48 protein-coding genes, 6 tRNA genes and 1 other RNA gene (1 of these 55 running past the window's edge) are annotated in these 57671 nt (G+C 52.4%); 43 read left to right on the forward strand and 12 right to left on the reverse strand.

Annotated elements, in window-relative coordinates; genetic code table 11:
- Positions 1 to 144: 144 nt before the first annotated feature.
- The 6 genes from J1781_RS05105 (at position 145) to yjfF (ending at position 5316) form a co-directional block, all read left to right on the forward strand.
- Positions 145 to 221 (forward strand) — tRNA-Asp (locus tag J1781_RS05105).
- A gap of 53 nt (positions 222 to 274) precedes the next feature.
- Positions 275 to 350: transfer RNA gene (locus tag J1781_RS05110), tRNA-Trp, on the forward strand.
- Positions 351 to 751: 401 nt separating this feature from the next.
- Positions 752 to 1708, forward strand: coding sequence for a galactofuranose ABC transporter, galactofuranose-binding protein YtfQ (gene ytfQ / locus J1781_RS05115; protein WP_129955236.1), 957 nt, complete (start codon positions 752 to 754; stop codon positions 1706 to 1708).
- A gap of 110 nt (positions 1709 to 1818) precedes the next feature.
- On the forward strand, positions 1819 to 3300 hold the full coding sequence (ytfR, locus tag J1781_RS05120; RefSeq protein WP_217137713.1) for a galactofuranose ABC transporter, ATP-binding protein YtfR: 1482 nt from the start codon (positions 1819 to 1821) through the stop codon (positions 3298 to 3300).
- A gap of 10 nt (positions 3301 to 3310) precedes the next feature.
- Complete coding sequence (gene ytfT, locus J1781_RS05125) at positions 3311 to 4330, forward strand: galactofuranose ABC transporter, ATP-binding protein YtfT (protein ID WP_129955234.1); 1020 nt, start codon at positions 3311 to 3313, stop codon at positions 4328 to 4330.
- Positions 4330 to 5316 (forward strand): galactofuranose ABC transporter, permease protein YjfF, encoded by a 987-nt coding sequence (gene yjfF / locus J1781_RS05130; protein WP_129955233.1) that lies wholly within the window; start codon positions 4330 to 4332, stop codon positions 5314 to 5316. The genes ytfT and yjfF overlap by 1 nt, the downstream gene beginning before the upstream one ends.
- Before the next feature lie 12 nt (positions 5317 to 5328).
- Here yjfF and hdfR read toward each other — a convergent pair whose 3' ends face one another.
- Positions 5329 to 6153, reverse strand: a complete 825-nt coding sequence (gene hdfR, locus J1781_RS05135; protein WP_129955232.1) for an HTH-type transcriptional regulator HdfR — start codon at positions 6151 to 6153, stop codon at positions 5329 to 5331.
- A 118-nt stretch (positions 6154 to 6271) separates the two neighbouring features.
- Here hdfR and J1781_RS05140 point away from each other — a divergent pair, with 118 nt between their 5' ends.
- Positions 6272 to 6610 (forward strand): MaoP family protein, encoded by a 339-nt coding sequence (locus tag J1781_RS05140; protein ID WP_013577551.1) that lies wholly within the window; start codon positions 6272 to 6274, stop codon positions 6608 to 6610.
- Positions 6611 to 6634: 24 nt separating this feature from the next.
- Here J1781_RS05140 and J1781_RS05145 read toward each other — a convergent pair whose 3' ends face one another.
- Positions 6635 to 8170, reverse strand: coding sequence for a YifB family Mg chelatase-like AAA ATPase (locus tag J1781_RS05145; protein ID WP_217233296.1), 1536 nt, complete (start codon positions 8168 to 8170; stop codon positions 6635 to 6637).
- A 365-nt stretch (positions 8171 to 8535) separates the two neighbouring features.
- On the opposite strand from J1781_RS05145, the gene J1781_RS05150 reads away from it, so the two are divergent.
- The 7 genes from J1781_RS05150 to ilvA all read left to right on the forward strand — a co-directional run bounded on the left by J1781_RS05150 (position 8536) and on the right by ilvA (position 16483).
- Positions 8536 to 9774 carry an MFS transporter gene (locus J1781_RS05150; protein WP_129955230.1) on the forward strand — a complete coding sequence of 413 codons (1239 nt, stop codon included), beginning with the start codon at positions 8536 to 8538 and terminating at the stop codon, positions 9772 to 9774.
- A 132-nt stretch (positions 9775 to 9906) separates the two neighbouring features.
- The gene (gene ilvL, locus J1781_RS05155; RefSeq protein ID WP_015699153.1) at positions 9907 to 10008 is read left to right on the forward strand and encodes an ilv operon leader peptide; all 102 of its coding nucleotides are present in this window, start codon (positions 9907 to 9909) and stop codon (positions 10006 to 10008) included.
- A gap of 147 nt (positions 10009 to 10155) precedes the next feature.
- A complete protein-coding gene (gene ilvG / locus J1781_RS05160; RefSeq protein ID WP_129955229.1) occupies positions 10156 to 11802 on the forward strand; it encodes an acetolactate synthase 2 catalytic subunit in 1647 nt (548 codons plus the stop codon).
- Positions 11799 to 12062 (forward strand): acetolactate synthase 2 small subunit, encoded by a 264-nt coding sequence (gene ilvM / locus J1781_RS05165; RefSeq protein ID WP_013577547.1) that lies wholly within the window; start codon positions 11799 to 11801, stop codon positions 12060 to 12062. The genes ilvG and ilvM overlap by 4 nt, the downstream gene beginning before the upstream one ends.
- A 17-nt stretch (positions 12063 to 12079) precedes the next feature.
- Positions 12080 to 13009 (forward strand): branched-chain amino acid transaminase, encoded by a 930-nt coding sequence (locus J1781_RS05170; RefSeq protein ID WP_013577546.1) that lies wholly within the window; start codon positions 12080 to 12082, stop codon positions 13007 to 13009.
- A 73-nt stretch (positions 13010 to 13082) separates the two neighbouring features.
- A complete protein-coding gene (gene ilvD, locus J1781_RS05175) occupies positions 13083 to 14933 on the forward strand; it encodes a dihydroxy-acid dehydratase (protein WP_129955228.1) in 1851 nt (616 codons plus the stop codon).
- Positions 14934 to 14938: 5 nt separating this feature from the next.
- Positions 14939 to 16483 (forward strand): threonine ammonia-lyase, biosynthetic, encoded by a 1545-nt coding sequence (ilvA, locus tag J1781_RS05180; RefSeq protein ID WP_129955227.1) that lies wholly within the window; start codon positions 14939 to 14941, stop codon positions 16481 to 16483.
- A gap of 47 nt (positions 16484 to 16530) precedes the next feature.
- Here the strand turns inward: ilvA and ilvY are convergent, their stop codons facing one another.
- Positions 16531 to 17412, reverse strand: a complete 882-nt coding sequence (gene ilvY, locus J1781_RS05185) for an HTH-type transcriptional activator IlvY (RefSeq protein ID WP_129955226.1) — start codon at positions 17410 to 17412, stop codon at positions 16531 to 16533.
- 186 nt (positions 17413 to 17598) lie between these two features.
- Here ilvY and ilvC point away from each other — a divergent pair, with 186 nt between their 5' ends.
- Positions 17599 to 19074 (forward strand): ketol-acid reductoisomerase, encoded by a 1476-nt coding sequence (gene ilvC, locus J1781_RS05190; protein ID WP_217220844.1) that lies wholly within the window; start codon positions 17599 to 17601, stop codon positions 19072 to 19074.
- A 269-nt stretch (positions 19075 to 19343) separates the two neighbouring features.
- On the opposite strand, the gene ppiC is transcribed toward ilvC, so the two are convergent.
- Entirely contained in the window at positions 19344 to 19625 is a 282-nt protein-coding gene (gene ppiC, locus J1781_RS05195) for a peptidylprolyl isomerase PpiC (RefSeq protein WP_015690589.1), read from the reverse strand.
- A 175-nt stretch (positions 19626 to 19800) separates the two neighbouring features.
- Here ppiC and rep point away from each other — a divergent pair, with 175 nt between their 5' ends.
- Positions 19801 to 21825: a DNA helicase Rep gene (gene rep / locus J1781_RS05200; RefSeq protein WP_129955225.1), complete on the forward strand. Its 2025-nt coding sequence runs from the start codon at positions 19801 to 19803 to the stop codon at positions 21823 to 21825.
- A gap of 81 nt (positions 21826 to 21906) precedes the next feature.
- Here rep and gppA read toward each other — a convergent pair whose 3' ends face one another.
- Complete coding sequence (gene gppA, locus J1781_RS05205; RefSeq protein WP_129955224.1) at positions 21907 to 23397, reverse strand: guanosine-5'-triphosphate,3'-diphosphate diphosphatase; 1491 nt, start codon at positions 23395 to 23397, stop codon at positions 21907 to 21909.
- Positions 23398 to 23403: 6 nt separating this feature from the next.
- Positions 23404 to 24696 (reverse strand): ATP-dependent RNA helicase RhlB, encoded by a 1293-nt coding sequence (gene rhlB, locus J1781_RS05210; protein WP_129955223.1) that lies wholly within the window; start codon positions 24694 to 24696, stop codon positions 23404 to 23406.
- A 117-nt stretch (positions 24697 to 24813) separates the two neighbouring features.
- Between rhlB and trxA the strand changes: the two genes are divergently transcribed.
- The 18 genes from trxA (at position 24814) to J1781_RS05300 (ending at position 40348) form a co-directional block, all read left to right on the forward strand.
- Positions 24814 to 25140, forward strand: coding sequence for a thioredoxin TrxA (trxA, locus tag J1781_RS05215; protein WP_013577537.1), 327 nt, complete (start codon positions 24814 to 24816; stop codon positions 25138 to 25140).
- 415 nt (positions 25141 to 25555) lie between these two features.
- Positions 25556 to 26815 (forward strand): transcription termination factor Rho, encoded by a 1260-nt coding sequence (gene rho / locus J1781_RS05220; protein ID WP_217137708.1) that lies wholly within the window; start codon positions 25556 to 25558, stop codon positions 26813 to 26815.
- 285 nt (positions 26816 to 27100) lie between these two features.
- Positions 27101 to 28186, forward strand: a complete 1086-nt coding sequence (gene wecA, locus J1781_RS05225; RefSeq protein ID WP_217220841.1) for a UDP-N-acetylglucosamine--undecaprenyl-phosphate N-acetylglucosaminephosphotransferase — start codon at positions 27101 to 27103, stop codon at positions 28184 to 28186.
- A gap of 43 nt (positions 28187 to 28229) precedes the next feature.
- Entirely contained in the window at positions 28230 to 29282 is a 1053-nt protein-coding gene (wzzE, locus tag J1781_RS05230) for an ECA polysaccharide chain length modulation protein (protein WP_129992137.1), read from the forward strand.
- Positions 29279 to 30409 (forward strand): non-hydrolyzing UDP-N-acetylglucosamine 2-epimerase, encoded by a 1131-nt coding sequence (gene wecB / locus J1781_RS05235; RefSeq protein ID WP_129992138.1) that lies wholly within the window; start codon positions 29279 to 29281, stop codon positions 30407 to 30409. The genes wzzE and wecB overlap by 4 nt, the downstream gene beginning before the upstream one ends.
- The gene (wecC, locus tag J1781_RS05240) at positions 30406 to 31668 is read left to right on the forward strand and encodes a UDP-N-acetyl-D-mannosamine dehydrogenase (protein WP_129955219.1); all 1263 of its coding nucleotides are present in this window, start codon (positions 30406 to 30408) and stop codon (positions 31666 to 31668) included. The genes wecB and wecC overlap by 4 nt, the downstream gene beginning before the upstream one ends.
- A complete protein-coding gene (gene rffC, locus J1781_RS05245) occupies positions 31659 to 32369 on the forward strand; it encodes a dTDP-4-amino-4,6-dideoxy-D-galactose acyltransferase (RefSeq protein WP_129955218.1) in 711 nt (236 codons plus the stop codon). Before wecC ends, rffC begins: the two co-directional genes overlap by 10 nt.
- Before the next feature lie 4 nt (positions 32370 to 32373).
- Positions 32374 to 33504, forward strand: coding sequence for a dTDP-4-amino-4,6-dideoxygalactose transaminase (gene rffA / locus J1781_RS05250; RefSeq protein ID WP_129955217.1), 1131 nt, complete (start codon positions 32374 to 32376; stop codon positions 33502 to 33504).
- Between the two features lies 1 nt (position 33505).
- On the forward strand, positions 33506 to 34756 hold the full coding sequence (wzxE, locus tag J1781_RS05255) for a lipid III flippase WzxE (protein WP_217220840.1): 1251 nt from the start codon (positions 33506 to 33508) through the stop codon (positions 34754 to 34756).
- Complete coding sequence (locus tag J1781_RS05260; RefSeq protein WP_129955215.1) at positions 34753 to 35835, forward strand: TDP-N-acetylfucosamine:lipid II N-acetylfucosaminyltransferase; 1083 nt, start codon at positions 34753 to 34755, stop codon at positions 35833 to 35835. Before wzxE ends, J1781_RS05260 begins: the two co-directional genes overlap by 4 nt.
- On the forward strand, positions 35832 to 37211 hold the full coding sequence (wzyE, locus tag J1781_RS05265; RefSeq protein ID WP_217220837.1) for an ECA oligosaccharide polymerase: 1380 nt from the start codon (positions 35832 to 35834) through the stop codon (positions 37209 to 37211). Before J1781_RS05260 ends, wzyE begins: the two co-directional genes overlap by 4 nt.
- A complete protein-coding gene (wecG, locus tag J1781_RS05270) occupies positions 37195 to 37935 on the forward strand; it encodes a lipopolysaccharide N-acetylmannosaminouronosyltransferase (protein WP_129992146.1) in 741 nt (246 codons plus the stop codon). The genes wzyE and wecG overlap by 17 nt, the downstream gene beginning before the upstream one ends.
- A 241-nt stretch (positions 37936 to 38176) precedes the next feature.
- Positions 38177 to 39571 carry a bifunctional threonine/serine APC transporter ThrP gene (gene thrP, locus J1781_RS05275; RefSeq protein ID WP_129955212.1) on the forward strand — a complete coding sequence of 465 codons (1395 nt, stop codon included), beginning with the start codon at positions 38177 to 38179 and terminating at the stop codon, positions 39569 to 39571.
- 143 nt (positions 39572 to 39714) lie between these two features.
- Positions 39715 to 39791, forward strand: a tRNA-Arg gene (locus J1781_RS05280).
- A gap of 65 nt (positions 39792 to 39856) precedes the next feature.
- Positions 39857 to 39932: transfer RNA gene (locus J1781_RS05285), tRNA-His, on the forward strand.
- Positions 39933 to 39961: 29 nt separating this feature from the next.
- Positions 39962 to 40047, forward strand: a tRNA-Leu gene (locus tag J1781_RS05290).
- Between the two features lie 59 nt (positions 40048 to 40106).
- Positions 40107 to 40183 (forward strand) — tRNA-Pro (locus J1781_RS05295).
- 36 nt (positions 40184 to 40219) lie between these two features.
- Positions 40220 to 40348: non-coding RNA, RtT sRNA (locus tag J1781_RS05300), on the forward strand.
- A gap of 724 nt (positions 40349 to 41072) precedes the next feature.
- On the opposite strand, the gene hemY is transcribed toward J1781_RS05300, so the two are convergent.
- Genes hemY through hemC form a run of 4 tightly spaced genes read right to left on the reverse strand, consistent with a single transcriptional unit; the run spans position 41073 to position 45125 of the window.
- Positions 41073 to 42269 carry a protoheme IX biogenesis protein HemY gene (gene hemY / locus J1781_RS05305; protein ID WP_129955211.1) on the reverse strand — a complete coding sequence of 399 codons (1197 nt, stop codon included), beginning with the start codon at positions 42267 to 42269 and terminating at the stop codon, positions 41073 to 41075.
- Positions 42270 to 42272: 3 nt separating this feature from the next.
- Positions 42273 to 43424, reverse strand: coding sequence for a uroporphyrinogen-III C-methyltransferase (hemX, locus tag J1781_RS05310; protein ID WP_129955210.1), 1152 nt, complete (start codon positions 43422 to 43424; stop codon positions 42273 to 42275).
- Between the two features lie 13 nt (positions 43425 to 43437).
- A complete protein-coding gene (gene hemD, locus J1781_RS05315) occupies positions 43438 to 44187 on the reverse strand; it encodes a uroporphyrinogen-III synthase (protein WP_129955209.1) in 750 nt (249 codons plus the stop codon).
- Positions 44184 to 45125: a hydroxymethylbilane synthase gene (gene hemC / locus J1781_RS05320; RefSeq protein WP_217233297.1), complete on the reverse strand. Its 942-nt coding sequence runs from the start codon at positions 45123 to 45125 to the stop codon at positions 44184 to 44186. The genes hemD and hemC overlap by 4 nt, the downstream gene beginning before the upstream one ends.
- 330 nt (positions 45126 to 45455) lie before the next feature.
- Here hemC and J1781_RS05325 point away from each other — a divergent pair, with 330 nt between their 5' ends.
- The 7 genes from J1781_RS05325 (at position 45456) to uvrD (ending at position 53883) form a co-directional block, all read left to right on the forward strand.
- The gene (locus J1781_RS05325; RefSeq protein WP_129955207.1) at positions 45456 to 48014 is read left to right on the forward strand and encodes a class I adenylate cyclase; all 2559 of its coding nucleotides are present in this window, start codon (positions 45456 to 45458) and stop codon (positions 48012 to 48014) included.
- A 158-nt stretch (positions 48015 to 48172) separates the two neighbouring features.
- The gene (lptM, locus tag J1781_RS05330; RefSeq protein ID WP_015699129.1) at positions 48173 to 48376 is read left to right on the forward strand and encodes an LPS translocon maturation chaperone LptM; all 204 of its coding nucleotides are present in this window, start codon (positions 48173 to 48175) and stop codon (positions 48374 to 48376) included.
- A 94-nt stretch (positions 48377 to 48470) separates the two neighbouring features.
- Complete coding sequence (gene dapF / locus J1781_RS05335) at positions 48471 to 49295, forward strand: diaminopimelate epimerase (RefSeq protein ID WP_129955206.1); 825 nt, start codon at positions 48471 to 48473, stop codon at positions 49293 to 49295.
- Positions 49292 to 49996, forward strand: a complete 705-nt coding sequence (locus J1781_RS05340; protein WP_129955205.1) for a DUF484 domain-containing protein — start codon at positions 49292 to 49294, stop codon at positions 49994 to 49996. The genes dapF and J1781_RS05340 overlap by 4 nt, the downstream gene beginning before the upstream one ends.
- Positions 49993 to 50904 (forward strand): tyrosine recombinase XerC, encoded by a 912-nt coding sequence (gene xerC / locus J1781_RS05345; protein WP_129955204.1) that lies wholly within the window; start codon positions 49993 to 49995, stop codon positions 50902 to 50904. Before J1781_RS05340 ends, xerC begins: the two co-directional genes overlap by 4 nt.
- Complete coding sequence (gene yigB / locus J1781_RS05350; RefSeq protein ID WP_217220392.1) at positions 50904 to 51620, forward strand: 5-amino-6-(5-phospho-D-ribitylamino)uracil phosphatase YigB; 717 nt, start codon at positions 50904 to 50906, stop codon at positions 51618 to 51620. The genes xerC and yigB overlap by 1 nt, the downstream gene beginning before the upstream one ends.
- 97 nt (positions 51621 to 51717) lie before the next feature.
- Positions 51718 to 53883, forward strand: a complete 2166-nt coding sequence (gene uvrD / locus J1781_RS05355) for a DNA helicase II (protein WP_129955202.1) — start codon at positions 51718 to 51720, stop codon at positions 53881 to 53883.
- Positions 53884 to 54005: 122 nt separating this feature from the next.
- Here uvrD and J1781_RS05360 read toward each other — a convergent pair whose 3' ends face one another.
- Positions 54006 to 54482, reverse strand: a complete 477-nt coding sequence (locus J1781_RS05360) for a WbuC family cupin fold metalloprotein (RefSeq protein WP_217233298.1) — start codon at positions 54480 to 54482, stop codon at positions 54006 to 54008.
- Between the two features lie 429 nt (positions 54483 to 54911).
- Here J1781_RS05360 and corA point away from each other — a divergent pair, with 429 nt between their 5' ends.
- Together corA and J1781_RS05370 are read left to right on the forward strand one after the other, a co-directional pair.
- A complete protein-coding gene (gene corA / locus J1781_RS05365; RefSeq protein ID WP_015699122.1) occupies positions 54912 to 55862 on the forward strand; it encodes a magnesium/cobalt transporter CorA in 951 nt (316 codons plus the stop codon).
- Between the two features lie 6 nt (positions 55863 to 55868).
- Positions 55869 to 56936, forward strand: a complete 1068-nt coding sequence (locus tag J1781_RS05370; RefSeq protein WP_377426425.1) for an AbrB family protein — start codon at positions 55869 to 55871, stop codon at positions 56934 to 56936.
- Here the strand turns inward: J1781_RS05370 and rarD are convergent.
- On the reverse strand, positions 56901 to 57671 hold the 3' portion of the coding sequence (rarD, locus tag J1781_RS05375; protein ID WP_129955200.1) for an EamA family transporter RarD. 144 nt of this gene lie beyond the right edge of the window; 771 of the gene's 915 nt are visible here — the last part of the coding sequence; the start codon falls outside the window, past its right edge; it ends in the stop codon at positions 56901 to 56903. The genes J1781_RS05370 and rarD overlap by 36 nt on opposite strands.

The following is a 57671-nucleotide window of genomic DNA, read 5'->3' on the forward strand; positions in this document are numbered from 1 at the left end:
ATGGTAGTGTGGGGTCTCCCCATGCGAGAGTAGGGAACTGCCAGGCATCAAATTAGTAAAGAACGTGTTCCTTTTCCCCTGACAAGGAAAATAACAGGAACAAACAGGCATCAGCCGGTTGCTGATGTGTGTGAAAGAACCGGTGGAGCGGTAGTTCAGTTGGTTAGAATACCTGCCTGTCACGCAGGGGGTCGCGGGTTCGAGCCCCGTCCGTTCCGCCAATTATTAAAAATTATGCCTGCTAAATTAGCAGGCATAATAGTAAGCACAATTTAGGGGCGTAGCTCAGTTGGTAGAGCACCGGTCTCCAAAACCGGGTGTCGCGAGTTCGAGTCTCTCCGCCCCTGCCATATTTAAACCCTTCGCGAAAGCGAGGGGTTTTTTTTCGTCTTAATTTTCTGAAGCCCTTCTTCCTTGTTTAATCTTTGCTTCTTAATCCCCCTGTTCAGCGTTTTTTGCACCGACAGGGCTCAAAACCTCCATTCTTGCTAGTTGTTTTTTGTCATGTTTTGGCTGAATACATGCACGAATTGATTGTTCTCCCTGTATGTGACTTCGCTCATGCTCCCATTTTCTCTATGTACTAAACCTAATCATCGTCTTATGACGACTATCAGCGCCTGACAGCATTGCTTGTATCCTTTTTCCGACAGAACTGTCGTAGCGGATGAATGCATGTCGGGTAATCGTCCTCGCCGTACCCTACGAGTCATAACAAAAAGTAGCTCAGACTACACATGAGGAAAGAAATATGTATAAACGCTTATTTGTGGCAGCAGCAGTAGCGACAGTCCTTAGTGGCACAGTTCAGGCGGCTCCGCTGGTTGTGGGTTTTTCGCAGATCGGTTCTGAGTCTGGGTGGCGTTCTGCGGAAACAAAAGTCTCTAAATCAGAAGCAGAAAAACGCGGCATAACACTGAAAATCGCTGATGCCCAGCAAAAACAAGAGAACCAAATCAAAGCAATACGCTCATTCATCGCACAAGGTGTTGATGCCATTTTTATCGCTCCCGTTGTGGCTACGGGCTGGGCCCCGGTTTTGACCGAAGCTAAAGAAGCTAAGATCCCTGTATTCCTGTTAGACCGTACGATCGAAGTCAGTGATCCGTCTCTGTACACCGCTGCAGTGGCTTCAGACAGCGTGTATGAGGGTAAAGTTGCGGGTGACTGGCTGGTTAAGGATGCTGCTGGCAAACCATGTAATGTTGTCGAATTGCAGGGAACGGTCGGTGCCAGTGTGGCGTTAAATCGTAAAAAAGGATTTGCAGATGCGTTGAAATCTGCGCCAAACATCAAAATTATCCGTTCGCAGTCCGGAGACTTCACCCGCAGTAAAGGCAAAGAAGTAATGGAAAGCTTCATCAAGGCCGAACAAAACGGTAAGAACATTTGTGCCGTTTACGCTCATAACGACGACATGGCAATCGGTGCTATCCAGGCTATCAAAGAAGCTGGTTTGAAACCGGGTTCACAAATCAAAATCGTATCAATTGATGGTGTACCGGACATCTACAAAGCGATGTTAGCGGGCGAAGCAAACGCATCTGTTGAACTGACACCGAACATGGCTGGCCCGGCATTTGATGCGCTGATCGCAATGAAAAAGGATGGTACCCAGCCTAAGAAATTCATTCAGACTCAGTCCGCGTTGATCCTTCCTGATATGGCTCAGAAAGAATACGACATGAAAAAAGACATGGGTTATTAAGCCGGTTTACCGGTTTGTCTTACTGACAAACCGGTAATAATTATTCCCTTTTCGCTTATCGCGAATGCAGCAGGAGTAGTGACGTGACGGATAATCCAGTTTCAAAAACGCTGCTCGAAGTGCGCGGCTTATCGGTCGAATTTCCCGGTGTAAAAGCGCTGGAAAATGTCGACTTTACCCTCGAAAGCGGTGAGATCGTCGCACTTTTGGGTGAGAACGGTGCTGGCAAATCAACAATGATTAAAGCCCTTACCGGTGTCTATAAACGTTCTGCGGGGCAGGTCTTCCTTAACGGAAAACCGATCGAGCCAATTGATACTGCCGATGCTCAGTCGCTGGGAATTGGTACGGTATATCAGGAAGTCAATCTTCTGCCGAATATCTCTGTCGCTGCCAATCTGTTCATCGGGCGCGAGCCAACCCGTTTCGGGCTGGTCAATCAGCGCAAGATGGAACAACAAGCCGAAGCACTTTTGGAAGGCTATGGCCTGCATCTGGATGTCAGCCAGCCACTTTCAACCTATTCCATCGCGATTCAGCAAATCGTGGCAATCGCCCGCGCTGTTGATCTGTCCGCGCAGGTTTTAATTCTTGATGAACCCACCGCCAGTCTCGATGCCAAAGAAGTCAGTATGCTGCTCGATATTTTGATGCAATTGCGTGATAAAGGGGTGGGAATGATTTTCGTGACCCATTTCCTCGATCAGGTTTACCGCATCAGTGACCGGATCACCGTTTTGCGAAATGGTAAGCACGTCGGGTCTGAACGAACGGTGGATTTACCGCGTATTGATCTCGTGCCGATGATGCTGGGACACAGTTTTGATGAAAACCTGCTCAAACGGACTGAGCATAGAAATGTGACCGGGCAACCGTTAGTCGATTTCAAAGACTACGGTCGTCGCGGGGTGGTCGAAAATTTTGATTTAAAAGTGCGTCGGGGTGAAATCGTCGGGCTGGCGGGTTTACTGGGATCCGGACGGACAGAAACCGCTCAGCTGATTTTCGGCATTAAAGGGCATGACAGTGGTAAGGCGCACGTCGATGGTAAAGAAGAAACCATCAGCACACCCAGAAAGGCGGCGAAACTGGGTTTTGGTTACTGCCCGGAAGATCGCAAAACTGATGGCATTATCGGCGCGGCCACGGTGCGAGAAAATATCATTCTTGCCTTACAGGCTCAGCGTGGCTGGTTGCGTCCTTTGCCCATGAAGGAACAGCATCAGATAGCCGAGAAATTTATCAAATTACTGGGCATTCGTACGCCCGGCACTGAACAGGAAATTCAGTATCTTTCCGGCGGTAATCAGCAAAAAGTGTTGCTGTCCCGCTGGCTTGCGACTCATCCCCGTTTCCTCATTCTTGATGAACCTACCCGCGGCATTGATGTCGGTGCGCATGCAGAAATTATTCGTCTGATTGAAAAACTTTGCGACGAAGGCCTGGCGTTACTGGTTGTTTCATCTGAACTGGAAGAACTGGCGGGCTATGCCGATCGTATTGTCGTCTTACGCGACCGTCGTCATGTTGCCGAAATTGATCAGGCTGATATCTCCGTGCCAGCCATTATGAAAGCCATTGCGGCGCAATGAGGAGACAGTGATGAACAACAGGAGCCTGCCAATGACGGGAAAACCGCGCAAAGTAAGATGGGTATTTCCTAAAGGCGCCACGCAAATCGGCGCTTTCTTCGCAATATTAGTGATCGACAGTCTGGTCGCCCCGGGCTTTTTCTCAATTCATATTCAGGATGGCCGTTTGTTTGGCAGCCTGGTTGATATTTTCAACCGTGGTGCGCCTGTCGCTTTGCTGGCACTCGGAATGACACTGGTTATCGCGACCGGCGGCATCGACCTTTCCGTAGGTGCAGTCATGGCGATTGCCGGCGCGACAGCCGCAACCATGACGGTGCAAGGATATCCGCTAATGATAGTCTTGCTGGCCTCGGTCGGGGTGGGCGCAATATGCGGTTTGTGGAATGGCTTTCTGGTCGCTGTCCTGCAAATTCAGCCGATTGTTGCCACGCTGATGCTGATGGTCGCAGGGCGCGGTATCGCGCAGCTGATTACGCAAGGACAGATCGTCACGTTCGAGCACAATGGCCTGTCGCAGTTCGGCAGCGGGTCTTTATTCTACCTGCCAATGCCGGTGATTATTGCCGTCGTCATGCTGGTTCTGGTCTGGGTGCTGACACGGAAAACGGCACTCGGCCTGTTTATCGAATCCGTGGGTATCAATATCCGTTCTGCTTATAACGCCGGCGTAAATGCTCGTTTAGTGCTGATCTCCACTTACGTTATTTGTGGAATTTGCGCGGCTGTTGCGGGTGTTATCGTCACTGCCGATATTCGCGGTGCAGATGCCAATAATGCCGGATTATGGCTGGAACTTGATGCCATTCTTGCCGTCGTCATCGGTGGTGGCTCGTTGCTGGGTGGACGTTTTAACCTGCTTCTTTCAGTTGTCGGTGCACTAATCATTCAGGGAATGAATACCGGCATTTTGCTCTCCGGCTTCAAACCGGAATTCAACCTGGTGCTGAAAGCGCTGGTGGTGCTTGCGGTACTGGTGGTGCAATCGCCCCGCGTTTCTCTCAGTAATCTGTTCCGGAGGAAGGGATAATGCTCAAAAGAAATCTGCCCCTGCTGATTACTATTGCGGTTTTTCTGGCCGGATACGCCTATTGCTTTACGCAATTTCCTGGTTTTGCCTCCACACGGGTGTTTTTTGATTTGCTCACGGATAACGCATTTCTTGGCATCGTGGCCGTGGGGATGACCTTTGTCATCTTGTCAGGTGGTATCGACCTGTCAGTAGGTTCTGTTATCGCTTTCACCGGCGTTTTGCTGGCGAAACTTATCGGCACTTATGGCATCGCACCGGGTTATGCTTTTGTCATCGTCCTGTTGATGGGAGCTATCTTTGGTGCGCTGATGGGTTGGATCATTGATACGCTGAAACTGCCGGCTTTCATCATCACGCTGGCGGGCATGTTTTTTGTGCGCGGTATGAGTTTTATTGTTTCGGAAGAATCGTTGCCGATTAATCATCCGGTTTATGACTTCCTCGCCAATTATGCCTGGAAAATGCCCGGTGGTGGTCGTTTTACCTTGCTGGCTCTGGTCATGCTATTGGTGGTGCTTGGCGGCATTATTCTGGCGCATCGTACGCGATTCGGTAACAACGTCTATGCCGTCGGTGGCAGCAATGTATCGGCTGCGCTGATGGGGGTGCCTGTGCGGCGGACCACGATTTATATCTATATGCTATCCAGCACGCTGGCGGTGTTATCCGGCATTATTTTCTCCCTTTACACTTCTGCGGGCTATGCTCTCGCAGCGAGTGGTGTTGAACTGGATGCTATTGCTTCTGTCGTGATCGGCGGGACATTACTGAGTGGTGGCGTAGGCACGGTTTTAGGCAGCTTGTTTGGTGTGCTCATTCAGGGGCTGATCCAAACCTATATCACCTTCGATGGTACGCTGAGTTCATGGTGGACCAAAATCGTGATGGGCGTTTTATTGTTTGTTTTCATCGGATTGCAAAAAGGGATGGGCAGCTTCTGGACAGCCAGAAGAGCGCGGCATCCGCGGCCAGAACCGTCCTGAAACAGGACGGTGTCAGAAATTAGTGATCAGCGGCGTTTTGAGTAACTGACGGATCAAAACCTGCTGATCGCTGGTTTGCAGCCAGACGGCGTAAAGCGGGCGGATCACCGGCGGAACATCTTCATGTGCGGCCAGTTGTGGGTATTCTTTAGCCCAGTGCGCAGGCAGAAACGCACAGCCTCCGGTATTTTCCAGCAACTGACGCGTCAGATGCGCAGAGGTTGTGGTCAGTATCGGTTCCTGATCGCTATTTTGTAATTTTTCCTGCTGAGGAAAATCAGCGCCCCATTCCAGCTTCACATAGGGCGACTGTTCGCCTCTGACCGTTTTCTTTGATGAGAAAAGTCGTAACGAGAAATTACCCAGCAACTGACTTGAGAGCTCGTCCATCTTTGGTGGCTCGGTGGTAATCAGCAAATCCAATTGTCTTTCATGCAATTGCTTCACCAGCGACTGACGAAGGGCAATGCGCGCCTCCAGTCTCAGCGTACCCCGCTGAGTGTACAGAGACTGCATCCACGGTGTCAGATAAGCTTCCCAGAGTGACGCCGTGGCACCAATCGACAATTCTGTGTGCTGTAACGAGCGTACAACCTCTTTTTTCGCCATCTGCCACGTTGACATCAGGTTCTCTGCATAAGGCAGCAGTCGTTCTCCTGCGGGCGTTAAGCGGATGTTATTGCGATGCCGTGTGAATAAATTGGCGCCCAGTTGAGTTTCCAGTTGTCGGATACGAAAGCTGACAGCAGATTGCGTCAGGTAAAGGGATTCCGCCGCCCGACCAAAGTGGCGAGTTCTACTGACCTCCAAAAAGGTTTTCAGTAATTCCGTGTCCAAAACTATCTCCAATATTTTTTGTCGTTAAGATTTAAATGTTTTGTTTTACACAATGTCAAGCCTAACTAATACTCCGCGCCATAACAGCACGACCATGAGAGAATTAGGAGCGTGTCAGATGGCGGAAAGCTTCACCACGACAAGTCGTTTTTTTGATAATAAACATTACCCTCGCGGGTTCTCCCGGCATGGCGATTTCACCATTAAAGAAGCGCAAATGCTAGAACGTTACGGCTTCGCGTTTAACGAGCTGGATCTGGGAAAACGTGAGCCCGTTACCGACGAAGAAAAACTGTTCCTGGAGGTTTGCCGCGGTACACGCGAACCTGTCACGGATGCAGAAAAAGTGTGGAACAAATACATTGTCCGCACGCGTCGTCCGAAGAAATTCCACACGTTGTCTGGCGGTAAACCGCAGGCCGACGCTGTAGAAGACTACACGGAAAGTGATGACTAATGAAACGGGGCGATGCCCCGTTTTTTATGCCAGACTCTTATGCAGGTTTAACAATAGCCTATCCATGCTGCGATAGCTTAACGCCTCCGCAAGATGTCGCCTTTCAATCGATTCTATGCCCCCCAGATCCGCCAGTGTTCTTGCCACTTTCAGAATGCGGTGCCAGGCCCTGACAGACAATCCCAGTTTATGCAGCACCTCTTCCAGAAATTCAGCATCTGCTTTGGTTAACCCGCAGTACGTCTCCACTTCGCTGCTGCTCAGGTGCGCGTTGATTTTTCCTGCGCGTTTTAACTGAATTTCTCTGGCGATCAACACCCGTTCCCGCACGTGCACACTACATTCCCTGAGCGCGGGCGTCGAGTTCTGCTGGCTCAAAATGCCGGGCGGCAGGAGCGGGACTTCAATCGACAGATCGAATCTGTCGAGAAACGGACCGGAAAGCCGGCTCAGATAGCGTAAAACCTGCTGTGGCGGCGTACGGTTATGAATGCCCTGATAATGTCCTGTCGGGCTGGGATTCATCGCTGCAATCAGCTGTGTCCTTGCCGGATAGCGCACTTTCGCCCTCGCGCGGGAAATAGTGATTTCGCCGGATTCCATGGGTTGGCGCAAAGCATCGAGAACCTGCCGCTGAAACTCAGGCAGTTCGTCGAGAAACAATACGCCGTTATGTGCCAGCGATATTTCTCCTGGTCTGGGTAACGAGCCGCCGCCCACCAGTGCGCTCATTGAAGTGCTGTGATGCGGAGCACGGAAAGGGCGAATACGGGAGAATTCATCGTTTTCTTCCGGGTTATACACCAGGCTGGCAATGGCGGCGGTTTCCAGCTTTTCCTCGTTACTCATGGGCGGCAATAATCCGGGCAACCGGCTGGCCAGCATGGTTTTTCCGGTACCGGGCGGTCCAATCAGTAATAGATTATGCCCTCCCGCTGCCGCTACTTCGAGCGCGCGCTTTGATTGCTCCTGCCCGATAATATCGGCAATATCAGGCTGATGCGCAAGCCGGGTCGGTTGTGCCGGGAATTCAATCGGTGGCAGGCTACTTTCTCCCTGTATAAACGCGCAGACCTGCAATAAATGCCCGGCAACCAGCGCCACACCGGGCTCCAGCAGCGTCATTTCCGTTTGATTACTTTGCGGCAGGATCAACACCCGGCCTTCTTTTTTTGCCTCCAGTGCCGCCGGAATCGCACCATTCACGCTGCGCAACGCACCAGAAAGACCGAGCTCACCCAGAAATTCGTACTCTTCAAGCTTATCGCCCTGAAGTTGCTCTGAGGCCACCAGAATCGCCAGCGCGATGGACAAATCATACCGGCCCCCTTCTTTGGGTAAATCAGCAGGCGCAAGATTGACGGTGATGCGTTTTGCGGGAAAAGTGAACCCGCAGTTGATGATGGCGCTGCGAACCCGATCTCTGGCCTCCTTGACAGTGGTTTCGGGCAAACCTACCAATGTCAGGGCGGGTAATCCATTGCTGATATGAACTTCAACCGAGACACCCGGTGCCTGAACCCCCAGCGATGCGCGGGTATACACCACGGCTAATGACATGCTTTTTCCTTTGCTATGAGATCTCCTGACAGCAGCATGCCTGAGTCAGGAACGCTTTCGGGGAGAGAATTTCTGCAATGTGTAATGTCATGGAAAAATAATCTGCAAGTCAGCAGCTTAACCTGGAGGAATGCGAGCAGTCCCGCAATGACAGTAATACTCCTTAACAGTTTGAGGGCTCTCGAAACAAATTAGCGGCCTAATTAAGTTGCCGATGATACCGGCAGAGGTGTTTAATCTTGCTGTATTTAACAATAAATAAACAAATGCAGACACCAATTAACATCTCTCTGCCTGACCAGGGGTTTTCCGCAATTTCCTGGTGAGTGCACCGCCTACAGTTATTCCGGAATAGGGACTCACCCATGTTTGGTTGGACTTCCCGGCAGCGTAATGTTGCCATCGCCAGCTTTCTGAGCTGGACTCTCGACGCTTTCGATTTCTTTATTTTAGTCTTCCTGCTCAGTGATATTGCTTCGGCCTTTCAGGTGGATATCAAACAGGTGACACTGGCCATTCTGCTGACGTTGGCCGTGCGGCCGATTGGGGCGTTGCTGTTCGGACGAGCAGCGGAAAAGTATGGACGCAAACCGGTGCTGATGGTGAATATCGCACTGTTTTCTTTTTTCGAGCTGTGTACTGCGGCGGCACCTTCACTGATGGTTTTTCTCATCCTTCGCGTAATTTATGGCATTGCGATGGGCGGTGTCTGGGGAGTAGCTTCTTCTCTGGCGATGGAAACCATACCTGACCGTTCCCGTGGTGTGATGTCGGGGATTTTCCAGGCGGGTTATCCGTTTGGTTATCTGCTGGCGGCGGTGGTGTATGGCCTGCTGTCCGAAACTGTCGGCTGGCGCGGGATGTTTGTCATCGGAGCTGTTCCGATTTTTCTTCTGCCATTTATCTGGTTTAAAGTGCAGGAATCACCGGTCTGGCTGGCGGCACGGGAGCGTAATGAGAGCACGGCTCTGATGCCGGTGCTGAAGAAAAACTGGAAGCTGTGTGTGTATCTGGTTGTACTGATGGCGGGTTTTAATTTCTTCAGCCACGGTACACAAGATCTCTATCCGACCTTCCTCAAAGTTCAGCATGGTTTTGATGCACATACCGTCAGTTTAATCGCCATTAGCTACAATATCGCGTCAATTATCGGTGGAGTATTCTTCGGTTCGCTGTCGGAGAAAATTGGCCGTAAAAAAGCGATTATTATTGCCGCGTTACTTTCCTTGCCGGTCATTCCTTTATGGGCTTTCTCTGGCGGTTCATGGATGCTGGGGTTGGGCGCGTTCCTGATGCAGTTTATGGTGCAGGGCGCATGGGGTGTCGTGCCGACTTATCTGACCGAACTGGTGCCAGCCAATACGCGGGCTGTTCTGCCGGGTTTTGTTTACCAACTCGGTAATCTGATCGCTTCAGTCAATGCGACACTTCAGGCCTACATTGCAGAAAGCCACGGGCATAATTACGGACTGGCGATGGCGATGGTGGCCGGCACCGTCGCTATCCTGATTTCTGTTCTGGTAGCATTTGGCCGTGATACGCGCGGAAAAGCGATTGCCGGAACAATAAATAATCAAAGTACTGATCATCGCGCTAAGGTCTGATTTTTCAGACGATTTTTCACGAATTCTGCAACGGGCTGCAAATAATAACGCAAGAAAAGTGTTGTCATTAATCATCTTACTGTGGTAACTCTGTAGGCAATCGTTCGCAATATGAATTTTAGAAAACTAAAAATGAAAGCCCTTCTCCTCGTAGTTAGCCTAGTCGTGATTAGCGTGGTGGTGATTATTATCCCACCGTGCGGGGCTGCACTTGGACGAAGAAAGGCTTATTAAACAAGCCTGAACCTGAAAAGAAACCCCGCACCGAAAGGTCCGGGGTTTTTTTTTGGGTCAGGAATTTCAGAGAACAGAGAGGCGGGGTCGGAAAATGAGCAACAGCATAATATTCTGCACTTGTCGCAAAAAGGCAGGAGAATAAAGATGAACGGAGCACAATGGGTAGTACAAGCGTTGCGTGCGCAGGGTGTAAATACTGTATTTGGTTATCCTGGCGGGGCAATCATGCCGGTATACGATGCATTGTATGACGGCGGCGTAGAACACCTGTTGTGCCGGCATGAGCAGGGTGCCGCAATGGCTGCCATCGGCTATGCCCGTTCTACCGGAAAAGTCGGCGTCTGTATCGCCACTTCCGGTCCTGGCGCGACCAACCTGATCACCGGCCTGGCCGACGCACTTTTAGATTCCGTTCCGCTGGTGGCCATCACCGGACAGGTTGGTTCCGCCTTCATTGGCACCGATGCCTTTCAGGAAATCGATGTTTTAGGTTTGTCCCTGGCCTGTACCAAACACAGCTTTCTGGTTGAATCTCTGGAAGCGCTGCCGGAAATCATGGCTGAAGCCTTTGCCATCGCCAGCTCCGGTCGTCCGGGCCCGGTTCTGATCGACATCCCGAAAGATATCCAGCTGGCCGTCGGTGAATTACCGCCGCATCTGGTCGCCGTTGAAGAAACGTTCCCGCACTCTGCCACTGAATTACAACAAGCCTATGCCATGATCACCACCGCGCAAAAACCGATGGTTTACGTCGGTGGCGGTGTCGGTATCGCACAGGCCGTCCCGGCATTGCGCGAATTCATTTCTGCGACAGGTATTCCTGCGGTAGCAACGTTGAAAGGTCTGGGGGCACCGGATGCCAGCGACCCGTGTTATCTGGGTATGCTGGGAATGCACGGTACCAAAGCGGCGAATCTGGCCGTTCAGTCCTGCGATTTGCTGATTGCCGTTGGTGCGCGTTTCGATGACCGTGTGACTGGCAAGCTGAATACCTTTGCGCCAGATGCCGCGGTTATCCACATGGATATCGACCCGGCTGAGCTGAACAAACTGCGTCAGGCGCATGTGGCGCTGCAGGGTGATCTGAACTTGCTGTTACCGGCGCTGCAACAACCTCTGAACATCAACGCATGGCGTGATGAAGTGATGACGCTGAAAGCGCAGGGCGAATGGCGCTATGACCACCCGGGTGAAGCGATTTATGCGCCGTTGTTACTGAAACAAATCTCTGACCGTAAATCAGCCAATACCGTCGTGACCACCGACGTTGGCCAGCATCAGATGTGGACCGCGCAACATATGCAGTTCACCCGTCCGGAAAACTTCATCACCTCCAGTGGTCTGGGCACGATGGGTTTCGGCGTACCTGCCGCAGTCGGTGCACAAGTTGCCCGCCCGGACGATATGGTGATCTGCGTATCTGGCGACGGTTCATTCATGATGAACGTTCAGGAACTGGGCACCATCAAGCGAAAACAGTTGCCCGTTAAAATCCTGTTGCTGGATAACCAGCGGTTAGGGATGGTTCGACAGTGGCAGGAATTGTTCTTCGACGGACGCTTCAGTGAAACCAACCTCTCCGATAACCCCGATTTTGTCACGCTGGCCAGCGCATTCAATATCCCCGGCCAACGTATCCACCGTAAAGATCAAGTCGATGCCGCTCTGGACGCTTTCTTCAACAGTGAAGGTCCGTATTTGCTCCAGGTTTCTATCGATGAAAATGAGAATGTCTGGCCGCTGGTTCCACCGGGCGCAGGCAACGAAACCATGCTGGAGAAAATATCATGATGCAACATAACGTCTCAATTCAGGCCCGTTTCCGTCCCGAAATGTTAGAGCGCGTATTACGCGTGGTCCGTCACCGTGGTTTTCAGGTGTGCGCAATGAACATGACGCCGATGGTCAATGCGGAAAATATAAATATCGAATTGACCGTTGCCAGTCAGCGTCCGGTAGATTTACTGTCTTCACAGTTACGCAAACTTATGGATGTCGCGTGTGTCGAGATCCAGCAACATACATCACAACAAATACGCGCGAATGCGTGAGTAAAGGAACGAGAAGAATGACGAAGAAAGCTGATTACATTTGGTTCAATGGTGAAATGGTGCCGTGGGCTGAAGCTAAAGTCCATGTCATGTCACACGCACTGCATTACGGCACTTCCGTTTTCGAAGGCGTGCGTTGCTACGACTCCCATAAAGGCCCGGTCGTATTCCGTCACCGTGAACACATGCAGCGTCTGCGCGATTCCGCAAAAATTTATCGTATGCCTGTTTCCCAGAGCGTGGATGAGCTGATGGAAGCTTGCCGTGAAACTCTGCGCAAAAACAATCTGGTCAGTGCCTATATCCGTCCGCTGGTGTTTGTTGGCGATGTGGGAATGGGCGTTAACCCGCCGGACGGCTACAAAACTGATGTAATCATCGCAGCCTTCCCGTGGGGCGCGTATCTGGGTGAAGAAGCGCTGGAACAGGGCATCGATGCGATGGTGTCTTCATGGAACCGCGTTGCAGCAAACACCATTCCAACGGCCGCCAAAGCGGGGGGTAACTACCTGTCTTCCCTGCTGGTCGGCAGCGAAGCACGTCGTCACGGTTATCAGGAAGGTATTGCGCTGGACATCCATGGCTATGTATCTGAAGGTGCTGGCGAAAACCTGTTTGAAGTGAAAGAAGGCATTTTATTCACGCCTCCGTTTACCTCTTCCGCGCTGCCGGGTATCACCCGTGACGCTATTATTAAACTGGCGAAAGATCTGGGACTGGAAGTGCGTGAGCAAGTTCTGTCCCGTGAATCGCTGTATCTGGCAGACGAAGTCTTCATGTCCGGCACCGCCGCAGAAATCACGCCGGTGCGCAGTGTTGACGGCATCCAGGTCGGTATCGGCAAACGGGGTCCGGTCACCAAACAAATTCAGGATGCATTCTTCGGCCTGTTCACCGGCAAAACCGAAGACAAATGGGGTTGGCTGGATCCAATTAACCCTCAATAATCAAAAGAATAAGAATTGCGCAGGCGGCGATGGCGCAGCCTGCTAAACAGAAATGATTTGGAGTGAACAGAGCATGCCTAAGTACCGTTCCCACACCACGACTCATGGCCGCAACATGGCTGGTGCCCGCGCTTTATGGCGTGCCACTGGCATGACGGACAACGATTTCGGTAAGCCAATTATCGCCGTCGTTAACTCATTCACCCAGTTTGTACCGGGGCACGTGCACCTGCGCGATCTGGGTAAGCTGGTTGCTGAACAAATCGAAGCGTCCGGCGGCGTGGCGAAAGAATTCAACACGATCGCGGTGGATGACGGGATCGCCATGGGGCATGGTGGCATGCTGTATTCATTGCCTTCACGTGAACTGATTGCTGACTCGGTGGAATACATGGTTAACGCGCACTGCGCCGATGCCATGGTGTGTATTTCCAACTGCGACAAAATCACTCCGGGAATGCTGATGGCGTCACTGCGCCTGAACATTCCGGTGATCTTTGTTTCCGGTGGCCCGATGGAAGCCGGGAAAACCAAACTGTCTGACAAAATCATCAAACTCGACCTGGTCGATGCGATGATTCAAGGCGCAAACCCGAACGTCAGCGATGCCGACAGCGAACAAATCGAACGTTCTGCCTGTCCGACCTGCGGTTCGTGTTCCGGGATGTTCACCGCAAACTCTATGAACTGTCTGACCGAAGCGCTGGGGCTTTCCCAGCCGGGTAACGGTTCATTGCTGGCTACCCATGCTGACCGTAAAGATCTGTTCCTGAATGCCGGTCGTCGCATCGTTGAGCTGACCAAACGTTATTACGAGCAGGACGATGTCAGCGCACTGCCGCGCAGCATTGCCAGCAAAGCGGCTTTCGAAAATGCCATGACGTTGGATATCGCGATGGGCGGCTCGACCAACACTGTACTGCATCTGCTGGCGGCAGCGCAGGAAGGCGAAATTGAATTCGACATGACCGACATTGACCGTCTGTCACGCAAAGTGCCGCATCTGTGTAAGGTCGCGCCAAGCACCCAGAAATATCACATGGAAGATGTGCACCGGGCAGGGGGCGTGCTGGCGATTCTGGGGGAACTGGATCGCGCTAATCTCCTGAACCGCGACGTGAAAAATATCCTGGGCCTGACCCTGAACCAGACGCTGGATCAGTACGACATTATGCTGACCCAAGACGAAGCCGTGAAAAAAATGTTCCGCGCGGGTCCCGCCGGTATCCGCACCACGCAGGCTTTCTCGCAAGACTGCCGCTGGGACACGCTGGATGATGACCGCGCCGACGGTTGTATCCGTTCGTTTGAGCATGCATTCAGTAAAGACGGTGGTCTGGCCGTGCTTTACGGCAACATCGCCGAAGCGGGCAGCATCGTTAAAACCGCAGGCGTGGATGAATCCAACCTGACCTTCCGTGGCCCGGCAAAAGTGTACGAAAGCCAGGATGATGCCGTTTCCGCGATCCTCGGCGGTAAAGTGGTTTCCGGCGACGTTGTGGTTATCCGTTACGAAGGGCCGAAAGGCGGGCCGGGGATGCAGGAAATGCTGTATCCGACCACTTACCTGAAATCCATGGGGCTCGGCAAAGAGTGTGCGCTGATCACCGATGGCCGCTTCTCGGGCGGCACTTCCGGTTTATCTATCGGTCACGTTTCTCCGGAAGCGGGCAGCGGTGGCCTGATTGCGCTGGTGGAAGATGGCGACATCATCGACATCGATATTCCAAACCGCAAAATGGTGCTGGATGTGCCCGCGGCAGAACTGGCGGCGCGTCACGAAGCTGAACTGGCCCGCGGCGACAAAGCCTGGACGCCGAAAAACCGTGAACGTGTGGTTTCTCTGGCGCTGCGTGCTTACGCATTGCTGGCAACCAGCGCGGACAAAGGTGCAGTACGCGACAAGTCTAAGCTGGGAGGCTGACAGTCATGGCGGTATCACAACCTCTACCCGACCAGCCGTGCGGCGCAGAATATCTGCGTGCCGTACTGCGTGCGCCGGTTTATGAAGTCGCGCAGGTGACGCCTTTGCAGGTCATGGAAAAGATCTCTTCCCGGCTGGGTAACACCATTCTGGTGAAGAGGGAGGATCGCCAGGCCGTTCACAGTTTTAAACTGCGCGGCGCCTATTCGATGATCGCCAGCCTGACGGAAGAACAGGCTGCGCGTGGTGTCATCACCGCGTCTGCGGGAAATCACGCGCAGGGCGTTGCGTTATCGGCGACCAAAAAAGGCATCAAATCGCTGATTGTGATGCCGGTTGCCACAGCAGATATCAAAGTGGATGCCGTGCGTAACTTCGGCGGCGAAGTTTTGCTGCATGGCGCCAATTTCGATGAGGCGAAAGCCAAAGCGATCACGCTGTCGCAGGAACAGGGCATGACGTTTGTGCCGCCATTTGACCATCCGGCGGTGATAGCCGGGCAGGGCACGCTGGCAATGGAGTTGCTGCAACAGGATGCGCATCTCGACCGCGTATTCGTGCCCGTCGGCGGTGGTGGTCTAGCCGCCGGCGTCGCCGTGCTGATCAAACAATTGATGCCACAGATTCAGGTCATCGGTGTCGAAGCTGAAGATTCTGCCTGCCTGCGCGCGGCAATGGATGCCGGTGAACCGGTTGATCTGGCGCGTGTGGGTTTGTTTGCGGAAGGCGTGGCAGTGAAACGTATCGGCAACGAAACGTTCCGTTTGTGTCGCGAATATCTTGATGACGTCATCACCGTCGACAGTGATTCAATTTGCGCTGCCGTGAAAGATTTGTTCGAAGACGTCCGCGCCATTGCTGAGCCTTCCGGTGCGCTGGCGCTGGCGGGGCTGAAAAAATATGTGCAGCAGCACAATATTCAGGGTGAGCGACTGGCGCATGTGCTTTCCGGCGCGAACGTCAATTTCCACGGTCTGCGTTATGTGTCGGAACGCTGTGAACTGGGTGAGCAACGTGAAGCGCTGCTGGCAGTGACTATTCCTGAGCGTAAAGGCAGTTTCCTGAAGTTTTGTCAGTTGCTGGGTGGCCGTTCGGTAACGGAGTTCAACTACCGTTACGCCGATGCGGATAATGCCTGCATTTTTGTCGGTGTGCGTCTGACACGCGGCCATGCGGAACGTCAGGAAATCATCGCGGAACTCAATCATGACGGCTATCAGGTCGTGGATTTGTCCGATGATGAAATGGCGAAACTTCATGTCCGTTACATGGTGGGCGGCCGTCCGACCAAGCCTCTGCGCGAGCGGCTTTACAGCTTTGAATTCCCTGAATCACCGGGCGCGTTGCTGAAATTCCTGCACACGCTGGGTACGCACTGGAATATATCGTTGTTCCATTACCGTAGCCACGGCACCGATTTTGGCCGTGTGCTGGCGGCCTTTGAGCTGAACGAACAAGAACCGGAATTTGAAAAGAACCTGTCGGCACTGGGTTATGACTGTCATAACGAAAGTGATAATCCGGCGTTCCGCTTCTTCCTGGCGGGCTAAACTCAACGGGGCACCTGAAAAGTGCCCCTTTTTTATGGTGTAAACGTTCAGAGCAACTGCCAGAACGCGTCGATCAGGGGTTCGTTCAGGCGTTTTTTTTGCACGCAGACGCCCAGTTCCAGCGGCGCGCCGAGCGTGACGTTATCCAGAATGGAAATACGGTTGCGCACCGGTTCCGGGCTGTTATCGACCACGACGGACGGAATGAGTGCGATACCGCAACCGAGCGCGACCATCGAGACAATGGCTTCATGGCCGGATACCGTGGCATAAATCAGCGGATTGCTCAGGCGGTTGCGTTTAAACCAGACGTCGATGCGTTTTCGCGCCGGGCCATGCTCCGGCAGGATGAACGGAATTTGTGACCAGTCCGGATGCGGTTCGCTGACCTGTGTGCGTACGGCGCAAGGCAGGGAGGGAGAAATCAGGATCATCGGGATTTCGCCGATCTGTGTGAAATCGACGCTGCCCGGCAAACTTTCCGGACGACCGGCGATCCCCAGATCCGCTTCGGTGGACTGAACTTTTTCAACCGCATCGGCGGCATCACCGGTGGTGAGTTTGATTTCTACCAGCGGATGCTGCGCACGGAAACGGTCAAGGATCGGCGGCAGATGACTGTAGGCGGCGGTTACCGAGCAAAAAAGTCGCAATTCGCCGCTCAGTGTCGGGCCATGCTGATCCAGCCCGCTGCGCAGTTGCTGATAATGCAGCAGCGTTTGCTGAGCAAAGTTTTTGAGTTGTTCACCTGCACTGGTCAGTTGCACGGTGCGGTTATCACGCTGAAATAACGGCTGGCCGAGTTCTTCTTCCAGCCGCTGGATCTGGCGTGACAATGTGGACGGGCTGACATGCATCGCCTTTGACGAACGGCCAAAATGGCGGCTTTCCGCCAGATGTAAAAACAGTTTCAGATCACGTAAGTCCATATCGAATACCCGGCTTTTTAGTTTCACAGGAATCAAACGAAGTATATTGCAGAATCTGCAACATCATCTTCGTAATATATCAATTTAAGCAATGTGTCGCATGACATATAGTGAATTCACGGCGTTCACCGGCTCACCGGTGAAACAAAAAATAACAGCACTTACCTCGATAGAACGGAGCAAGACATGGCTAACTATTTCAACACACTGAACCTGCGTCAGCAGCTGGCACAACTGGGCAAATGCCGCTTCATGGGTCGCGATGAATTCGCGGACGAAGCCAGCTACCTCAAAGGTAAAAAAGTGGTGATTGTAGGCTGTGGTGCACAGGGCCTGAACCAGGGGCTGAACATGCGTGATTCCGGTCTGGATGTGTCCTACACCCTGCGTGCAGAAGCCATTGCTGAGAAGCGAGCTTCATGGCGTAAAGCGACCGAAAACGGCTTTAAAGTCGGCACCTACGAAGAACTGATCCCACAGGCGGATCTGGTTATCAACCTGACGCCGGACAAACAGCACAGCGCTGTAGTGAAAGCGGTTCAGCCTCTGATGAAAGATGGCGCAACACTGGGCTATTCCCACGGTTTCAACATCGTGGAAGTGGGCGAGCAAATCCGTAAAGACATCACCGTGGTGATGGTTGCCCCGAAATGCCCGGGCACTGAAGTGCGTGAAGAATACAAACGTGGTTTCGGTGTACCGACGCTGATCGCGGTTCACCCGGAAAACGACCCGAAAGGCGAAGGCATGGCCATTGCTAAAGCCTGGGCAGCGGCGACCGGCGGCCATCGTGCGGGCGTTCTGCAATCTTCCTTCGTGGCTGAAGTAAAATCTGACCTGATGGGCGAGCAGACTATCCTGTGTGGCATGCTGCAGGCAGGTTCTCTGTTGTGCTTCGACAAACTGGTTGCTGACGGTGTTGATGAAGCCTATGCCGAAAAACTGTTGCAGTTCGGCTGGGAAACCATTACCGAAGCGCTGAAACAAGGCGGTATTACGCTGATGATGGACCGACTGTCCAACCCGGCGAAACTGCGTGCTTATGCACTGTCCGAACAACTGAAAGAGATTATGGCCCCCCTGTTCCAGAAACACATGGATGACATTATCTCCGGCGAATTCTCCAGCGGCATGATGGCTGACTGGGCGAACGACGACAAAAACCTGCTGACCTGGCGTGAAGAAACGGGCGCAACCGCGTTCGAAAACGCACCGCAGTTCGACGGTAAAATTTCCGAGCAGGAATACTTCGACCACGGCGTTGTGATGATTGCGATGGTGAAAGCGGGCGTTGAGCTGGCCTTCGAAACCATGGTGGCGTCCGGCATCATCGAAGAATCTGCTTACTACGAATCACTGCACGAACTGCCGCTGATCGCCAACACCGTTGCACGTAAGCGTCTGTACGAAATGAATGTGGTTATCTCGGATACGGCTGAATACGGTAACTACCTGTTCGCTAACGCTGCCGTGCCATTGCTGAAAGAGTTCATGACCACGCTGCAGGCAGGCGATCTGGGCAAATCAGTGGCTGAAACGCAGGTTGATAACGCGCAACTGCGCGACGTTAACGAAGCGATCCGCAACCATCCCATTGAGTCAATCGGCCGCACTTTGCGTGGCTATATGACTGATATGAAGCGTATCGCGGTAGCAAGCTGATCCCCCTTCATACTTCAAGCGACAGATGTGCTGGCTGCGTTCGGTCACCCGAATCACTTACCTGAGTAAGGTCATCGGGATTAATGAGCCTCGTCCCTGAGGCTCACCCTGCGGGCCAGCGCGAGCGCTGTTCAAATCGGTTCCCGACCGATTTGTCATTCGCTTGCCGCCTTCCTGTAACTCGAATTATTCGGGTCTCTAAGAAATAATAAAAAGGGCACTGCATGAAAATGCGGTGCCCTTTCTTTGGGTGCTGACAAAGACAGAACTTAGTTGCGGTACAAAATCTTAATGATGTGGTAACCGAACTGAGTGTGCAGCGGGCCCTGAGGCTCGATCAGGGGTGCGGAGAAAACCACCTTATCGAAAGCTGGCACCATTGCGCCTTGCTTGAATTCACCTAAATGGCCGCCTTTCTTGCCTGACGGGCAGGTAGAATGCTTCTTAGCCAGTTTTTCAAAATCACCACCATTCTTCAGTTGTTCAAGAAGATCGAGTGCCTGTGCTTCTTCCTTTACCAGGATATGCATTGCTGCGGCAGTTTTTGCCATGATAAGACCTTTTTACGAGAGTGTTTCCAGAGGTGTAATGTAACATCTGAAACCCCGCCGGGGGAATCCGGCCTGCATTCCATACACAACAAATTGCGCCGTAAAGCCTGTCAATCTCAGGCGGTGTTTCTGCTACAATCGCCGTCCTTGTCTATCAGGTGAGCAAAGATACGCCATGCGATTAAACCCCAGTCAACAACATGCCGTGGAATTTGTCACCGGACCCTGCCTGGTTCTGGCGGGTGCCGGTTCCGGCAAAACCAGGGTGATTACCAATAAAATCGCACACCTGATCCGCGAATGTGGCTATCAGGCGCGCCACATCGCAGCGGTGACTTTCACCAATAAGGCCGCGCGCGAAATGAAAGAGCGCGTCGCACAAACCCTCGGGCGCAAAGAAGCACGTGGCTTGCTGATTGCGACGTTCCACACGCTCGGGCTGGAAATTATCAAACGCGAATATGCTGCTCTGGGCATGAAGTCTAATTTTTCTTTATTTGATGATCAGGACCAGCTGGCCCTGCTTAAAGAGCTGAGCGAAAAATGGCTGGAGAACGACAAGACATTATTGCAGCAGCTGGTATCGACGATCTCAAACTGGAAAAACGATCTGGTTGATCCTGCCCATGCTGCCGGTCTGGCGCGATCAGAACGCGATCAAATCTTCGCGCACTGCTACGGCCTTTATCATGACCATATGCGAGCCTGTAATATTCTTGATTTCGATGACCTGATCCTGCTGCCAACGCTATTGCTACAAAGTAATGAAGAGGTGCGAGAGCGATGGCAGAACAAGCTGCGTTATCTGCTGGTCGATGAATATCAGGACACCAACACCAGTCAGTATATGATGGTGAAACTTTTGGTCGGCAACCGCGCACGTTTCACCGTGGTGGGTGATGATGACCAGTCAATTTACTCCTGGCGCGGGGCGCGGCCGCAAAACCTGGTGTTGCTGAAAGAAGATTTTCCGCAGTTACAGGTTATCAAGCTTGAGCAAAATTACCGATCCACGCAGCGTATTTTGAAAGCCGCCAACATTCTGATCGCCAATAACCCGCATGTGTTCGAGAAGCGTTTATTCTCAGAGCTGGCTTATGGCGAATCACTGAAAGTAGTGACGGCAAATAATGAAGATCATGAATCCGAGCGGGTGGTCGGCGAGCTGATTGCCCATCACTTCATCAATAAAACTGCTTATGGTGATTACGCGATTTTGTACCGTGGCAACCATCAGTCGCGTTTGTTCGAAAAAATGCTGATGCAGAACCGTATCCCGTACCGGATTTCTGGCGGCACTTCCTTCTTCTCGCGGCCAGAGATTAAAGACCTGCTGGCTTATCTGCGTGTGCTCACCAATCCGGACGATGACAGTGCATTCCTGCGTATCGTTAACACGCCACGTCGTGAAATCGGGGCCGCCACTTTGCAAAAACTGGGGGAATGGGCCAATCAGCGCAATAAAGGGCTGTTTAAAGCCAGTTTTGATCTGGGGCTGAGTCAGTATCTGACGGGGCGCGGGCTGGAATCCCTGCAACGTTTCACACACTGGATGGGCAATATTTCTGCGCTGGCAGAACGTGAACCGGTTGCGGCGGTGCGGGATTTGATCCACGGTGTTGATTACGAAAGCTGGTTGTTTGAAACTTCTCCGAGCCCGAAAGCCGCTGAAATGCGCATGAAAAACGTCAATCAGCTGTTCAGCTGGATGACGGAAATGCTGGAAGGCACCGATCTGGATGAGCCAATGACGCTCACGCAGGTGGTCACCCGCTTTACGCTGCGTGACATGATGGAACGTGGCGAGAACGACGAAGAGCTGGACCAGGTTCAGCTGATGACATTGCATGCCTCTAAAGGGCTGGAGTTCCCTTATGTGTATCTGGTCGGTATGGAAGAAGGTTTGCTGCCGCATCAGAGCAGCATCGACGAAGATAACGTGGACGAAGAGCGGCGTCTGGCTTACGTGGGGATTACCCGGGCACAAAAAGAGCTGACGTTTACACTCTGTCGTGAGCGGCGTCAGTACGGCGAGCTGATCCGCCCGGAACCGAGCCGCTTCCTGCTGGAATTACCGCAGGATGACCTGGCCTGGGAAAGCGAACGTAAAGTAGTGAGCGCGCAGGAACGCATGGTGAAAGGGCAAAGCCACCTGGAGAAAATCCGCGAGCAACTGGCGAAAGCAAAAGGCGGCAATTAGCCATTAAATCTTAGCCATTAAAAAAGCAGAGGCTGATGAATCAGCTCTCTGCTTTACGCTATAACTTTTTACAGCTGCCGGTCACTGTTCTTCGACAAACAGTGGCCAGTGGACATAACTTTGCCAGTGGCTTTCCTGCTCTAATTCTTCAGCGCGTAGCGGATGCTGTTCCAGCCAACCCTGTGGCACAATCACACTCAGCTCATCATCATTGGCGCGTAAACGCACTGCAGGCAATGTGTCGTCGCGTCGACGGCTGGCAAATATGATCGCCAGACGCAGAATACGACAAAGACGTTGTGCCTGACGCGGTGGCACGGCGTTTTGTTCATTGAGCAACGGTAAATCAAGCGTGTTGTTTTGGTTTTGCAGTAACGTCGCCAGCAGCTTTTTTTGCGCCGGTGTGAAACCCGGCAGATCCAGATGACGGATCAGATAGGCTGCGTGATGGGGGGCTTTCTTGAAATCCACACTCAGGCCAATTTCGTGGATCAGGCAGGCACTGTTAAGCAGTTCACGGGCACGGGCATCCAGCTTCCATTCCTGAGCTACCTGCAGCGAAAAGTTCTCAGCCAGTTGTGCCACCCGCTCGGCCTGCTCGTTGTCCAGCAGGTAACGGCGTTGCAGATTCCGCAGCGTACGCTGGCGGATATCCTGCTCGATCGGCAAATGCAGCATGCCGTAAACCAGGCCCTCACGCAGTGCGCCACCCGCCAGAGTCATCATTTCGATGTTCAGGGTCTTGAAAATGGCTATCAGGATAGACAATCCGCTTGGGAAAACCAGCGCACGTTCAAGGGTCAGACCTTCAATCTCCAGCTCTTCCAGCTTGCCGCACTGAATGGCACGCTGTTTGAGCTGCTGAAGTTTAGGCAGCGTGATGTGTTCATCCATGCCCTGAGCGACCATGATTTCCTGTAAGGCCTGCACGGTACCGGAAGCGCCGACACAGATCTGCCAGCCATTCGCAATCAGCTCGGGAGCAACAGGAAGGATCATGTCTGTTGCCGCCTGTTCAGCCTGATCAAAGTTTTCTTTGGCCAGATTTCGATCCGCAAAATAGCGCTCCAGCCAGGTGACACAGCCCATCGAAAGGCTATAAAGCGTGGTGGCCTGAGCTCCGATGCCGGTCACCAGTTCTGTGCTGCCACCGCCAATATCGACGACCAGACGTTTATCCGGCCCGCCCGTGGTATGGGCAACGCCGTGATAAATCAGACGGGCTTCTTCTTCACCGGTAATGACCTGAATAGGACAACCGAGAATTAACTGAGCTTTACCCAGGAATTCATCGGCATTACTGGCAAGACGCAGCGTTGCGGTGGCAACGACACGAATTTGGTCGCGCGGGATATCCTGCAATCTTTCAGAAAATAACTTCAGGCATTGCCAGCCACGCTGCATCGCTTCCTGAGAAAGCAGGTTTTGTTTATCCAGACCGGCGGCCAGACGCACTTTGCGTTTAATTCTGGCGAGGGTCTGGATACTGCCTGCCACCTCACGAACAACCAGCATGTGAAAGCTGTTAGAACCCAGATCAATCGCTGCATACAGTGAGGTGGAACTTAGCATAGGTTATCAGCCCGGACGTTTACGGTTGCTACGTGGTGCACTGCTGCGACGTGAAGACGAATTACTGTTACGACGCGGGCCGTTACCGGTGCGCGAGCGGGCAAGACGTTTTGCAGGAGGCAAATCAGTTAACAGCGCATCGCTGTTGTATTTACTGACCGGAATGCTGTGGCCGGTATAGGTTTCAATTGCCGGCAGATTCAGGGCATATTCTTCACATGCCAGGCTGATGGAATGACCACTCAGACCTGCACGACCGGTACGGCCAATGCGGTGCACATAGTCTTCACAGTCGTCAGGCAGGTCATAGTTAAAGACGTGCGTTACGGCAGGAATGTGCAAACCACGGGCAGCAACGTCGGTCGCAACCAGAATATCCAGCGTGCCTTTTGTGAAGTCTTCCAGAACACGAAGGCGTTTTTTCTGCGGAACGTCACCGGTCAGCAAACCGACACGGTGTCCGTCGGCCGCCAGATGGCCCCAGACATCTTCACAACGGTGTTTAGTGTTGGCAAAAATAATGCAGCGATCCGGCCATTCTTCTTCAATCAGCGTCTGCAACAGGCGCATTTTTTCTTCGTTTGAAGGATAGAACAGCTCTTCTTTAATACGATGGCCGGTTTTTTGTTCCGGTTCGATTTCAATCGACTCGGCATTATTCATGTTTTCGAACGCCAGTTCTTTCACACGATAGGAAAGTGTTGCTGAGAACAGCATGTTCAGGCGTTGATTAGCAGGAGGCATCCGGCGGAACAACCAGCGGATATCTTTGATGAAGCCCAGATCGAACATACGGTCTGCTTCATCCAGTACCACCACCTGGATCGCGCCCAGGTCGATGTGGTTCTGTTTAGTGTAATCGATTAAACGGCCGGTGGTTCCGATCAGGATGTCCACGCCGCTTTCCAGCACTTTTAGCTGTTTATCGTACCCGTCGCCGCCATATGCCAGGCCTAATTTCAGCCCGGTAGATTCAGATAATGCTTCGGCGTCGGAGTGGATCTGCACCGCGAGTTCACGCGTAGGTGCCATGATCAAGGCACGCGGCTGGTTAGTCTGACGACCTTCCGCAGCAGGGTGAGAAAGTAGATAATGGAAAGTAGACGCTAAAAAAGCCAGCGTCTTGCCGGTACCGGTTTGCGCCTGACCTGCAACATCACGCCCAGCGAGCGTGATTGGCAATGCCAATGCCTGAATAGGAGTACAGTAATGGAAGCCTTTCTTTTCAAGGGCTTCTACTGCCAGCGGGTGCAGGGCGAAGTCGGAAAACTTCTGTTCGGTCAAGTGTGTTTTGCTCATAGTGTGGTAGAATATCAGCTAACTATTGCTTTACGAAAGCGTATCCGGTGAAATAAAGTCAACCTGATGTTGGTTAATGCTACATCAACAAGGTAAAGATAATCCTTTGGAGTAAACATGAGCGATAAAATTATTCACCTGACCGATGACAGTTTCGACAACGACGTATTGAAAGCCGAAGGGCTGGTGCTGGTCGATTTTTGGGCAGAGTGGTGCGGACCATGTAAGATGATCGCTCCGATTCTGGATGAAATTGCCACTGAGTTCGAAGGCAAGCTGACCATCGCGAAACTGAACATCGATGAAAACCCAGGTACTGCCCCTAAATATGGCATCCGTGGTATTCCTACCCTGCTGTTATTTAAAGGCGGCGAAGTCGCAGCAACTAAAGTTGGCGCACTGTCGAAAGGTCAGTTGAAAGAGTTCTTAACAGCTAATCTGTAATCGGTCGGGATGACCTAAGCCAGGTGTTTAGCGGGTTACCGTGTTTTTCACATTGTCCGCTAGACGCCTGTCAAGAAGCATGCTAAGTTTACGCTTACTGCAAATAGAGCTTACCTGTAGTTTGATTCTTACGTTTTACTCTGTTGTGTCAAAAACATCTGCCTATAAAGTTTCTTTGAATAATAATTAAATTGAACTGGCACTGTACTTGACCATCTAACGGTTTTGACAAAATCGGCTTTAAGACACCTTCAATATCAGCATTACCCCTCAAGAATCGCCCGCGCGCGACTGCCTGCGGCTGGATTACCGGGCTGTTATTTAGGTGTCATACAATAAACAGGCATGGATGACCCTGCCATACCCATTCACGACAGATGTTCGAGACATACCCCGAGTTTAAGAACCCACCATTATGAATCTTACCGAATTAAAGAATACGCCGGTCTCTGACCTCATTGCACTCGGCGAAAATATGGGACTGGAAAACCAGGCCCGCATGCGTAAGCAAGACATTATCTTTTCAATATTGAAGCAGCATGCGAAAAGCGGAGAAGACATCTTCGGTGATGGCGTACTGGAGATATTGCAGGATGGATTTGGTTTCCTCCGCTCCGGAGACAGTTCCTACCTCGCAGGCCCCGACGACATCTACGTATCTCCAAGCCAAATTCGCCGCTTCAACCTTCGTACCGGCGACACCATTTCCGGTAAAATCCGTCCACCAAAAGAAGGTGAACGTTATTTTGCCCTGTTGAAAGTTAACGAAGTTAACTACGACAAACCAGAAAACGCCCGTAGCAAAATCCTGTTTGAAAACTTAACCCCTCTGCATGCTAATTCACGTCTGCGTATGGAACGGGGTAACGGTTCAACAGAAGATTTGACCGCTCGCGTACTGGATTTAGCTGCGCCAATTGGTCGCGGTCAACGTGGTCTGATTGTTGCTCCGCCGAAAGCCGGTAAAACCATGCTGCTGCAAAACATCGCCACCAGCATTGCTTACAACCATCCTGACTGCGTGCTGATGGTACTGCTGATTGACGAACGTCCGGAAGAAGTGACCGAGATGCAGCGTCTGGTGAAAGGTGAAGTTATCGCCTCTACCTTTGATGAGCCCGCTTCCCGCCACGTTCAGGTGGCTGAAATGGTCATCGAAAAGGCCAAGCGTCTGGTTGAGCATAAGAAAGACGTAATCATTTTGCTGGACTCCATTACCCGTCTGGCACGTGCTTACAACACCGTGGTGCCTGCTTCAGGCAAGGTGCTGACCGGTGGTGTGGATGCCAATGCCTTGCACCGTCCAAAACGCTTCTTCGGTGCTGCGCGTAACGTGGAAGAGGGTGGTAGCCTGACTATCATCGCTACTGCGCTGGTTGATACCGGCTCTAAAATGGATGAAGTTATCTATGAAGAGTTTAAAGGTACCGGCAACATGGAATTACATCTGGCGCGTAAAATCGCTGAAAAACGTGTCTTCCCTGCGATCGACTACAACCGCTCTGGTACCCGTAAAGAAGAGCTGTTGACCACTTCTGAAGAACTGCAAAAAATGTGGATCCTGCGTAAAATCATTCATCCGATGGGTGAGATTGATGCGATGGAATTCCTCATCAACAAGCTTGCAATGACCAAGACCAATGATGACTTCTTCGACATGATGAAACGTTCTTAATTTGGTGTAAAGTCCGCTCAACGCCACGCACAGTCGTGGCGTTTTTTGTTTTTGGTGGCTACCATAATGCTACTTTGGGAAGATTGTCAGACTATTCGGATAATAGCTGATGGTTTATCACGTGCCCTTTCTTTACTTTGTCGGTTGATTGCCCGAGAAATGGCAGCAGATAAGGTCTTGCCCGAGACAAAACCATAACTGTCACCATAGGATATGATTTAAGGCTGTGAGGTTTATGATGCTGTCAACTCCACACCTTATTTTTGCAGAAGAGACTTCTTAACTGTGAATTTACTCAATATGAGTACTGAGCTAGCGATTGTTTTCGTATTTTCATTCCTCTTTTTATTCGTTGCCCGGAAGGTAGCGAATAAAATCGGACTTGTTGATAAACCGAATTTTCGTAAACGTCACCAGGGACTGATACCACTCGTTGGTGGGATTTCTGTCTATGCGGGTGTTTGTTTTGCCTTTCTGATCACCAATTATACTATTCCACATGGCAACCTTTACATTGCCTGCGCCGGGCTGCTGGTATTAGTGGGTGCACTGGATGACCGTTTCGATATCAGTGTAAAAACACGTGCAATGGTTCAGGCCGTGGTCGCTGTTGCGATGATGAGTTTTGCTAACCTCACGCTTCGCAGCCTCGGACATCTGATTGGTCCCTGGGAAATGGTATTAGGCCCGTTTGGCTATCTTGTCACTTTGTTCGCCGTGTGGGCTGCCATTAACGCCTTCAACATGGTCGATGGTATTGATGGCTTACTGGGCGGCTTGTCTTGTGTCAGCTTTGGCTCACTGGGCCTCATCATGTACGAGAGCGGACACATGGAGTTAGCGTACTGGTGCTTCGCGATGATTGCCGCAATCATCCCGTATATTTTACTCAATTTGGGTGTTTTGGGGCCTCGTTACAAAGTCTTTATGGGCGACGCGGGCAGCACGCTGATAGGGTTTACGGTCATCTGGGTCCTCCTGCAAAGTACGCAAGGCGAATCTCATCCTATGAATCCGGTCACTGCACTTTGGCTTATCGCTATTCCCCTGATGGACATGGTCGCCATCATGTATCGCCGGCTTCGTAAAGGGATGAGCCCGTTCTCAGCAGATCGTCAGCACATTCATCATTTGATCATGCGCGCAGGTTTTACTTCACGTCAGGCTTTCGTCTTAATAACTGTGGCTGCCGCTATTCTGGCGGGCATTGGTGTGGTGGGCGAACATCTGACTTTTGTTCCCGAATGGATAATGCTGGCTTTATTCTTCGTTGCCTTCCTGTTGTACGGCATCTGCATCAAACACGCCTGGCGTGTGGCGCGGTTTATAAAACGGGTTAAAAGACGTTTGCGCCGTTCTTCTAATCAATAATCACTTTTTAAGCAAGGGCTTACTGGCTGTGGATAAACCAGAAATGATGAGAAACCAGAACGAACACGCCATCGAGAATGAACTTGATATCCGCGGGCTGTGCTGCACTTTATGGAAAGGAAAATTCTGGATTGCAGGTCTGGCGATACTCTTTGCCTTAGTCGCCCTGGGGTCGTCTTACCTCATGAAACAGGAATGGAGTTCGACGGCAATCACGGATCGGCCTACGGTCAACAATCTTTCGTCCTATTTCTCTCAGGCACAGTTTCTGCGTAATTTAGATATGCGTAATGTGCCGCAGTCAGACGCCAACCGCCCACCCATTTCTGATGAAGCCTACAACGAGTTTGTCATGCAACTTGCGGCTTATGACACCCGCCGGGATTTCTGGCTGCATAACCCTTATTACCAACAACGTCAGGAAAATGATGCGCGTGCTGATGCGGTTCTGCTGGATGAAATGATCAATGACATCCAGTTTACTGCCCGTGATGCACCGAAAGTGCCGAACGATATGGTGAAACTCACGGCGGAAAATGCCGCTGATGCGAACAAACTTTTACGTCAGTATGTCGATTTCGCCAGCCAGCGTGCGGCACAACATCTCTATGATGAGCTGGAAGGCGCGTGGGCGGCACGAACGCAGTCAATGAAAGCGCAGGTCAAGCGTCAGGAAGAGGTTGCCCAGACTGTTTTCAAGCGCACCACGCATAATACTGAGCAGGCACTGAAGATTGCTCAGCAGCAAAACATTAATAAAAGTGTGACCGATACGCCCGCAGAAGAATTGCCGGATTCCGATATGTTCCTGCTGGGTGTGCCTATGCTCAAGGCTCGTCTGGAATTACTGCAAGCCTCCGGTCCGGGGTATGATCTGGATTACGATCAGAACCGTGCGATGTTGTCGACGCTGAACGTCGGGCCAACGCTTACGGCAAAATTCCAGACTTATCGCTATCTGAGAACGCCTGAAGAACCTGTAAAACGTGACAGCCCTCGTCGGGCATTATTGATGATTATGTGGGGCATAGTCGGTGGTTTAATCGGGGCTGGCGTTGCCCTGACCCGCCGTAAAAATAAGAGAAACACATTGTGAAAGTGTTGACGATTTTCGGCACGCGTCCGGAGGCCATCAAAATGGCTCCTCTGGTGCTTGCTTTGTCGCAGGATGCGGCCTTTGAATCAAAAGTGTGTGTGACGGCTCAACACCGTGAAATGCTCGATCAGGTATTACGCCTCTTTGACATCATCCCTGATTATGATCTCAACATTATGAAGCCAGGGCAGGGACTGACAGAAATTACCAGTCGGATCCTGACCGGCCTTAAGCCGGTTCTGGATGAGTTCAAGCCTGACATAGTGCTGGTGCACGGTGATACCACCACGACTTTATCCGCCAGCCTTGCCGCGTTTTATCACCAGATCCCCGTCGGGCATGTTGAAGCAGGTCTGCGTACCGGGGATTTGTCGTCCCCGTGGCCGGAAGAGGGCAATCGCCTGCTAACAGGTCATCTGGCGAAATGGCACTTTGCACCCACCGAGAATGCCAGTGTCAATTTGCAGCGGGAAAACATCGGCGCAGAGAGCATTTTTGTCACCGGGAATACGGTGATTGATGCCCTGCTCTGGGTACGTGACCGCTTTAACAGCGATGTCTCGCTGGCACAACAGTTGGCGAATAACTACCCGTTTTTGGATGCCAACAAAAAGCTGATTTTAGTGACGGGCCACCGTCGTGAAAGCTTTGGCAAAGGCTTTGAACGGATTTGCTCGGCCCTGGCGGAAATTGCATGCCAGCACCCTGAAGTACAAATTGTGTATCCGGTGCATCTCAATCCGAACGTCAGCGAGCCGGTGAATCGCATTCTGCAAAGCATCGACAATATCGTACTGATCGACCCTCAGGATTACCTGCCATTCGTTTATCTGATGGATAAAGCTTATCTGATCCTGACCGATTCCGGCGGGGTGCAGGAAGAAGCGCCTTCACTGGGCAAGCCTGTGCTGGTGATGCGTGAAACCACAGAACGTCCGGAAGCGGTTGATGCCGGAACAGTCCGGCTGGTGGGCACCGATCCCGCTAAAATAGTCGAGGAAGTGAACCGTCTGCTAAACGATGAAAACGAATACAACAGCATGAGCCGGGCACACAATCCTTACGGCGACGGGCATGCCTGCCGCCATATTCTTGACGCATTGAAAAATCATTGGGTACCACAATGAGTTTTAACATTATCTCTGTCATCGGACTCGGTTACATCGGTCTGCCAACCGCTGCCGCTTTCGCCTCACGCCAAAAAAAAGTGGTGGGCGTCGATATTAATCAGCATGCCGTGGATACGATTAACCGTGGTGCGATCCATATTGTTGAACCCGATCTTGATCTTCTGGTCAGGCAGGCCGTTGATGCGGGATTGTTGCGGGCAGTGACTAAACCGGAACCTGCAGATGCTTTCCTGATTGCAGTTCCGACGCCGTTTAAGGGTGATCATTTACCGGATATGAAATTCGTTGAATCTGCCGCACGTTCTCTGGCGCCGGTTCTGAAAAAAGGCGATCTGATCATTCTGGAATCTACGTCACCGGTGGGGGCGACAGAGCAAATGGCCGCCTGGCTGGCGGAAGCCCGTCCTGATCTGAGCTTTCCTCAGCAAGCCGGTGAGCAATCCGATATCAACATTGCTTACTGCCCGGAACGCGTGCTGCCAGGACAGGTGATGGTTGAGCTGATCAAAAATGACCGTGTCATTGGCGGCATGACGTCAGTTTGTTCACAGCGTGCCAGCGATTTATATAACATTTTCCTTGAAGGCGAATGTGTTACCACCCATTCCCGTACCGCCGAAATGTGCAAGTTGACGGAAAACAGTTTCCGCGACGTAAATATTGCCTTTGCCAACGAACTGTCGCTGATTTGCGATGCGCAGGGCATTAACGTCTGGGAACTGATCAGTCTGGCGAACCGCCATCCACGGGTGAATATCCTGCAGCCGGGTCCGGGCGTTGGCGGACATTGTATTGCAGTCGACCCGTGGTTCATTGTTGCGCAAAACCCGGCGCTGGCCAGAATCATCCGCACAGCGCGCGAAGTGAATGACAGCAAACCGCACTGGGTCGTGGATCGTGTGAAAGCGGCACTGGCAGATTGCCTGACTACCACGGGCAAACGTGCTGCCGACGTCAAGATTGCCTGCTTTGGCCTGGCGTTTAAACCCAATATTGATGATCTCCGCGAAAGCCCGGCAGTGGAAGTGACACACCTGATTGCCGACTGGCACGCCGGAAAAACGTGGGCGGTTGAGCCTAATGTGCATCAGCTACCGGCTTCTCTCGCGGATAAAGTGACGTTAGAAAGCCTGGATCGCGCACTGGCTGAAGCCGATCTGTTGGTGATGTTAGTTGATCACCAACCGTTCAAAGCGATCCCTGGCAGTCAGATCCGGCAGTCATGGATTGTGGATACTAAAGGCGTATGGCGATAAATAATCCTTTGCACGGCAATATCGAACCGCTCGGATGGGAGAGTCATTTCTTCCAGCTTAACAGTGCGCGTCTGACACCGGATGCCTCTGCGGGTGAAATCACGCCGCAGAAGCTTGAACAATATGCACTGGTGCAGGCCAAAGTAGAGGCAGATCAAACGCACACGCTGGACGCCCTGTCTGCGTTGGGTTTCCGGCTGGCAGAAGGTGAAACGGACTTTTGCGTGACGGTCACGCCGCAGGATATGGCGTTGCCAGCAGGGCGTCTGGCTTTGCCGCAAGATATCGCTGATGTGGCAATTATTGCCAGCCAGACGTTTCGTTTCAGCCGTTTTCGCGCACCCTGGTATCAGCCTGATGACAGCGCCCGTTTCTACGCAATGTGGGCAGAAAAGGCGATACTGGGCACGTTTGATCACCTTTGCCTGTGGGCAGACGATGCACAGGGTAACGGGCTGGGCTTTGTCACGTTGCGACGTCTGTCAGAAGATGAAGTAAGAATTGGCCTGCTGGCTGTCAGACCTGAATTCCAGGGGCAGGGAGCAGGTAAAAAGTTAATGGCGGCTGCGAAAAATTGGTGTGCCGGACAGGGTGTATCGCGACTGTATGTCGCCACGCAAACCGGTAATATCGCGGCCTTAAATCTTTATCTCGCCAGCGGTGGCAAAGTCATGCGCTCGGCGTACTGGTTGTACAGGTGAAACGATGATCCCTTTTAATGCGCCACCGATTGTGGGTACTGAAATTGATTACATGCGCGAGGCCATGGACAGCGGCAAACTGTGCGGTGACGGCGGGTTTACCCTGCGCTGCCAGAAATGGTTTGAACAGCGTTTTAACTGTCCGAAGGTTTTGCTGACGCCGTCCTGTACGGCATCGCTGGAAATGGCCGCGTTGCTGCTGGATATTCAGCCCGGTGACGAAGTGATTATGCCAAGCTTTACGTTTGTTTCGACCGCCAATGCATTCGTTTTACGCGGCGCGAAAATCGTGTTTGTGGATATCCGCCCGGATACCATGAATATTGATGAAACCCTGATTGAAGCTGCGATCACTGAAAAAACGAAAGTGATTGTCCCGGTGCATTACGCGGGTGTGGCCTGTGAAATGGATACCATCATGGCGATCGCCGAAAAACATCATCTGTTTGTGGTGGAAGATGCCGCACAGGGCGTGATGTCAGCTTACAAAGGCAAAGCACTGGGCACCCTTGGTCATATCGGCTGTTTCAGTTTCCACGAAACCAAGAATTACACGGCGGGCGGTGAAGGTGGTGCCACGCTGATTAACGATCCGGCCCTGATTGATCGTGCCGAGATTATCCGTGAAAAAGGCACTAACCGCAGCCAGTTCTTCCGCGGTCAGGTGGATAAATATACCTGGCGGGACATTGGTTCCAGCTATCTGATGTCCGATTTGCAGGCCGCGTATCTGTGGGGGAATCTGGATTCAGCTGAAAAGATCAACCAGCGCCGTCTGGCAATCTGGAATCAGTATTACGAAGCATTGCAGGATCTGGCCGACGCAGGCCGCGTTCAGTTGCCTTCAGTTCCACAAGACTGTGTGCAAAATGCTCATATGTTCTATGTGCGTCTGAGTGATATCGACGACCGTGATGCATTTATTCGTCACATGAAAGCGGCAGATATTCTCACCGTATTCCATTATATCCCGCTGCATGCCTGTCCGGCGGGCGAAGATTTTGGTCGTTTCGCTGGCGTCGATCGTTTCACGACAAAAGAGAGTGAGCGTCTGGTGCGCCTGCCCCTGTTCTACAACATGACCGATGATACGCAGCGTGCGGTGATTACGGCCATGCTGCAATATTTCGCCTGATATGTCGCTGGCAAAAGCATCAGTCTGGACCGCAGGTTCTACGCTGATTAAAATTGGTGCCGGGTTGCTGGTGGTGAAATTGCTGGCCGTGACGTTCGGCCCTGACGGCGTAGGGCAGGCAGGGAATTTCCGCCAGCTCGTGACCGTACTTGGTGTGCTGTCCGGTGCCGGTATTTTCAATGGTATTACTAAATACGTTGCCGAACATCATCAGGATCCTGAGCGGCTTAAAGCTGTACTCGGTACGTCCTCTTCGCTGATTTTGGGTTTCTCGACGCTGCTGGCCGCCATCTTTTTGCTGGCTGCCGGCCCTGTCAGTGTCGGGTTGTTCGGACACGACCGCTATCAGGCCGTTGTGCGGGCCGTGGCATTTATCCAGATGGGCATTGCTTATGCCAACTATTTTCAGGCCATCCTGAAAGGTTATCGTGATGCGACGGGTAACGCGCTGGCTGTAATGGGTGGCAGTCTGATTGGCTTGCTGGCCTATCTCTTGTGTTTCAAACTGGGCGGTTATGAAGGCGCGCTGGCCGGGCTGGCACTGGTGCCAGCGCTGGTCGTTGTGCCTGCGGGCGGCATGTTGTGGCGGCGAAAATCCTTTCCGCTGGCCTACTTAAAGCCGGGCTGGGACCGCTTTATCGCCAGCCATTTGGGAAAGTTTACCCTGATGGCACTGATCACATCTGTCACGTTGCCGGTGGCGTATGTGATGATGCGAAACCTGCTGGCGGAGCATTACAGCTGGAAAGATGTGGGGATCTGGCAGGGCGTCAGCAGTATTTCTGATGCCTATTTGCAGTTTATCACCGCCTCTTTCAGCGTTTATTTATTGCCGACGCTATCGCGCATGACGGATAAACGCGATATTACGCGTGAAATCGTTAAGTCATTAAAATTTGTTCTGCCCGCCGTAGCGGCCGTCAGTTTTACTGTCTGGCTGTTGCGTGACTTTGCTATCTGGTTACTGTTTTCAAAACAATTTATCGCGATGCGCGATTTGTTCGCCTGGCAGTTAGTGGGTGACGTACTGAAAGTCGGCTCTTATGTTTTTGGCTATCTGGTGATTGCGAGAGCCTCTCTGCGTTTTTACGTGCTGACTGAAATCAGCCAGTTTGCGTTACTGACGGGCTTTTCACATTGGTTGATCCCGATACGGGGTTCTCTTGGCGCCGCGCAAGCGTATATGGCGACGTATGTCGTCTATTTCGCCCTGTGCTGTACCGTATTTGTTATTTATCGTAGACGAGCATGACAACGCTGATTCACGTTTTGGGATCTGACATTCCCCACCATAATGTCACCGTGCTGCGCTTTTTTAATGATGTTCTGGCCGAATGCGCGCCTGAAAAGCTGATTTATCATTTTATGGTGGCGGCAGCAGATGCATCAGCATTTGCTGAATTCGCACGTCTGGATATTCGGGTTTATCCGGACAAAAAATCGCTGGCCGACGCGGTGATTTCCCGGGCACAGGATCGTACACATCACTTTTTCTTCCATGGCCAGTTCAACCCGACGCTTTGGCTGGCGCTGCTGACCGGCAAAATTAAATCTCAGCAGGCCAGCTGGCACATCTGGGGCGCAGATCTTTATGAATCGACAGGTGGCCTGAAGTTCCGCCTGTTTTATTTTTTAAGGCGTCTGGCTCAGGGACGTATCGGCCATGTTTTCGCTACCCGCGGCGATCTGATTCATTTCCATCAGAGACATCCGCGCGTGCCGTCCTCATTATTGTATTTCCCGACGCGTATGGATCCGGCGCTGACGCTTTCAGCCGGGCAGCCTGAACCTGCAGAGCCGATGACCGTGCTGGTCGGCAATTCCGGCGATCGCAGTAACCGACATACTGAAGCGCTGCGTTCGTTGCATCAACAGTTTGGTGCCGGTATCCGGGTGATTATTCCTATGGGCTATCCGGCCAATAATGACGCCTATATCGAGCAGGTTCGCCGCGAGGCGCTCAAACTTTTTGCGCCCGGGAATGTTGAGCTGATGACCGGTTCGATGCCTTTTGCACAATATCTCGACGTGCTGCGTGGTTGCTCGCTGGGGTATTTTATTTTTGACCGCCAGCAGGGTATCGGGACGCAATGTTTGCTGATTCAGTTCGGCGTGCCGTTTGTGGTCAGCCGTCAGAATCCGTTCTGGCAGGATCTGGCAGAACAAAATCTGCCGGTATTGTTTTACGGTGACGCACTTGATACCCGAACTGTGGCCGAAGCGCGGCGCCAGTTGCTGACTACGGACCGGAAGAATATCGCATTCTTCAGCCCGAATTACATCGCCGGCTGGCAACAGGCGTTACTGCTGGCGGCAGGAGAAACATCATGACAATGGCACAGCTTGGCGGCCTGTCTGTCGTTTATGCGTTCTCGCTGTTGTTCATTTTGACGCTGACCTACAAAGAATTTCGCCGTGTGCGTTTTAACTTCAACGTCCTGTTTTCGCTGTTGTATCTGCTGACGTTCTATTTCGGTTTTCCGCTGACCTGTCTGCTGGTTTTCCAGTTTGATGTCAACGTCGTACCGGTTGAAAACCTGTTACAGGCGATGCTGGCCGCAACCTGTTTTTACGGTATTTATTATGTCAGTTATAAAACGCGGTTGAGGGCAAAACGTGATGGCCCGTCCCGTACACTGTTTACGATGAACCGTGTCGAAACCCATCTGACCTGGTTTTTACTGGCACTTATCGCCGTGGTAACCGTGTCCATCTTCTTTACGCATAACGGATTTTTGCTGTTTAAGCTCAAATCGTACAGCCAGATTTTTTCCAGTGATGTGTCCGGGGTTGCGCTTAAACGCTTCTTTTACTTCTTCCTGCCAGCGATGCTGGTGGTGTTCTTCCTCAAACCCAATCCGCAGCGCTGGCTGTTTTTCCTGGTCAGTACCGTCGCATTTGGTTTACTCACGTATATTATTGTTGGCGGGACACGCGCGAATATCATTATCGCGTTCGCGCTGTTTTTGTTTATCGGCATCGTACGCGGCTGGATTAGTTTGTGGATGCTGGCGGTGGCGGGCGTACTGGGCATTGTCGGTATGTTCTGGCTGGCGCTGAAACGTTACGGGCTGAATGTCAGCGGCCCTGAGGCGTTTTATACCTTCCTGTACCTGACGCGTGATACGTTCTCGCCATGGGAAAATCTGGGACTGTTGCTGCAAAATTACGACAAAATTAGTTTTCAGGGACTGGCACCGATTATTCGTGATTTCTACGTCTTTATCCCCAGCTGGCTATGGCATGACCGTCCGGGTGTGGTGCTCAACACCGCCAACTATTTCACCTGGGATGTGCTCGGTAACCATTCCGGTCTGGCCATTTCGCCAACGCTGATTGGCTCGCTGGTTGTGATGGGCGGCGTGTGGTTTATCCCGCTGGGTGCGGTGGCGGTTGGGATGATCATTAAATGGTTCGACTGGCTTTATGAAAAAGGCAAAGCGGAGACCAACATTTATAAAGCGGCCATTCTGCAAAGTTTTTGCTTTGGTGCCGTGTTCAATATGATCGTACTTGCCCGCGAAGGCGTGGATTCCTTTTTCTCACGGGTGGTGTTTTTCTGTGTCGTATTCGCAACTTGTCTGGTTGTCGCAAAATTATTGTACTGGATGTTTGACGCCGCCGGGCTGATACGAGCCAGGATGCCGGTCAGAAAAAACCTCATGGAGCCTTTGGTAGTAAGGAAGATGGATGAATTTGGAGAATAACGTCCCGCAATATGATATTCGCGGGATCCGCCTTTGGGGCTTTCGCAATATGGCGCATTTTCTTGATTATCTTTTTGCCGGTCATCAGGTGAAAAAAGGTTCGCTGGTGGCGATAAATGCAGAGAAAGTGCTGACGGTCGAAAGCAACCCTGAAATGCGTACGCTGATCGACCATGCGGAGTTTAAATACCCCGACGGGATCAGCATTGTGCGCGCTATACGGCGTAAATATCCGCAGTCACGCGTCTCGCGTATCGCAGGGGCTGACCTCTGGGAAGGATTGATGGAGCGCGCAGGGCGTGAAGGAACACCGGTCTTTCTGATCGGCGGTAAACCGGAAGTCCTGATGCAGACGGAAGAAAAATTGCGATTGCTGTGGAACGTCAATATTGTTGGCAGCCAGAATGGGTATTTTGTGCCTGAACAGCGCGAAGCATTGTTTGAAAAGGTAAAAAGCAGCGGAGCATCTATCGTGACCGTGGCGATGGGGTCACCAAAGCAGGAAATCCTGATGCGTGACTGCCGTCGTGTGCATCCAGATGCGCTTTACATGGGCATCGGTGGGACCTATGACGTCTTTACCGGGCATGTTAAACGAGCCCCTAAAATCTGGCAAAATCTGGGGCTGGAATGGCTCTACCGGCTGATTTTACAGCCCAGCCGTTTGCGTCGTCAGCTCAAACTGCTCAAATTTATCCGTTACTACTATACCGGTCGTCTGTAATATTTGCGCCGTGGCTGATCTTCAGCGCGGCGTTTTACCTCTCATTTTACTCTACCCTTTACTGTCGTTTGCACCCTGACATGTCTACCTGTGCGGATCTTTCTCAATTGTGGTTTGCAACTCATCCTGAAATGCGGAACCATAACGCCGTTTTTCCGCCCTGTACGGGCATCATCACCCATAAAAATAACATTCCGGTCATTCCGGAAGGCAAACACAATTACAGAGAAACTGAGGAATTATGGCGAATCAAGAAGAAAAGGGTGGGCTACACCGGGGGCTTGAAGCGAGGCACATAGAGCTGATAGCGCTGGGCGGCACTATCGGCGTAGGATTATTTATGGGCGCAGCCAGTACTCTGAAATGGGCCGGGCCTTCAGTGTTGCTGGCCTATATTCTGGCGGGCGTGTTCGTCTTCTTTATCATGCGCTCAATGGGTGAAATGCTGCATCTGGAGCCCGTTGCCGGTTCGTTCGCCGTCTATGCCCATAAATATCTTGGACCATACTATGGCTACCTGACCGCCTGGAGTTACTGGTTTATGTGGATAGCGGTGGGGATTTCTGAAATCACCGCGATTGGTGTATACGCCCAATACTGGTTCCCGGATTTACCACAGTGGATCCCCGCGCTGATCGCGGTGGCGATTGTGGCCTCTGCTAACCTTGCTGCGGTGAAACTGTATGGTGAAATGGAGTTCTGGTTTGCGCTGATCAAAATTACCACCATCATTGTGATGATCGTGGTCGGGCTGGCGGTGATTTTCTTCGGATTCGGCAATCATGGCGAAGCTATCGGTTTTGGCAACCTGACGGCACACGGCGGCTTCTTTGCGGGTGGCTGGAAAGGTTTCCTGTTTGCGCTGTGTATTGTTGTGGCGTCCTATCAGGGCGTGGAACTGGTGGGTATTACTGCCGGTGAAGCGAAGAATCCGCAGGTTACGCTTAAACGTGCCATCAATAACATTTTGTGGCGTATCCTGATTTTCTACGTCGGCGCAATTTTCGTCATCATCACCATTTTCCCGTGGAACGAAATGGGCACCCACGGCAGCCCGTTCGTTCTGACATTTGCGAAGATTGGTATTGCTTCGGCTGCAGGCATTATTAACTTTGTCGTGCTGACGGCAGCATTGTCAGGCTGTAACAGCGGTATGTACAGTTGCGGACGTATGCTTTATGCGCTGTCTGAGAATCGCCAGTTGCCTGCGTTTCTGAGCAATGTCTCGAAAAGTGGTGTGCCGGTTTACGGTATTGCGATCACTATTTTGTGTCTGCTGGTCGGTTCGTGCCTGAACTACATCATTCCGAATCCTGAGAAAGTATTCGTGTATGTCTACAGTGCCAGCGTACTGCCGGGTATGGTGCCATGGTTTGTGGTATTGATCAGCCAGTTACGTTTCCGTGACGCGCACAAAGAGAAACTGAAAAACCATCCGTTTAAGTCGGTTCTCTTCCCTTATACCAACTACCTGACGCTGATATTCCTGGCATGTGTGCTGGTCGGTATGGCAATTAACCCGGATACGCGGGTTTCTTTACTGGTAGGGGGTATTTTTATTGCGGCAGTCTCGCTGATATACTTCGGCCTCGGCATGCATAAGCGTGCCGCGCTGACGGCAGAAAAAGTAAAATAACGTCGTAAGTCACGGGTGGGGAAGGCAAGATGCTTACTTTTACTGCGTATTGGATAAAGCGTAATCAAACGCAATATTTCTGATAAAAAGCACTAGACAGCCAGGCGTTAAAACCGTAGTATCCCCACCCGCAACGGCGCTAAGCGCCCGTAGCTCAGCTGGATAGAGCGCTGCCCTCCGGAGGCAGAGGTCTCAGGTTCGAATCCTGTCGGGCGCACCATTTAGTATGCGCTAGAGTTGCGGTGGAATGTTGAAGTCAGGCAGTTCACGTTAGTTAGAGATATGGTGGCTATAGCTCAGTTGGTAGAGCCCTGGATTGTGATTCCAGTTGTCGTGGGTTCGAGTCCCATTAGCCACCCCACTCTAAAAATGGTTTTGTGATTGTGACATGCGATGGTGGCGGAATTGGTAGACGCGCTAGCTTCAGGTGTTAGTGTCCTTCGGATGTGAGGGTTCGAGTCCCTCCCTTCGCACCACACACAAAATACATTTAAATGATGCAGTTAGCATCAGGAAGTAGTAAGATGCACGACATCGGCGAGTAGCGCAGCTTGGTAGCGCAACTGGTTTGGGACCAGTGGGTCGGAGGTTCGAATCCTCTCTCGCCGACCATATTTGAAGAACCTGCTTTTTTAAAGCAGGTTTTTTTTCGTCCGGAGTTTATGAGGATGAGAACCTCCGAAGGAGGTTTGAGCCGAGCGAAGCGAGACCACGTTGCTTTAGCAACGGCCCGCAGGGCAAGCATCGCAGATGCGCGTAATCCTCTCTCGCCGACCATATTTGAAGAACCTGCTTTTTTAAAGCAGGTTTTTTTTCGTCCGTATAAAACCTTTTCCCCTCTCACTGCCTGTGTTGTTTATCCGCGACATACCCGCTTTCTTTTGTCTCAGACGGGAGACATTTATCTCCTTGAAAATAATGGATTAACTTCTCAGCCTGCACAGTTGTCGTTTGCAGGCGACGGTTCACCGGCAAAGGGGGAAAGGAAACGTGGCAGTTAAAAATTATTGTTCACATGCCGTAAAATAAATATTTTTAAAATCAAATAGATAAAATTTTTTTAATCAGGTATTGCCATACTGGCACGCGTCCTGCAATATTCCCGCCGTAGATGCTCATTCCACCCATTATGTTTGCTCCGGCTTCATAAACCTGGGAATGATGCAGAGCCAATTTACAGTGCCTATTGTCATCCTGACCGATAACGCGCAAGCGCTATCATCCAGAAGGCAAAACGTTGAGTGAGGCACTACATCTGTTGTCCTGGACCTGATTGTTTTTATACACCTGCATAAACGGCAGGTGTTTTTTTTTGCCCATACCCGTCATCCTTTGAGCTGCAGATACGCTGGTCGCTCTTCGTCATCCGTATCACTGACTTATGTCAGCTCATTGGTATCCCTTCGTTTGCCGCCTTTCTGCAACTCAAATCATTTAGGGTATAAGGATTGATGACATAAAAAAGGCTCCCGAAGGAGCCTTTTTTATTCTGAGTGACCCGTTACGGTTGTTGTGAATTATTCAGCGTCAGCATCAATCCTTCACGACGCATCTCAGCGGCTTCTGCCGGTTTATGCAGCTTATCCAGCGCATCAGCCAGCCACGCATAATCATACGCGTCAGGGCGTTGTTTCAGTGCCTCACGGAAGGCCTCACTCGCCTGCTGCCATTCGCCATGCTTCATCAGCAACTGACCGAGCGTGCTGCTCAGTAGCGGTGTGGTGCCGTTTTGCTTAATGAGCTGACGCAGGGTTTTTTCGAGTTGCTCAGGATTACCCGAACGCAGCTTCGGCATCAGCGCGACCAGCCGGTCGTCATACTGGCGTTTCAGCCCGTCGAGGATCACTTCCTGCGCCAGATCCTGATCATTGCATTCAATCAGATGCGTCGCCATCGCGACCTGTAAGGCCACTTCATGACGGGTTTTACGGCTCTGATCTTTCCACCAGCGCTTCAGGCCTTCGCTGCCTTCTTCAGCCATCAGCTGATTCATCATGCCGACATAAGCCTGCTCCTGAAGCATACGGATTTCATCGTCAGTATGAATATCGGCTTTCGCCATCGACGGTAAAATCTCCAGCAGAGAACCATAAGCGCCAGTCAGAAGATAAGCCTGCTCTGCCAGGCGTAACACTTCCGGATGGCGTGGCGACTGGCCCAGCAAACGGTCAACGCCGTGGCGTGCTGCGTGAACTTCGCCTCTGGCCAGCTGGATACGCACGCGGGTGATATCGACCGGCATCTGGTCGGTATCGGCGATTTCCGCTGCACGCTCCAGATATTGATTGGTGCGGATATCGTCGCCGCGCTGTTGCGCCGCTTCCGCTGCCAGTAAATAGTTCACTACCGGTTGTTCGGCGTGATCGGCATGACGGGCCAGCAATTTCTCCATCTGACGGTGATCGCCTTCCGCCAGTTTGAGCATCGCTGCCTGAGTTTGCTTGCGCGCTTTAGAGCTTTTGCGCCCGGCAAACCAGCCGCGGGTACGCGCACCGGTACGCAGAACGCGGCGCAGGATCCATTCAATCAGGAACAGCACCAGAATCAGTACGATCAGCATGATGACCAAACCGGTGACGCTGGTTTCGATGTTGTAATTGTCGGTCTGGATCAGGACATAACCCTGATGGCCGGCCAGGATCGGGCCGACGATAATCCCGGCAAACACAATCAGGAATAACACGAAAACTCGTAACATGTGTTATTCCCCCTGTGTGGCGGCGGCGGGCTGCTGAAGCAGGTTACGCACGCGGGTCTGCATCAGTTTTTCCAGCATCGGCTGGCTTTTCAGCTCATCCGGCACGTCCATCGAAACAGATTGCTGGCTGAGATTGTCCAGTTCTTCCAGGAACGCTTTGGTCGAAGGATCTGAAGTATCGAAGTAAGCGCGAACCCAGGTCGAGACGCTTTCCAGTGACTGTTTGTACACTTCGTCCTGATGGCGCGGCACGGCCTGCGCGGCAATCAGCAGACGCGAGCGGATGTTTTCGCGCAAATACACGTCCTGATTCGGTGCCAGAAGCGGTTCAGCACTGCTATCACGGCGGCGAATCGTGATGAAGTCATCCATAAAGTTGTGCCAGCTTTTGGTCAGATTCTGACGCCATTCGGTCAGTGAGCCGGACAAACTGGAACTGTCGTTGTCCATCGGAGAGTCGTCAGTATCATTGTCCGCCAGACGCAGGTTATCTACCTGATTTGACAGCTGATTCAGTTTGAGAATGATGCCATCAAAATCGACCTGTGCAACGGCAGAAAGGCTACCCACGTCTTCATTCAGCGCGCGGCGCACCTCAATCAGGCTTGGATCGTTCATGTCCGCCAGGCTGGCATCGGCGCTTTTCAGCAGTGCGGCGGCGGTGGTGACATCCTGATCACTCCACAATTTGCGCCCAGCGAGTTTCACCAGATAATCGGCCTGCGCCAGTAACCAGGTCTTAGCATCGCTGCCGGAAATGCTGGCAACCTTATCTTGTAATTCATTCAACTGGCGACCAAACGAAGCCTGCTGGCGGTCGGCCTCTTGCCGGGTCTTTTGCTGCTGTGTGAGCAGATCAGCAATTTGCTGTTTGTCCTGCTGCTGGGTTTTTTGCAGCGCATCGAGTTGTTCAGAAAGCGCTTCGTCTGAGGCGGCCTGCGCCAGTGATTGCTGGTGGCCGTGATAATAGAGACCGGCACCCAGTACTATAACCAGTACAATGGCGATAGCGCCCAGTACCGGCGCTGTACGTTGCTTTTTGCGCAACGTTTTCAATTCCTGTTCCCGGTCGGAAGCGTCTGGCTGGGGGCTCTCAACCGCTGGGGAGATAACAACATTCTCATCCGGCGCGGAAGGATTTTTTTGTTCCGTCATTTTGGCACATCCCTTAGTCAGGTAGTTGTAATGCGCGGATCAGCGCATCATTGTCTGCATTTCCGGCAACCCGAATTGCGCTCCAGCCAAGCTGGCGTGCGAGGGCTGCCAAACGCTCACTGACCACCACCAGATTACAGTGCAGTAACCATGAATGTCGGTAGTAATCAGGAACTAATTGGTAAAGCTGTTGCAGCATTTCTCCGCTGGTCACAACCAGCGTATCAATTCCGGCACGTTGCCAGAGCGCACTCTGTTCACTGCCATCGTAGAAAACCGGGCTGCGCTGATAACATTCGCAGTAAGTCACATGGACACCGCGTTCAGTCAGCGTTTCAGCTAACAATTCCCGTCCGCCATTACCGCGCAGTATCAGTGCTTTTTTACCTTGTATGCGTTGCAATGCCGGAAGATTCAATAACATCTCGCTGGTTTCGCCATCCTGGGGATAGAGAACCGGCAGGCTGCTGACCCGATGGAAAATCAGGCCCGTAGTACGGCCAATAGCAAAATAATTCACGGTGTCCGGCCAGTTCGTGGCGGACTGACGCAAGATACGGTCAGCGTAACTGACGGCATGTTGCGAGAGCACAAACACCAGATCTTGCTGATTTAATGAGGATAGCAGGTTCGGGAGCGATGCGAGCTGGTTCCCCGGTGCAAAATCAATCAGCGGGGAATGGAAGGCAACCCGTCCCATTGCGCGCAGCCGGCTGACCAGTGCTTCTCCTGCCGGAGAGGGGCGGGTGACCAGAATGGTCATTTAGGCGCGTTCCCCTGATACACCTCATGCAGAATTTCGCGCGCGCCGTTGGCGAGCAATTCTTCTGCCAGGTCGATACCCATGCTGTGTGCTTGAGCGGCCGGACCGCGACGTTCGCCGCACACCATCTGGCTGCCGTCCGGTGCGCCGACCAAAGCACGAAGCCAGAGTTCGTCACCTTTCAGCTCGGCATAGCTGCCGATGGGAACCTGACATCCGCCTTCAAGACGCATATTCATTGCCCGTTCAGCCTGTACACGTACTGTCGTTTCGTGGTGCGCCAGGGGAGCCAGCAAGTCGCGGGTGGTTTGATCGTCAAGGCGGCATTCAATGCCGACGGCACCTTGTCCTACGGCGGGCAGGCATTCTTCCGGTGTCAGTGCGTAAGTGATGCGGTTTTCCAGACCCAGGCGTTTCAGGCCCGCGACAGCCAGAATAATGGCATCATATTCACCGTTATCGAGTTTGGATAAGCGGGTGCCTACATTGCCGCGCAGATCACGGATCACCAGATCCGGACGTTTCTGACGCAGCTGGCACTGACGCCGCAGGCTTGATGTGCCGAGGATACTGCCTTGCGGTAAATCGGTCAGACTGGCGTAGTGATTAGAGACGAAAGCATCGCGCGGATCTTCGCGTTCACAAATAGTGACCAGTCCCAGGCCCTCGGGGAATTCTACCGGGACGTCTTTCATGGAATGCACGGCGATATCCGCACGGCCATCAAGCATCGCCAGTTCAAGTTCTTTGACGAACAAACCTTTGCCGCCGACCTTAGCCAGCGGGGTATCTAAAATGATATCGCCCTTGGTCACCATGGGAACCAGTTCCACCTGCAAACCGGGGTGACAGGCCATCAGCTGGCTTTGAACATATTGTGCCTGCCACAAAGCCAGCGGGCTCTGACGGGTGGCAATTCGAATGATTTTGTCTAACATGTTTGTTACCGTTTAACTGTCTCTGTGACCATCCTACCACTGACAATAGAAAGCTGTCAGCGTAAGAAGCCATTCGTAAAAGAAGGTTAACGGACGTTGAAGAGATTTGTTCCGTTTCGGAACAGGCGATAAAATACAGAGAAGCGGAAGCGTAATTGTGGTGCGTTACTTTCTTTACGGTCAAACAGCAAGGTGTTAAATTGATCACGTTTCCAGCAATTATTCGTCAACTATTTGCACGGCTGCGATCGGGCAAAGTATAAGCATCACGATAAATGACGGATTTGGAACGGGGTTCTTTCCAGACACTGTATAATCAGGCGAAACGTCTTGTACCTCTACATCGAGACATTGAAGCAAAGACTGGATGCGATCAATCAGTTACGGGTGGATCGCGCACTGGCAGCCATGGGTCCTGCGTTTCAACAGGTCTATCAGCTGCTTCCTGTCTTTCTACATCAACATCATCCTCTGATGCCAGGATACCTTGAAGGTAAGGTTCCGCATGGTATCTGTATTTTCACGCCTGATGAATCCCAACAAACCTACCTGACTGACCTTGAAGATAAATGGGGCAGCGCGTTTGAACCTCTGGTGAAAGGTGAATTGCCAATCACGGGTGTGTATTCCATGGGCAGTACTTCTTCCATCGGTCAGAGCCAAAGTTCTGATCTCGATATCTGGGTCTGCCATCAGTCATGGCTCGATAATGAAGAGCGCAACCGCCTACAGCAAAAATGCAGCCTGTTAGAAAAATGGGCCGCCTCGCTGGGTGTGGAAGTCAGCTTTTTCCTGATCGACGAAAACCGCTTCCGCCATAATGAAAGCGGCAGCCTGGGGGGTGAGGACTGCGGTTCAACACAGCACATCTTATTGCTCGACGAATTCTACCGTACCGCCGTCCGTCTGGCCGGTAAGCGTATTCTGTGGAATATGGTGCCGGGCGAAGAAGAAGCGCATTACGACGAATACGTGCTTTCGCTTTATGCACAGGGCGTACTGACGCCAAACGAATGGCTCGATCTCGGTGGCCTCAGTACGCTGTCGGCAGAAGAGTATTTCGGCGCGAGCCTTTGGCAATTGTATAAAAGTATCGATTCTCCTTATAAAGCGGTACTCAAAACGTTGCTGCTGGAAACCTATTCCTGGGAATACCCTAAAACGCAGCTGCTGGCGATGGATATTAAACAACGCCTGCATCAGGGCGAGATCGTCTGCTTCGGGCTTGATTCCTATTGTATGATGCTCGACCGCGTGACCCGTTATCTCACCCAGATTGAAGATTTCACCCGCCTTGATTTAGTCCGCCGTTGTTTCTATTTAAAAGTCTGTGAAAAACTCTCCCGTGCGCGGGCGTCGGTAGGCTGGCGTCGTGAAATACTCAGCCAGCTGGTAACGGAATGGGGATGGGATGAAGAACGTCTGGCCATTCTGGATAACCGGGCGAACTGGAAAATCGAGCGCGTGCGCGAAGCGCATAACGAACTGCTTGATGCCATGATGCAAAGCTATCGCAACCTGATCCGCTTTGCCCGTCGCAACAATTTAAGCGTCAGTGCCAGCCCGCAGGATATCGGCGTGCTGACCCGTAAATTGTACGCCGCATTTGAAGCGCTGCCGGGTAAAGTCACGCTGGTGAATCCGCAAATTTCGCCTGACTTGTCAGAAGGTGATTTAACCTTTATTCATGTACCGATTGGCCGTGCGAACCGCACCGGCTGGTATCTGTATAATCAGTCGCCGTCGATGGAATCTATTGTCAGCCATCAGCCGCTCGAATATAACCGCTATCTGAATAAACTGGTGGCGTGGGCCTATTTCAATGGTCTGCTGACCTCCACCACGCGCCTGCACATTAAAAGTGGCAGCTTGTGTGATATCGCTAAACTGCGCGAACTGGTGGCGGATGTTTCACACAGCTTCCCGTTGCGTCTGGCGGCACCGACGCCTAAAGCGTTGTACAGTCCGTGCGAAATTCGCCACTTAGCGATTATCGTGAATCTGGAACACGATCCGACCGCAGCGTTTCGCAATCAGGTGGTGCATTTTGATTTCCGTAAACTGGATGTCTTCAGTTTCGGGCAGAATCAGCAATGTATGGTTGGCAGTATTGACCTGCTTTATCGCAACTCATGGAATGAAGTGCGTACGCTGCATTTCAGCGGGGAACAGGCGGTTCTGGAAGCGCTGAAAACGATTCTGGGCAAAATGCATCAGGATGCCGCACCGCCGGAATCGGTGGAGGTGTTCTGTTACAGCCAGCATTTACGCGGTCTTATCCGTACGCGGATTCAGCAACTGGTATCGGAATGCATTGAGCTTCGCCTGTCGAGCAAACGACTTGAACCCGGGCGTTTCAAAGCCGTGCGTGTTGCCGGGCAAACCTGGGGATTGTTCTTTGAACGCCTCAGCGTTTCAGTGCAAAAGCTGGAGAATGCGATTGAATTCTATGGCGCGATTTCCAATAACAAACTGCACGGTTTGTCGGTGAAATTGCAGACCGATCAGGCGCATCTGCCGGCAGTGATTGACGGCTATGCCAGTGAAGGGATTATTCAGTTCTTCTTTGAAGACAGTTCGGACGACATCGGCTTTAATATCTATATTCTTGATGAATCCAACCGTGTTGAGGTTTATCACCATTGCGAAGGCAGCAAAGAGGATCTGGTGCGCGATGTCAGCCGGTTCTACTCGTCTTCCCATGACCGGTTTACCTACGGCTCAAGCTTTATTAACTTCAACCTGCCGCAGTTTTATCAGATTGTGTCACTTGATAATCGGATCCAGGTGATCCCTTTTCGCAGCAACGCCCTCTCTGCCGCCTGCGCCACTTTGCCTGAAACCGACGCAGAACCTTCTCGTCTGAAGCAGCAATTTCAGTTGCATTAGAAAAGGTGTCCGTATCACGGACATGTGGCAGATTATCCGGCTGTACTTCGCTTTAAACCCTGAAAATGTGCCCGGGGGTTTTGTCGATTCCTGTTGCTTTTCATGATCCACCTGCGATTATAGAGAGCTTGGTCGCAAGAATTACGGGCATTCATAAAATGAAAAACGCTTTACGCTGGTCTCTGGCCGCGACAATTCTCTTTTCTCTCTCCGGTTGCGGACTTAAAGGGCCGTTGTATTTCCCACCACCGGAAAAATCAGCCACGCAAAAAACCAGCAATGTTCCGGGCACGGCGAACGATGGTTCATCGCAGGAAAAAGGGGTATCACCCGAAAACCTCACCACGAATTCCAGAGATTAACCGGCAGATTGTCGGGGTTTCGCGCAATACTGCCGGAACCTCTCCTTAACGGATCATCGCGACTGGATTTGACCAGCGGTAAACGGAGTCAGTTATGCAGTTCTCCAAAATGCACGGCCTGGGTAACGACTTTATGGTCGTTGATGCCGTCACTCAAAATGTCTATTTTTCTCCTGAGTTGATCCGTCGTTTGTCAGACCGCCACCGTGGCGTAGGTTTTGACCAGTTACTGGTGGTGGAACCTCCTTACGATCCCGAATTAGATTTCCATTACCGCATCTTTAACGCAGATGGCAGCGAAGTCGCGCAGTGTGGCAATGGTGCGCGCTGTTTTGCCCGCTTTGTGCGCATCAAAGGTCTGACAAACAAACGCGATATCCGCGTCAGTACGCAGACCGGCCGTATGGTACTGACCGTCACGGAAGATGAAGAAGTGCAGGTCAACATGGGCGAGCCGGTTTTCGAGCCGCAGCAGGTCCCATTCCGTGCAGCGAAAGCGGAAAAAACCTATATTCTGCGTGCAGAAGAGCGCACAGTATTTTGCGGCGTGGTGTCGATGGGAAACCCGCACTGCGTGTTACAGGTTGATGACGTGCTGACAGCTGAAGTCGAGGTTCTCGGACCGATGCTGGAAAGCCATGAGCGTTTCCCCGAGCGCGTAAATGTCGGTTTCATGCAGATCCTCAGTCCGGAAAGCGTAAAATTGCGCGTGTACGAGCGGGGAGCCGGTGAAACACAGGCGTGCGGAAGCGGTGCCTGTGCCGCTGTGGCGGTCGGTATTCAGCAAGGTTTACTCGCAGAAGAAGTTCAGGTGGAACTGCCGGGAGGCAGCCTCGATATTCGCTGGAAAGGGCCGGGTCACCCGTTATATATGACCGGACCCGCCACTCATGTTTACGACGGATTTATTCATCTATGAACAATCTTGATGACCAGATTGAACCGGTGATAGCGCTCGACGACGACAGCGTGATGCAATATCTGCTGCAAAACCCGGATTTCTTTATTCGTAATGCGCGCAGCGTCGAGCAGATGCATGTACCGCATCCGGTGAAAGGCAGTATTTCGCTGGTTGAATGGCAACTCGGGCGTCAGCGTCATCAGATTGCGCAGCTTGAAGAAGAAATTACGTTGCTGATGGAACAGGCTTCGGTCAATGAATCATTGTTCGGGCGGATGATCGAACTCCAGGCCACGCTGGCGGCGGCCAGCAGTCTGCAGGATATGCTTAACCGTCTGCAGCGTTGGGCGCGCAGTCTGGGACTGGCAGGTGCCAATGTACGCTTGTTCAGCGAAGGCTGGCGCATCGGTGCACCGTCTGATTTCACCCATCTTGCGGTAAGCCGCAGCGCGTTTGAATCCATGCGCATTCAGCGTCTGGGTGAAGCCCCGCATTATCTCGGCAGCCTGAACGGCCCGGAACTGTTGCTGTTATTGCCGCAGGCGAAAGCCGTGGGTTCTGTCGCGCTCTCGCTGATGGGTGAGCAGGGGGAACTGGGCGTGCTGATTTTCAGCAGTCGTGATCCTCAGCATTATCAGCCCGGCATGGGCACGGTCTTACTTGATCAGCTGGCTAAAATGTTACCTGGCCTGCTGGAACGCTGGATAGAACGGGTATGAATCACACCGAATCGCCTCTTTATCCTGCGGTCGAGGCGTTTCTGCGTTACCTGCACGTTGAACGTCAACTCAGCCCGCTTACAACCACCAATTACAGCCGCCAGTTAGAAGCTCTGATCGCCCTCTCCGGCGAGACAGGTATTTCTCACTGGCAGCAACTCGATGCGCCGAAAGTGCGGTTGTTACTGGCGCGCAGTAAACGTGCCGGTTTAGGGCCGTCCAGTCTGGCACTGCGTATGTCTTCGCTGCGCAGCTTTCTTGACTGGCTGGTGCGTCAGGGCGTATTAAGCGCCAATCCTGCCAAAGGCATTTCCACGCCACGTTCTCCCAAGCATCTGCCCAAAAATCTTGATGTCGATGAAGTGAATAAATTGCTGGAAATCGATCTCAATGATCCGCTTTCCGTGCGTGACCGCGCGATGCTCGAAGTGATGTATGGTGGCGGGCTGCGTCTTTCGGAACTGGTGGGCATCGATTGCAAGCATATCGATATGGCCTCCGGTGAAGTGCGGGTGTTGGGTAAAGGGAGCAAAGAGCGCAAAGTGCCGATCGGGCGGACTGCCGTCACCTGGCTTGAACACTGGTTGAAACGCCGCGCAGAATTTAATCCGCAGGATGATGCGATGTTTTTATCGAGCAAAGGCTGCCGTATTTCTGCGCGTAATGTTCAGAAGCGTTTTGCCGAATGGGGCGTTAAACAGGGTGTTAACAGCCATATTCATCCGCATAAACTGCGTCACTCGTTTGCCACGCATGTGCTGGAATCCAGCGGCGATTTACGCGCGGTACAGGAACTGTTGGGGCACGCGAATCTGTCTACCACCCAAATCTATACCCACCTCGACTTTCAACATCTGGCGACGGTTTACGACGCCGCGCATCCCCGGGCAAAACGAGGAAAATCCTGATGAAGTTTTATCGTCCGCTGAAACGCATTGAAGCGATCACCTTCGATTTAGATGACACGCTGTATGATAATTACGACGTTATCCGCCGCACTGATGCCGAAACACTGAAATTCATGCAGGGTTTCCACCCGGCACTGGCCGATATAGCACCGGATGCTGTCCGTCTGATGCGCGCAGAGTTACTGGCGCAGGACGCAGAAATTTATCATGATGTCACCGAATGGCGTCGTCAGGCTGTATTACTGGCGATGACCCGTGCAGGTCTGAGTCACAGTGAAGCTGAACAGGGCACCAAAGCCACCATGGAAACGTTCGCGAAGTGGCGCAGCCGGATTTATGTTCCGCAGGAAAACCACGATGCACTGGCGGCGCTGGCTGAACGCTGGCCGCTGGTGGCTATCACCAACGGCAACGCTGACCCGACGGCATTTGGTTTGTCACAATATTTCCAGTTTACGCTGCGGGCGGGTGATCATGGCCGCGCAAAACCGTACGCCGACATGTATAAAAAAACATCGATGAAGCTGGATATTCCGCTGGAAAACATCCTTCACGTCGGCGATGATCTGACGACAGACGTCGCAGGGTCGGTGCGTTGCGGTATGCAATCATGCTGGATTAATTTGCGCGAAGGCGACCTGATGCACATTAAAGATGCCCGTCTGTTACCGCATATTGAGATTTCGCAGTTGGCATCGCTGACAGCATTGCTATAATCCCTCCTTAAATTACTCTGTATAAATTCACAGTAGAAATGCATTCGCAGCGATAATATTCGTGTGAGTGCTTTTCTCATCCTGACAAACGGTGCCTATGGACGTTTCTGACCTGCTCGACAGCCTGAATGAAAAACAACGTGAAGCCGTGGCCGCGCCGCGCTGCAATCTGTTGGTACTGGCCGGGGCAGGCAGTGGCAAAACCCGCGTGCTGGTGCACCGCATTGCATGGTTGCTGGCGGTAGAAAAGTGCTCACCGTATTCTATTATGGCGGTCACTTTCACCAACAAAGCGGCGGCAGAAATGCGCCACCGTATCGACCAGCTGATTGGCACCAGTCAGGGGGGCATGTGGATCGGTACCTTCCATGGTCTTGCACACCGTTTACTGCGTGCACACCATTTGGATGCCAACCTGCCGCAGGATTTCCAGATCCTCGACAGTGACGACCAGATACGTCTGATCAAGCGCCTGATCAAAGCGCTGAACATCGACGAGAAACAATGGCCGCCGCGTCAGGCGATGTGGTACATCAACGGCAAAAAAGACGAAGGTCTGCGTCCGCAGCATGTCGAAACTTACAACAACCCGGTTGAAGCGACCTGGCTGCGTATTTATCAGGCTTATCAGGAAGCCTGTGACCGTGCCGGGTTGGTCGATTTCGCTGAGCTGTTGCTGCGCGCCCACGAGCTCTGGCTGAACAAGCCGCATATCCTGCAGCATTACCGCGAACGTTTTACCAACCTGATGGTGGACGAATTTCAGGACACCAACAGCATTCAGTACGCCTGGATCCGCCTGCTGGCCGGCGATAACAATAATGTGATGATCGTGGGTGATGATGATCAGTCGATCTACGGCTGGCGTGGTGCGCAGGTTGAAAACATCCAGCGTTTCCTGAAAGATTTCCCGAATGCGCAAACCATCCGTCTGGAACAGAACTACCGTTCGAGCAGTACCATTCTTAAAGCCGCCAACTCGCTGATTGAAAACAATAATGGTCGTATGGGGAAAAACCTGTGGACTGAAGACGGCGAAGGCGAACCGATTTCGCTGTATTGCGCATTCAACGAACTGGATGAAGCGCGCTTTGTGGTTAACCGCATCAAAACCTGGCAGGACAACGGCGGTGCACTGAAAGATTGCGCCATTCTTTATCGCAGTAATGCCCAGTCACGTGTACTCGAAGAAGCGTTATTGCAAATGGCGATGCCTTACCGCATCTACGGCGGCCAGCGGTTCTTTGACCGTCAGGAAATCAAAGATGCGCTGGCGTATCTGCGCCTGATGTCGAACCGTAATGACGATGCCGCTTTTGAACGCGTGGTGAATACGCCAACGCGCGGCATCGGCGACCGTACGCTGGATGTGGTGCGCCAGACGGCGCGTGATCGTCAGTTGACTATGTGGCAGGCCACACGTGCGCTGTTGCAGGAAAAAGTGCTGGCAGGCCGTGCGGCGTCTTCACTGCAACGCTTTACTGAGCTGGTTGACGCTCTGGCGCATGAAACGTCAGATATGCCGCTGCATGTGCAGACTGACCGGGTGATCAAAGATTCCGGCCTGTTCATCATGTATGAGCAGGAAAAAGGCGAGAAAGGTCAGGCGCGCATCGAAAACTTAGAGGAACTGGTGACAGCGACGCGCCAGTTCAGCTATCAGGATGAAGATGAAGATCTGATGCCGTTGCAGGCGTTTCTGTCCCATGCAGCCCTCGAAGCGGGTGAAGGGCAGGCGGACGCCAATCAGGACGCCACGCAGCTGATGACGCTGCACTCGGCGAAAGGACTGGAGTTCCCGCAGGTGTTTATCGTCGGGATGGAAGAAGGCATGTTCCCGAGCCAGATGTCGCTGGAAGAAGGCGGGCGTCTGGAAGAAGAACGCCGTCTGGCCTACGTCGGCGTCACCCGCGCCATGCAAAAACTGACCCTGACCTACGCGGAAACCCGCCGTTTATACGGTAAGGAAGTGTCTCACCGTCCGTCACGTTTTGTCGGCGAATTGCCGGAAGACTGTGTCGAAGAAGTCAGGATGCGCGCCAACGTATCACGCCCGATGAGCAACCGCAGCGTCGGCACGCCTACCAGCGTCAGCGATACCGGCTTTAAACTCGGCCAGCGCGTTATGCACCCTAAATTCGGCGAAGGTACCATCGTCAATATGGAAGGCAGTGGCGAACACAGTCGGTTACAAGTGGCGTTTCCGGGCGAAGGGATTAAGTGGCTGGTCGCCGCCTACGCCCGCCTCGAAGCCGCAAGCTAGCTTACTTGCGATCTTGAGTCCGGGCAGTGCTCGACATCCTCATGGACTACGTGTCCATTCCGGTGTCTCCGCGCTGGCCGGACTCAACCTCGCTGCGCCGCTGACGCTTGCCCGACAGAGTATCAGAGGCTAAAAGTTTCACCCACTTCGGCTTTCGCATACCATTCCAGCGTTTCTTTTACGCCTTCGTCGCCCTCCGGCGGGGTGCCCGGAAGATAATCCTGTTCCTGCACCGGCTGATACGCGCCGTGTTTCACTTCAAAAATCACGCCACCTTCGTCGAGGGATAGCACGCTGTGCCAGGTATTGGCCGGGATTTCCAGCAGAAGGGTTTCGGCACCGAGCCACAGGCGGTCAGTGACTTTGCCGCTGTTATCGTAAATCAGTACCAGAAAGCGGCCACGCAGCGCCGTCAGCATTTCCCAGGTGTGCGGATGGCGGTGAATGCGCACATAAGTACCGGGCTCCATCGCGATGGCCAGACGCTGCACGTCATCTTCAGGCGCAGGATGAATATTCAGATTCTGACGCTGACGCGGCGAGTGGGTGGCTTTGGTGATCAGATCACACAGCGTGTCCTGGTTTATTTGTTTAATCATTTCAGTCTCTGCCTGAGAAGCTAGGGAAACGGGGAAATCCGGTGCCTGAGTGTAGCAAAAAAAACCGCCGGCATAAGTCAGCAAAGGTTATCCACACCGCCTGAAATTTATGCATAAATGTTGCCAGAATAGATTTGTTCGCGGTTGACAGTCTTTTTACTCCCGGCGTAACATGCGCGCACTATTATCAATGAGGAACTTCGCCTTGGACACACCCAGTAGATACTGGCTCAATAACCTGTTTGTCAGGTACCACTTCTAAGGCCCTCCTCTTTGCTGATGGCCTTAGTGGTTGTCAGCGACCCCCGTTCTGTCGCTGTGAGTCAGATCTGAATTTGGTCTGAATTACGCCGGTGACACTTTTCATCCCGTGATTTTCTGTGCTTCAACGCGTTGTCCACTTTCTGTCATTTTTGGGAGAACGGGCACATGCTGAGTGCTTTTAAATTAGAAAACAGCCGCTTATCCCGTTTAGAGCTGGACGAGTCAGACGATCTCAAAACCTCATTGTGGGTGGATTTGGTCGAACCCGATGATCTGGAACGTGAGCGCGTTCAAAGTGAATTAGGACAAAGCCTGGCGACGCGTCCTGAACTGGACGACATCGAAGCTTCTGCACGTTTCTTTGAAGACGAAGACGGCCTGCACATTCACTCCTTCTTTTATTATGAAGATGCCGAAGATCATGCCGGTAACAGTACCGTCGCATTTACCGTGCGTGAAGGGCGTCTGTATACCCTGCGTGAACGCGAATTACCGGCATTTCGTCTCTACCGTATGCGTGCCCGCAATCAGACGCTGGTTGATGGTAACGCCTATGAACTGCTGCTGGATTTGTTCGAAACTAAAATCGAACAGCTGGCAGATGAAATCGAAAATATCTACAGCGATCTGGAAAAACTCAGCCGTGTGATCATGGAAGGGCATCAGGGCGATGAATATGACGCTGCGCTTTCCACACTGGCCGAGCTGGAAGATATCGGCTGGAAAGTGCGTTTGTGTCTGATGGATACTCAGCGCGCGCTGAACTTTCTGGTACGTAAAGCCCGCTTACCGGCAGGGCAACTGGAGCAGGCGCGTGAAGTGTTACGCGATATCGAATCCCTGCTGCCACACAACGAGTCCCTGTTCCAGAAGGTGAACTTCCTGATGCAGGCGGCGATGGGCTTTATCAACATCGAACAGAACCGTATCATCAAGATCTTCTCGGTGGTTTCAGTGGTCTTCCTGCCGCCAACGCTGGTGGCTTCAAGTTACGGGATGAACTTCGAATTCATGCCGGAACTGAAATGGTCATTCGGTTATCCGGGGGCGATTGCGCTGATGATCCTCGCCGGACTGGCGCCTTATCTGTATTTCAAACGTAAAAACTGGTTGTAACCGACCATGTTGATGGAAAGGGTGGCTCCGGCGGGCCAGTGGGTCATCCTCGTGGCTTCCTCGCTGATGCTGGGCATTATTTTTCAAACCTTCCACGTTCCTGCCGCCCTCCTGCTCGGGCCGATGATTGTCGGCGTCGTCATGGGGCTGACGGGGGCCAGCGTGCGTATTCATCCGCTGTTTTTCAAAATATCGCAGGGCGTTTTGGGCTGCATGATTGCGCAAAGCCTGTCGCCTTCGATTCTGCCACCGTTACTCAACGACTGGCCGCTGGTGCTGATGGTACTGGTGGCCACGTTGCTCGCCAGCGGTCTTTCGGGCTGGCTGTTGGTGCGTTTTAGTCAGTTGCCTGGCCCTACCGGCGCTTGGGGCTCATCACCTGGCGGCGCCAGTGCCATGGTCGCCATGGCCGGTGATTTCGGTGCAGATGTGCGTCTGGTCGCGTTCATGCAATATCTGCGCGTGCTGTTTGTCGCCACCGCCGCCGCATTTGTTGCCCGCATGGCAATGGGCGACAGTGCATCGCTGGCGGCGGCGGTAGTCTGGTTTCCGCCGCTGACCTGGCGTTTCTTTGTGACAGTATTTCTGGCACTGGCCGGTGTCTGGCTGGGACCACGGTTGCGTATTCCTTCCGGCGCCCTGTTACTTCCGGCCATTGCCGGCGCGGTTTTGCATTCCACCGGAACCGTCTCGTTAGAAGTGCCTGAATGGTTGCTGGCGATAGCTTATACGCTGATTGGCTGGAGTGTCGGGCTGCGGTTCACGCGACCTATTTTCAAACTGGCACTGCGTACTCTGCCGCAAATGATTGCCTCGGTTATCGGCCTGATGCTGATTTGCGGCGGCATGGCATGGGCGCTGACCAAACTGCTGGGGGTGGATATGCTGACGGCCTACCTGGCGACCAGCCCGGGCGGGCTGGACACGGTGGCGATTATTGCGGCAGGCAGCCATGCAGATTTAGGGTTTGTGATGGCAATGCAGACATTGCGTCTGATCACCATTCTGATAACCGGTCCCGCGATGGCGCGCTTTATCTCACGCAGCGCGGTGTCCGCTTCTTCCTCGTCGTAAACGGCCCTGCGTATAGAGCGCGTCGCTGATAAAGCACAGCAGGCCTGCCCAGATAAAGCCGAAGGTGATAAGTTGCGAAGTGTTGACGGTTTCACCGTAAAACACCACGGCCAGCAGGAACATCAGCGTGGGCCCGAGATACTGGAAAAACCCCAGCGTAGACAGTTTCAGACGGGCCGCCGCGGCGGTAAAGAACAGCAACGGAATGGTGGTAATAATCCCGGCCGCCATCAGCAGCAGATCCAGAGACCACGGATTCGCCGCCAGATTGCTGGTCGGGCTGTGGGCGATAAAGAACAGATAAATCCCGGCCACCGGCAGCAGCCAGAGAGTTTCAATCAGCATCCCGGTTTGTGAATCCACGCCGATTTTTTTACGCAGCAGGCCGTAGAACGCGAACGTCAGGGACAGCCCGATTGCGATGACCGGCACGGAGCCAAATATCCACACCTGGACCATCACCCCGGCAAATGCCAGCGCCACGGCAAACCATTGCAAATTCCGGAATCTTTCGCGCAAAAACAGCATGCCGAGCACCACATTCACCAGCGGATTGATAAAGTAGCCAAGGCTCGCTTCCAGAATGTGATTATGATTAATCGCCCAGATGAAAATCAGCCAGTTCCCACCGACAAGCAGGGCAGTGATCAGTAACATACCGACTTTCTTAGGTTGCGCGAATACCTGGCGGACGTCTCCCCAGCTGCGGCTGACAGACAGCAGTACTAACATGAA

Source organism: Rahnella perminowiae (assembly GCF_019049695.1).
GTDB classification, from domain to species: Bacteria; Pseudomonadota; Gammaproteobacteria; order Enterobacterales; family Enterobacteriaceae; genus Rahnella; species Rahnella perminowiae.

Bases quoted from the DNA above. Each gene is read 5' to 3' on its own strand.
- rep (WP_129955225.1), top strand. From the start codon at position 19,801: ATGCGATTAAACCCCAGTCAACAACATGCCGTGGAATTTGTCACCGGA.
- wecG (WP_129992146.1), top strand. From the start codon at position 37,195: ATGAATTTGGAGAATAACGTCCCGCAATATGATATTCGCGGGATCCGC.
- corA (WP_015699122.1), top strand. From the start codon at position 54,912: ATGCTGAGTGCTTTTAAATTAGAAAACAGCCGCTTATCCCGTTTAGAG.
- xerC (WP_129955204.1), top strand. From the start codon at position 49,993: ATGAATCACACCGAATCGCCTCTTTATCCTGCGGTCGAGGCGTTTCTG.
- J1781_RS05370 (WP_377426425.1), top strand. From the start codon at position 55,869: ATGTTGATGGAAAGGGTGGCTCCGGCGGGCCAGTGGGTCATCCTCGTG.
- uvrD (WP_129955202.1), top strand. From the start codon at position 51,718: ATGGACGTTTCTGACCTGCTCGACAGCCTGAATGAAAAACAACGTGAA.
- ilvG (WP_129955229.1), top strand. From the start codon at position 10,156: ATGAACGGAGCACAATGGGTAGTACAAGCGTTGCGTGCGCAGGGTGTA.
- lptM (WP_015699129.1), top strand. From the start codon at position 48,173: ATGAAAAACGCTTTACGCTGGTCTCTGGCCGCGACAATTCTCTTTTCT.
- wecC (WP_129955219.1), top strand. From the start codon at position 30,406: ATGAGTTTTAACATTATCTCTGTCATCGGACTCGGTTACATCGGTCTG.
- ilvD (WP_129955228.1), top strand. From the start codon at position 13,083: ATGCCTAAGTACCGTTCCCACACCACGACTCATGGCCGCAACATGGCT.
- J1781_RS05145 (WP_217233296.1), bottom strand. From the start codon at position 8,170: ATGTCATTAGCCGTGGTGTATACCCGCGCATCGCTGGGGGTTCAGGCA.
- wzxE (WP_217220840.1), top strand. From the start codon at position 33,506: ATGTCGCTGGCAAAAGCATCAGTCTGGACCGCAGGTTCTACGCTGATT.
- ilvL (WP_015699153.1), top strand. From the start codon at position 9,907: ATGAAAGCCCTTCTCCTCGTAGTTAGCCTAGTCGTGATTAGCGTGGTG.
- J1781_RS05150 (WP_129955230.1), top strand. From the start codon at position 8,536: ATGTTTGGTTGGACTTCCCGGCAGCGTAATGTTGCCATCGCCAGCTTT.
- J1781_RS05170 (WP_013577546.1), top strand. From the start codon at position 12,080: ATGACGAAGAAAGCTGATTACATTTGGTTCAATGGTGAAATGGTGCCG.
- ytfQ (WP_129955236.1), top strand. From the start codon at position 752: ATGTATAAACGCTTATTTGTGGCAGCAGCAGTAGCGACAGTCCTTAGT.
- hemC (WP_217233297.1), bottom strand. From the start codon at position 45,125: ATGTTAGACAAAATCATTCGAATTGCCACCCGTCAGAGCCCGCTGGCT.
- ppiC (WP_015690589.1), bottom strand. From the start codon at position 19,625: ATGGCAAAAACTGCCGCAGCAATGCATATCCTGGTAAAGGAAGAAGCA.
- yjfF (WP_129955233.1), top strand. From the start codon at position 4,330: ATGCTCAAAAGAAATCTGCCCCTGCTGATTACTATTGCGGTTTTTCTG.
- rho (WP_217137708.1), top strand. From the start codon at position 25,556: ATGAATCTTACCGAATTAAAGAATACGCCGGTCTCTGACCTCATTGCA.
- ilvC (WP_217220844.1), top strand. From the start codon at position 17,599: ATGGCTAACTATTTCAACACACTGAACCTGCGTCAGCAGCTGGCACAA.
- rhlB (WP_129955223.1), bottom strand. From the start codon at position 24,696: ATGAGCAAAACACACTTGACCGAACAGAAGTTTTCCGACTTCGCCCTG.
- ilvY (WP_129955226.1), bottom strand. From the start codon at position 17,412: ATGGACTTACGTGATCTGAAACTGTTTTTACATCTGGCGGAAAGCCGC.
- dapF (WP_129955206.1), top strand. From the start codon at position 48,471: ATGCAGTTCTCCAAAATGCACGGCCTGGGTAACGACTTTATGGTCGTT.
- thrP (WP_129955212.1), top strand. From the start codon at position 38,177: ATGGCGAATCAAGAAGAAAAGGGTGGGCTACACCGGGGGCTTGAAGCG.
- rffA (WP_129955217.1), top strand. From the start codon at position 32,374: ATGATCCCTTTTAATGCGCCACCGATTGTGGGTACTGAAATTGATTAC.
- wzyE (WP_217220837.1), top strand. From the start codon at position 35,832: ATGACAATGGCACAGCTTGGCGGCCTGTCTGTCGTTTATGCGTTCTCG.
- J1781_RS05360 (WP_217233298.1), bottom strand. From the start codon at position 54,482: ATGATTAAACAAATAAACCAGGACACGCTGTGTGATCTGATCACCAAA.
- ilvM (WP_013577547.1), top strand. From the start codon at position 11,799: ATGATGCAACATAACGTCTCAATTCAGGCCCGTTTCCGTCCCGAAATG.
- gppA (WP_129955224.1), bottom strand. From the start codon at position 23,397: ATGCTAAGTTCCACCTCACTGTATGCAGCGATTGATCTGGGTTCTAAC.
- J1781_RS05260 (WP_129955215.1), top strand. From the start codon at position 34,753: ATGACAACGCTGATTCACGTTTTGGGATCTGACATTCCCCACCATAAT.
- trxA (WP_013577537.1), top strand. From the start codon at position 24,814: ATGAGCGATAAAATTATTCACCTGACCGATGACAGTTTCGACAACGAC.
- hemD (WP_129955209.1), bottom strand. From the start codon at position 44,187: ATGACCATTCTGGTCACCCGCCCCTCTCCGGCAGGAGAAGCACTGGTC.
- hemX (WP_129955210.1), bottom strand. From the start codon at position 43,424: ATGACGGAACAAAAAAATCCTTCCGCGCCGGATGAGAATGTTGTTATC.
- J1781_RS05340 (WP_129955205.1), top strand. From the start codon at position 49,292: ATGAACAATCTTGATGACCAGATTGAACCGGTGATAGCGCTCGACGAC.
- ytfT (WP_129955234.1), top strand. From the start codon at position 3,311: ATGAACAACAGGAGCCTGCCAATGACGGGAAAACCGCGCAAAGTAAGA.
- rffC (WP_129955218.1), top strand. From the start codon at position 31,659: ATGGCGATAAATAATCCTTTGCACGGCAATATCGAACCGCTCGGATGG.
- wzzE (WP_129992137.1), top strand. From the start codon at position 28,230: ATGATGAGAAACCAGAACGAACACGCCATCGAGAATGAACTTGATATC.
- ilvA (WP_129955227.1), top strand. From the start codon at position 14,939: ATGGCGGTATCACAACCTCTACCCGACCAGCCGTGCGGCGCAGAATAT.
- hemY (WP_129955211.1), bottom strand. From the start codon at position 42,269: ATGTTACGAGTTTTCGTGTTATTCCTGATTGTGTTTGCCGGGATTATC.
- J1781_RS05140 (WP_013577551.1), top strand. From the start codon at position 6,272: ATGGCGGAAAGCTTCACCACGACAAGTCGTTTTTTTGATAATAAACAT.
- yigB (WP_217220392.1), top strand. From the start codon at position 50,904: ATGAAGTTTTATCGTCCGCTGAAACGCATTGAAGCGATCACCTTCGAT.